This window comes from Mycobacterium sp. 1245805.9 (assembly GCF_001672915.1).
In the GTDB taxonomy this organism is placed as follows: Bacteria; Actinomycetota; Actinomycetes; order Mycobacteriales; family Mycobacteriaceae; genus Mycobacterium.
On sequence record NZ_LZKR01000132.1, the window covers coordinates 1 to 56,251 of the forward strand.

Consider the following 56,251-nt stretch of genomic DNA (forward strand, 5'->3'; position numbering starts at 1 on the left):
CGCCGCACACGGACTGCCGAATGCATTCCGGCGCACTGGATTTTGCGGTCACCTACTGGACCGTGCCCGAGCTGCCCGGGCCCCGTGCCGTCAAGATCGTCGTGACCGACGCGTCGGGCGAGGTGGTGCAGACGATCGACGAGCTGCTGGAGCCGTCCAGCCCGGGCGGCGTCGGGTTGGAGGACATCGACGGCGACGGGCGCGACGAGCTGATCATCCCGATCGCGCGACACCCGTTCAACGGCAGCCCGAATACCCGGTTCTCGGTGTGGCGCGCGCCGGGCGACCGCCTGCATTTCGAACGCACCCAGATGGTCGGCCAGGCCGCCTACCCCAGCGGCGACGGCTACCTGGTGACCAACGCCGGGGCGCTGGACAGCCGAGACCTGACCTTCTACCTGCCGACGGGAGCCGGCTACACCCTCGTCGTGGTGTTGACTATCGAGGCCGAGCAGGTCGACCCCGACACGCACCGGGTCCTGACCGTCGTCTGCCGCGCCCACCAGGAAGACGGCCTGCACGCGGTCGACATGAGCCTGCGCCAGGCGGAGGAAACCTTCTGCGCGTCGCCGGCCGCCATGGCCATCTGGTCGGGCGCCGAGCGGCTTGACATCCGGCGCTGGCGGCGCGGGCAGCAATAGCGTTACGGCGCTTTCAGGCGCGCAGTCGGCGCGGGACGTGGCCAGCTGCTGCCTCGCCTGGGCGAGATCACCGGCGAGTAGTTCCGGGCTCGCCGGTCGGTAGGGGTCGCTGGCGTCGATCTGCGCCGCCAGCATGTCCCACCGAAGCCGCAGGTCGACCGCCGCCGGGCCGCGCAAGCCGTTCAGCGGCGACAGGGCGTTGCGGATCTGGCCGGCCACGTAAGGCGGGGTCCCGGACGGGGTGATGAGGTCGGACACTTTCTCCAGTCGATCGGCCACCGGCAGGACGACGCTGCACTCCCCGTCCCCCTCGGCCGCCGCGGGCGGGCACACGGTCACCGCGGCAACCGCGAGCGGCACGGGCAGAATTCGTCTTAAAGGTTCGAGCATTGGCCCTACCTTTATCCACAGTCGCGGTTTTATCCACAGATTGGTGTTCGGGCGGCCCTATTCGAACCTTTGTTCGATAGATTGGCGGTGTGGGTTTCATCAGCGCCGAGGCAGCACAGGAGCGGATCAACACCGCTCTTGATGCGATCGACGCCGCGCATGATGTCCTGCGGGAGACCTCGTCGGATCTGGTGAGCAATGAGTTTCGTGTCGAGGTGGCCGAGCGGCTCGAAACCCAGCAGCGGGTCAACCGGGGGTTGATGTATCGGGTGTTCGGCGAGATCGCCGAGCCCCCGGATGGTGGTGAGTCGACCCCGGGGCTGCGGGGGCGGGTGTGCGCGCGGCTACGGATCACCCCCGGGGAGGTGACGCGGCGGTTTCGGGTGGCGGCCCGGATCCGGCCGCGCCGCTCGCTCACCGGCCCGCCGCTGCCGCCCGAGTTGGAGGTGGTGGCCGGCGCGGTCGAGGCCGGCGCGCTCGGCGAGGACCACCTGCGGGTGATCTGTCACGCCCTCGATGTGCTGCCAGCCGCCGTGACACCCGCCGACGTGGCCGAGGCTGAGCGCGTCCTCGTCGAGCACGCCACCAAACTGGACTCCGCGGTGCTGACCCGGCTGGGGCAGCGCATCGGCGACTACCTCAACCCCGACGGCACCTTCACCGACGAAGACCGAGCACGGCGGCGGGCGGTGCGCCTGGGCCCGCAAGGCCCCGACGGCATGTCCCGACTCACGGGGTTGCTCGACCCCGAGGCCCGCGCCTACTTCGAAGCCATCGCCGCCGCGGTGCGCCCCGGGCGCCACCAACCCGACACCACCCCGCCGGAGGAGCGTGACACCCGCAGCGCCGCCCAACGCGACCACGACGCCCTCAAACTCGCGATGCGCACCGCCATCGGCTGCGGGGACCTCGGCACCCACCGCGGGCACCCGGTCACCGTGGTGGCCACCACCACCCTGGCCGAACTCAACCAAGCCGCCCACGCGGCCGTGAATCCGTTGGTCCCGATGCCCGCGCCGGCGCGCACCGGCGGCGGCTCCCGGCTACCCATGACCGACCTGATCCGCATGGCCGCCCACGCCATCCACTACTCCCCCGCAAGCGGGAGGTACCCCCAGGCGTCTTCGACGACCACACCGGCCGGCCGCTGTATCTGGGCCGACAAAAACGGATCGCCACCGCCGATCAACGCCTCATCTGCTACGCGCGTGACCGCGGCTGCACCCACCCCCACTGCCTCGCACCCGGCTACCACTCCGAAGTCCACCACGCCCCCGACTGGGCGGACGACGGCCAAACCGACGCCGACAAACTCTTCTTCGCCTGCGGCCCCGACCACGCCGGCGCCAGCAACGGCGACTACCACACCCAAGTCACCGACACCGGACGCCTCGCCTGGACCGACGGCACCGGCCCGCCCGAAATCAACCACGCCCATCACCCCGACGAACTCCTCAACGGCGACCCCGACCCACCCGAGGAGAACGACGAGTGAACGGGCCGTCTGCCGCCTAGTCCAGCGTGAACGGGGAGAAGCTGCCGTCGAGCACGTTCAGGTGCCCGATGGTGCGCCCGGTGACCACGGCCGGGTCCACCAGCGCCAATTCCACTGCCGCGTGGGCGAATTCGTCGGCCGAGGCGGTGTCGACGAAGCCGCTGGCGTAGTAGGCCAGGCCCGGGGTGAGGATCGGTTTCGACGGCGACAGCGCGTTCACCGCGATGTTGTGGTCGGCCAGGTCGTACGCCGCGCACTGGGTGAGGTGTTCGAGCGCCGCCTTGGATCCGCCGTAACCGGGCAGAACCCCGCCGCTGCGGTCGGCGTAGGGGCCGTCGCCGGGTATCCGCGACGCGACCGACGTGATGTTGATGATCGAGCCGCCGCCCGCGTCGAACATGTCGGGACACACCAGTTGCATCAGCTCGTAGGCGGCGAACACCGCGATGTCGAAATGCCGGCGAAACGCCTGCAGCGGCGTGCTGACGAACCCCGGCCAGCCGGGCTTGGCGCCGCCGCTCGCGATATTGGGGGGTTTCGCGCGCGATTCCGAGCCGGGCACGGGCGGGCGCCCGGGTGCGGTGAAGGCCGCGTTGTTGACCAGAATCGTGATGGGCCCCAACGCCTCTCGCGCCTCGCCCACCAGCCGGGCGACGTCGTCGCGGTCGTTCAGGTCGGCGCGGATCGCGACGGCGCGCCCGCCGGCCCCTTCGACCTCGGCGACCGTCTCGCCGATGGTTCCGGGCAGCCGGTCGTCCCACACCTGCTCGGTGCGCCCGACGACGGCCACCGCCGCGCCCTCCGCCGCGAGGGCCAGCGCGATCGCCCGGCCCAGCCCGCGGCTGCCGCCGGTGACGATCGCGGATCGTCCCGCCAGCCGCCCGCTCATCCCGTCACCCCGTGCACGACGATGGCTGTCGTCTGCTCGACCCAGGTGTCGTCCAGCTCCTCTTCCGGGCGTAGCAGCATCCGCAGCATCGTCGCCCCTCCCATCAGCTCGATCAACCGCTCCGGGTCCACGTCGGGATGCGCCTCGCCCCGGTCGATGGCCTCGGCCAGCCGCACCCGCACCGCCGCGAACACACCCGCGAAGCGCGACATCACCCGGGCGTTCAGCGCGGGATCGGCGGTCATGTCGGCCACCAGGCCGGGCAACGCCGCGCGCACCACCGGCGTGGTGAACACGTCGCGGGTGGCCTCGATCATCATCCGCACGTCGGCGGCGATGTCGCCGGCCGGGGCCTGCAGCGCGGTGGGCGCCGTCGGGAACGCCGCCTCGTGCACCAGTTCCGCCTTGCTCGACCACCGCCGATACAGCGCCGACTTGGTGGTACCGGCGCGCTCGGCCACCGCGGCCAGGCTGAGGTTCGAATAGCCGATCTCCACAAGCAGTTCCGCGGTCGCCGTGAGGATGGCCGAGTCGATGCGCGGGTCCCGGGGCCGCCCGGCGCCCGGGGCCTTGTCAAGGTAGGACGGGTCTGCTTTCATAACGCTACCTACCGTATCGTAATTGCCTCACTGAAGTCTCTAAGAATGGAGGCACCCAATGTCGACACCGAGGTCGAACGAACCGGTGCTGGACAAAGTCGACCGACTTCAGCGCTCCAGCCGGGACGTCACCACGCTGCCCGCGGTGATGTCGCAGTGGCTGTCGACCGTGTTGCCGGGTGGGGTCAAGCCGCAGGTGACGGTCGAAAGCGGCGTGGACGCCACCGGCATGTCGTCGGAAACCATCATCCTGACCGCGCGGTGGCAGAAGGACGGCGAGCCGATCGAACAGCGGCTGGTGGCGCGGGTGGCGCCCACCGCCGAGGACGTGCAGGTCTTCCCGACGTATCGGCTCGACCACCAATTCGAGGTGATACGCAAGGTCGGCGAGCTCACCGACGTCCCCGTCCCGCGCGTGCGCTGGCTCGAGCCCACCGGCGACGTCCTGGGCACGCCCTTCTTCGTGATGGACTACGTCGAGGGCGAGGTGCCGCCCGACGTCATGCCCTACACCTTCGGCGGCAACTGGTTCGCCGACGCCCCCGCCCAACGCCAGCGGCAACTGCAGGACGCCACGGTGGGCGTGTTGGCCAAGCTGCACGCGATCCCCAACGCCGAAAAGACATTTGGCTTCCTCTCCGCGCAAGACGGGAACACGGCGCTACGCCGGCACTTCAACTGGGTCCGCGAGTGGTACGACTTCGCGGTGCCCGACATCGGCCGATCACCGCTGCTGGAACGGACTTTCGCGTGGCTGGAAGACAACTGGCCGGACGAGGCCGCCGCGGCCGAGCCCGTCCTGCTCTGGGGCGACGCGCGGGTGGGCAACGTGCTGTACCGGGACTTCGAGCCGGTGGCGGTGCTGGACTGGGAGATGGTGACACTCGGGCCGCGCCAGCTCGACATCGCGTGGATGATCTACGCGCACATGGTGTTTCAAGAGCTCGCCGGCCTCGCGACGCTGCCCGGGCTGCCCGACGTGATGCGCGAGGACGACGTCCGCGCCACCTATCGGCGACTCACCGGGGTGGAGGTGGGCGACCTGCGCTGGTTCTACACCTACTCCGGGGTGATGTGGGCCTGCGTGTTCATGCGCACCGGCGCGCGCCGCGTGCACTTCGGCGAGACCGACAAGCCCGACGATGTCGAATCGCTGTTCTACCACGCCGGATTGATGAGACGCCTCATCGGAGAGGATCAGTAATGCTTGGCCCGCTTGACGAGTTCCCGGTACATCAGGTTCCTCAACCGATCGCGTGGGCCGGTTCCTCGGACCGCAACTTCTACGACCGCTCCTACTTCAACGCCCACGACCGCACCGGCGACATCTTCGTGATCAGCGGCATCGGCTACTACCCCAACCTCGGCGTCAAGGACGCGTTCTTCCTCGTCCGGCGCGGCGACACGCAGACCGCGGTGCACCTGTCCGACGCCATCGACCAGGACCGGCTGAACCAGAACGTCAACGGCTACCGCATCGAGGTCAGCGAACCGTTGCGCAAGCTGCGTTTGGTCCTCGACGAAACCGAGGGCATCGCAGCCGATCTCACGTGGGAGGGCCTGTTCGACGTCGTGCAGGAACAGCCGCACCTGATGCGGTCCGGCAACCGGGTGACGCTGGACGCGCAGCGCTTCGCCCAGCTCGGTTCCTGGAGCGGGCGCATCGCCGTCGACGGCGAGGAGATCGCCGTGGACCCCGCGACCTGGCTGGGCAGCCGCGACCGGTCCTGGGGCATCCGGCCGATCGGCGAGCCCGAGCCCGCGGGCAGGCCCGCCGACCCGCCCTTCGAGGGCATGTGGTGGCTCTACGTGCCGATGGCGTTCGACGAGTTCGCGATCGTGCTGATCATCCAGGAGGAGCCCAACGGGTTCCGATCGCTCAACGACTGCACCCGGGTGTGGCGCGACGGGCGCGTCGAACAACTGGGCTGGCCGCGGGTGAAAATCCACTACCGTTCGGGCACCCGCATCCCGACCGGGGCCACCATCGATGCGACCGCGCCGGACGGCACCCCCGTTCACTTCGACGTGGAATCCAAGCTGCCCGTGCCGATTCATGTCGGCGGCGGCTACGGCGGCGATTCGGATTGGCTGCACGGCATGTGGAAGGGCGAAAAGTTCGTCGAGCGACTGACTTACGACATGACCGATCCGGCCATCGTCGCGCGGTCCGGGTTCGGCGTCATCGACCACGTCGGCCGTGCGGTGTGCCGCGACGGCGACGGCGACCCGGTCGAGGGCTGGGGGCTCTACGAGCACGGCGCGCTGGGCCGCCACGACCCGTCGGGCTTCAAGGACTGGTTGACGGTGGCGCCCTAGCCTTTTCGACCCAATTCGTCGACAATCTCCGACAGCGTCTCCAGCGCGATCGGCGACGGCTGATACAGGCAGACGGTGTCCGCGACGCCGTCGACGCGATCCCGGATGTGGGCCGCGATCTCCTTGGGCGTCCCGCAGGCGGCGATGGTGTGCAGCATCTCGTCGTCGATGAGCCCGCCCATCTCCTCCCAGCGGCCCTGTTTGGACATCGCGTTGAGCTCGGGCTGCAGGTCCGCCCAGCCGTGCGCGGCCAGCACCGGCCGGTAGGCCGGGGTCGACCCGTAGAAGCCCAGCAGCCGGCGGGTGGCCGCGTGATCCGAGCCGGCCGACACGATGATCTCGGGAATGACGGCGAACTCCTCGGGCCGCCGGCCGCCGGCCCGCAGGCCGTCACGCACCGCGGGCATCGTGTGCTCGTGCAGGAAACGCTTGGAGCCGAACGGCATCACCAGCAGGCCGTCGGCGTGCTCGGCGGTCGCGCGGGTCAGCCGCGGCCCCAGCGCGCCGACGTAGATCGGCGGCGGACCGTATGGATTCGGGCCGGGACTGAACGTCGGCGTCATCAGGGTGTGCCGGTAGTAGTCGCCGCGAAAGTCCAAGCGCCCGCCCGTATTCCAGGCCTCGAAGATCGCGCGCAGGGCCGCGATCAACTCGGTCATGCGGGCCACCGGATGCTCGAACTGCGCGCCGAATCGCTTCTCGATCTGCGGCCGGATCTGGGTGCCCAGCCCGAGGAAGAAGCGCCCCCGGCTCAGCAGCTGGTGATCGTTCGCCTGGTGCGCCAGGTGAATGGGATTGCGCGGAAACGCGATGGCCACATTGGTCAGCAGGTCCAGGCCGCCCACCGTGGCGGCCAGCGTCAGCGGGGCGAACACGTCGTGCTGACCCTCGAAGGTGGCGACACCGGTGGCTCCGGCGTCGCGCAGCGCCCGCGCCCGTCCGGCCGCGTCCACCGGCCCGTACAACGCGGTGAAGACCTTCATCGACCCACCTTGAGCAGCTAGTTAGACCGGCAAGCGAAATTTATCCTACGAAAGCGTCAAAATGCGGTTGACTAGACGGCGTGACAAAGCCGCCGCCGGTCGTCGACGTCGTCGTGGTCGGTGCCGGATTTGCCGGACTGTCGGCCGCGCGCGAGCTGACGCGACAGGGCCACGACGTCCTGGTCTTCGAGGGCCGGGACCGGGTCGGCGGCCGCTCGTACACCGGCAGCGTCGCCGGGCTGCCCGCCGATCTGGGCGGCACCTTCGTCGGCCCGACCCAAACCGCCGTCCTGGAGCTGGCGGCCGAACTCGAGGTCCCCACCACTCCCACCCACCACGACGGCAAGAACGTGATCCACTGGCGCGGCTGGGCGCGCCCCTACCGCGGCACCATCCCGCGGGTGTCGCTGACCGGACTGCTCGACATCGGCAGGCTGCGTTGGCAATTCGAGCGGATCGCGCGCAGCGTCCCGGTGGCGGCCCCGTGGGACGCCCGCCGGGCCCACGAGCTGGACGGCATGTCGCTGGGCGGGTGGTTGCGCTCGGTGCGCGCCTCGGCGTCCTCGCACGACCTGATGGCCATCGTGGCCCGGGTGACGTGGGGGTGCGAACCCGACGAGGTGTCGATGCTGCACGCCGCCCGCTACGTGCACGCGGCCGGCGGGCTGGACCCGCTCCTCGACGTCGAAAACGGCGCCCAGCAGGATCGTTTCCCGGGCGGCACCCAGCAGATCGCCGAGGCCGCGGCCGCCGAACTGGGCGCGCGCGTGGTGCTGGGCGCGCCGGTGCGGCGCATCGAGCGGCACGGGGCGGGCGTCACCGTCACGACCGACGCCGGCTCGGCCGAGGCCGGGTTCGTCATCGTCGCGATCCCCCCGGCCCATCGTGCGTCGATCGAGTTCGCTCCCCCGCTGCCCGCCGAGTACGAGCAGCTCGCCGCCAATTGGCCGCAGGGCCGGCTCAGCAAGGCGTACGCGGCCTACGAGACGCCTTTCTGGCGGGCCGACGGGTTTTCCGGGCAGGCGCTGTCCGACCAGGGCCCGGTGTTCATCACCTTCGACGTCAGCCCGCACCCCGACGGTCCGGGCATCCTGATGGGCTTCGTCGATGCCCGCGCCTTCGACTCGCTGCCCACCGAGCAGCGCCGCCGCGACACGTTGCGCTGTTTCGCGTCGCTGTTCGGCGACGATGCGCTCAAGCCCCTCGACTATGTCGACCAGCGTTGGGGCGCAGAGGATTTCGCTCCGGGCGGCCCGACCGCGGCGGTGCCGCCGGGCTCGTGGACACGGTTCGGGCCGTGGTTGCGCGCGCCGGTCGGGCCGATCCACTGGGCCGGCACCGAAACCGCGGACGAATGGACCGGATTCCTCGACGGCGCCGTGCGGTCCGGGCAGCGGGCGGCCGCCGAGATCGCCGCCCTGCTATGAGCTGATCCGGCGCATCCGGGCATCGTGGGCCATGTGGGTCACCGATTCCACCAGGGCCCGCAGGTGGCGGTTCACTTCGCGCGGCTGTTCCAGCATCGAACAGTGCCCGCCGGGCAGCTCGACCAGGCCGACGACGTTGGGCGCGGTGTGCGCGATCCGGCGGGACTGGCCGATCGGCGTCAAACGGTCGCGCTCGCTGCCGATCACCAGGGTCGGCACCGTCAGCCCGTCCAACTCGAGGTGCCGCGACCCCAGCGCATCGACGAGCATCTTGGCGCAGCCGCCCCGCCCGGCGGGCGAGGTCTGCGCGAACATCTCGTAGACCACCCGCGCGGCGTCGGGGTCGGCGTCCCTGGCGACGGCCAGCATCGCGACCACGTACCGGCTCGGGATCCGGGCCGCGGCCGGCAGGGGGAACCCACCGAAAGCGGTGATCAGGCCGCGGGCCGCCAGGACGCGCGCCGCCGATAGCTCGCGCGGTACCGACAGCAGCTTCACCTGCCGCACCAGATCGCCTGTGGTGGTGTTGATCAGCGCGACGGCGTCGGCGCGCCGGCGGACCTTGTCGCGGTAGTGCGCCGACCACGCGGCGATGGCGATGCCACCCATCGAATGCCCGGCCAGCACCGCGCGCTCGCGCGGCGCCAGTGTCGCCTCGAGCACCGAATCCAGGTCGCCCGCAAGGTGTTCGAGGCTGTAGCCCTTGCTCTTGGGGACGCCGCTTCGCCCGTGGCCGCGGTGATCGAACGCGATCACCCGGTATTCGGTCGCCAGGTCGGAGATCTGGTGGGCCCAGGCGCGGATCGCGCACGTTATCCCATGGGTGAGGACGATCGGATAGCCGTCGGGCGGCCCGAAAACCTCGGCGTGCAGCGCGGTCCCGTCGGCCGCTCGCACGGTCAGGGTGCGACTTGGTGGCAGCTCGGCACTCATCGCCGTTCCCCCTTCGAACACGGCCCCATCGCCAGTTCCGGACGTAGGCGAAGTGTAGCCCCGCCTCAACGACGAACTGGTGAAAACGGCCCATTACACGCGGCGATTTCGGGCACGATCGTGCAACAACTTGTGAGACGCTGACAGCCGTGTACCCGATGTCCCGTCGGGAGTTCTTCGCGGCCACGGCCGGCCTCGTCGGCGGCGGGCTGGCGGCCGGTTGCGGGTCGGGACCAAGCTCACCGTCGCCCGCGCCGGACGGCAAGGCGGTGCTCGTGGTCGGCGCCGGCATGGCCGGCCTGTCCGCCGCCCGCAGCCTGGCCGACGCGGGATGGCCGGTGCGCGTCATCGAGGCCCGCGACCGCATCGGCGGCCGGGTGTACACCGACCGGGGTTGGGGCACGCCGCTCGAGATGGGCGCGTCCTGGATCCATGGCACGACGGACAATCCGGCCATGGAGCTGGCGCAAAAGGCGCGCGCGCAGCTCGCCCCCACCGACTACTACGGATGGGCGAAGCTGGCCGTCGATCCGCGGCTCCCGCCGCTGGCCTACGACCCGCAGACCTGGCGCGCCTTCGTGAAGCGGGCGCGCGGCCGCGTCGAGGACGGGAGCCTGGGCGCAGCCGTCGACGCCGCGGCGAGCCGCGCCGAGCTGGCCGATTCCGACCGCGCCCAATTGGCTTTCTACCTCACCTCCGAGATCGAGAACGAATACGCCGCCGGCGTGGATCAACTGTCCGCCACGACCTTTGACCGCGGCGACTACGCCGGCGGCGACCAGGACGTGATCACCAACGGCTACGACGCCCTGCCCCGGCTGCTGGCCGAGGGCCTCCAGATCCAGCTGCGGACGCCGGTCACCGCGATCGCACGCCGCGACAACTCCGTCGTCGTGCGGGCCGGGGACCGGTCGTTCGAGGGGCCCGGCGCGATCGTCACCGTGCCCCTGGGCGTTCTCAAGTCCGGGGCGATCGCCTTCGACCCGCCCCTTCCGGACGAACACCGAAACGCCGTGCAGGCGCTGGGATTCGGCGTGCTGTCCAAGAGCTACTTTCGCTTCGCCCGGCGAACGTGGGACGTAGAGAACGCCTTCTATCAATACCTCGGCAGCGAGCCGGGCGCGTGGACACAATGGTTCACGCTGCCGAGCGGGGCGGGCCCAATCGTGTTGGCTTTCAACGCCGGTGAGCGCGGCCGGTGGGCGGAGTCGGCCGCGCCGGGCGACCTGATCGCCAGCTCGCTGCCGATTGCGCGCCAGCTGTTCGGCGGCGACGTGGCAGCGGTCGACGTGCGGACGTCGAATTGGACCGTCGACCCCTACGCGCTCGGCTCGTATTCGTTCCACGCGCCCGGCTCCGGGCTCGGCGACCGGCTTTACCTGGCGGGTGAGGCCGTCGGCGTCAACAATCCCGCCACCGTGACGGGCGCCATCGTCAGTGGCCGAAACGCCGCGGGCCAATTGATGCACCGGCTCAGCGGGTGAGGACCGCTACCTCAGCTGCTTGAGCGTGGCGTGGGGGCTCTGGCCGTAGGTCTGTCGATACAGCACCGCGAACCGCCCGGTGTGCGCGAAGCCCCAACGCTGTGCGATCTCGGTGACGGTGGCGCCGGCGCGCTCGCGCGCGAGCAGCTCCTGGTGCGCGCGATGCAGCCGGACGCGGCGCATGTACTCGGTGGGAGTGGTGTCGAGCTGGCGCCGGAAAAGGTATTGGACCGCCCTGGGTGTCAGGTGCACGGCCGCGGCGATGTCGTTGATGCTCACGTCGCCGGCGGCGTGCCGGTGGATGAAGGCCACCGCTTCCTTCAGCGTCTCCGGCAGCGAGGGGTCGCCCGCCAGGTCCTGTTCGGTCGCGTTGGACGGGTAGCACTCGAGCAGCGCGCCGGCCAGCAGGGGCGCCATCGCCGCCACGATCATCGGCTGCTGGGCGGTGTCCGGCGCGGCCAACCCGGCGGTCACGTAGTCCAGCGCCCGATGCCACGCCCGCACGGCGCCCCGCGACCGTGGGCGCCAGTTGAGGAACCGGACGCGCTGCGACGGCGGCGAGCGCCAGTCCGCGGTGATCTTGTGCAACGCGTCGGGCGCGATGGTCACCACGTCGAACCGCGCGCCGTTTACCTGCAGCGCGCACGACATGCCGTGGGCGACCAGGATCGGGGAGTCGACATCGGGAAACGGTCCACCCGTCACGGTCAACGATCCGGCCCGGGGCTGAATCACGACGATGTTTGCCGCCGGGCTTTCGGCGGGCGGGATCTCGAAGGTCGCCGGGCCGCGAATCAGCACCTCGTCGATCGCCATCGAAGCCGCCGCGCAGCGGCGGTGGATGACGGCCGAGCGGGTGGTGAGGCCGCTGACCCGCCAGCCCGGGGTGTATGCGCCGGCGAAGAAGCGGCGCAGGGCGTCGGGCTGGACGCTGCGGAATTGCTCGTAGCGGACCGCCGCCGCGTTTTGGGCCGACGCAAGGTCACGCGCGGCGGGGCGGGCGGGGCGCACGTCGACCTGGATCTCGTCGGGTTCGCCAGCTACCCCGAGGGCGCCGGGCGCCGCGTCATCGGCGGTGGTCGTCATGGTCGGCCGGCGGGTCGGCGCACCGCCGCTCCGTCCGTCGCGACCGCGGCGGGACCCGACGCCAGCGAGGCGAATTGGCGATAAATGTTCAGCGCGTCGAGACCGATCCGGTCCCAGGAAAAACGCGAGACCGCGCGGCTTCGCCCCGCCGCGCCCATGCTCTCACACTGAAAGCTTTGGGCCAGAAGACTTCTCAACGCCGCGGCCACCGCGGCGGGGCTACGTCGCGGTAACAGCAGCCCGGTGACGCCGTCCACCACGGTATCGGTCAGGACGCCTACCGGTAGCGCGACCACCGCCACTCCGCTGGCCATGGCCTGCAGTACCGGGTTCGCCCGCGGTGGTTGCCGCGGTGTGCACACGACCACGTCGGCGGATCGCAGCAGCGACGGCAGGTCGTCGTCGCCGACCGTGCCCGCGAAACGGACCCGGTTGGCGACGCCCATCTCGGCGGCGAAACGTTTCAGCTCGGCGCGCGCCCGGTCGTGGCCGGGCTCGCGGGCGGCGGTTTCGGCGATCACCAACTCCGCGCCGACGACCTTGGGCAGCACCCGAATGGCGACGTCGATGCCGTTGCCCGACAACGGATTCGGTGCCACGCAGAGGATGCGATGACGCGCATCGCGGGCGGCCGCCGGACCCACCGGGCTATACCGTTCGACATCGACGCCGCTGCACAGGACGGACGCTCGAGCCCGCCCGTGCCGCAACCGGGCCAGTACATCGGCGTCGGCGCTGCATTCACCCGTCACCCATGTCGCGCCACGCGCGAGCAGGGGCTCGATGCGTTCGCGTTCGCGCCCGTGCCGTGCGGCGGCACCGTTGGAGCGGGACGTCGCGGCCAACCCCTGGAAGCTCTGCACGGTCGGTATCCGCTGCCGTCGCGCGGCCAACTGGGCGGCCAACCCGCCCAGCCAGCCGTACGCGTGCACGACGTCCGGCTCCTCCGCCGACCACACCCGCTCGAGCGCCTGCGCCCAGTCACCGACATAGGGCAGAACCGCCGCGGCGGGCGCGGGCGCGCCGGGACCCACCTGGATACCGCCCCCACCCCGCACGTAGGCCGTCGCCTCGTGACCCCGGGCCACCAGCGCCGCGCAAAGTTGCCGAGGGTCGTCACCGATGATGTCGTCGCCGGTGACGATTGCAATCTTCACGACGGCCCCCTCCAACTCGCGCTGGACCCAACCCCAAAGACCTACCCGGCTAGCGGCGGGCGAAACGCCGGACTTCGCGCCCTTCGTCCCAGGAGGCGGTGTTTCGCATCACGGATATGCATGGGATGGCACGTTCCGCGGGGGGACACTGGGGAGCATGACGACCCCGGAGCCGCGCCCGCCGGTCGAGCTGGTGGTACTGCTGGCGTCGGCCGGCGGATTGGACGCGCTGTCCATCGTCCTGCACGATTTGCCGACGGAGTTCGCCGCCGCGGTCGTCGTGCAGCAGCACCTCGGCGGCCTGTCCAGCGTGCTTCCGACGATCCTGGGCCGACAGACGCCCCACCGCGTCAGCTGGGCGCGGGATGGCCGGAAGGTTGTGCCGGGAGAGGTCGTGGTCTGCCCGCCGGGGATGCATCTGGAAATGCTGCCCGACGGTCGCTCCCGCCTGCGCAAGATGGTGGCGCTGCTCGAGCGGCGATTCGATGTGCTGCTGGCGTCGGTGGCCAAGTCGTACGGAGCACGCGGCGTCGCGGTGTTGTTGTCGGGCTCCGGGCACGACGGCGCGATCGGCACCGTCGCGATGAAGCAGGCCGGCGCGATCGTCATCGCCCAGAGCCCGGACACCGCCCAGTACCCGTCGCTGCCGGTCGCCGCCGCGCGCGCCGGAGCCGATTTCGTGCTGCCGATCCACCAAATCGGTCGGGTGCTGGCGGACATCGTCAGGGGCGCACCCCTACCCGAAAAGGTCGCGTCGGCAATGCCGCCGAGTCCGCCGGCGCCGCGCTCGACTGACCGATCGATGAAACCCGCTCCCAACACCGCGGCCACCCGCGCCGAGCGAGCGCGGCTGCGCGCCGACGAGCTGCGGCGCAGGCGCCAGGATCTGTCCGAAGGTTTCGGGGCGACCGAGCAGACCGTGTCGATCGCGCGGCGGCGGGCCCAAGAGTCGCTGCGCCGCGCGCAATTGGCGCACAAAGCGGCCTCCGAGGCGGCCGCGCGGTGGGGACACTGACCGCCGCGTCGCGCTACGACGGGCTCACGACCTCCATCAGCAGCAGCGCGCCGACGACGCTCGCGTCGTCCCCCCGAAACGATGTGCACACCACCCGCACCCGCGCCTGGCGGCCGCGCCGGTTGACGGCGTCGACCACCGCTTCCCCGGAGCTTTCCGGATCGACGAACGCGTTGCCGATCAGGGGCCGCACGTCGTCGAGCGGCAGCCCGATGTCCAGCCCGGTCAACTTGGACCCCGTCGTCTCGTTGGCCCGCAGCCCCCACAGGTCCTCGCAGCCCCGGTTCCACACCACTACCCGCATTTCCCGGTCCACCACCACCATCCCGAGCCGAACCGAGTTGATCAGCGAATCCAGGAAGTTCTTGGCGTCGTCCAGTTCGATGCTGCGTTCGCGCAGCGTGTCGTTGATGGTGTGCAGCTCGTCGTTGGTGGACTGCAGCTCCTCGTTCATCGTCTCGAGCTCTTCGTTGGTGGACTGCAGCTCCTCGTTGGTCGTCTCCAGCTCCTCGACGGTGGACTGCAGCTCCTCGTTGGTCGTCTCGAGTTCCTCGTTGGTCGATTGCAGCTCCTCGTAGGCCGCCTCGAGCTGGCGGTTGGTCTGCACGACCTTGTCGAGCAGGGCGCGCGTCGCGGTGACATCGAAGAACACGATCGACACCCCGAGCAGGCCGTTCTCGGCGTCGACGAGCGGGTTGACGTGGATCTCGAACCACACCGTCTCGGCGCCGGGCCGCTGCCACTTGACGTCCGGGATCCGCGTCGAGCGCCGCTCCACCTTGGCCTGCTCGAGGTAGGCGCGCAGCTCGACCGGGCGGTAGGAGACTTCGAGGTCGCGCAGGAGCCTGCCGATGTCGCGGGCCGAAAGCCCGAAGACGCTCTCCGCCTGCTGGTTGATCATCGCGACGGTGTCCTCGCCGGTGATCACGATCTGCGCCACGGGGCTAGCTCGAAAAGCCAAGTCGCGCACCGTGGTCAGGCCCGGCAGGTCGCCCTGGCGTTCGTAGAACGCGGCGGCCGGGTCGTACCGGTCGGCAACCCCCTGGGGCCCGGCGACCTTGCGGAAGATCCGGTTCTTGAGGTTCAACGGAGTGAAGCGGTCGCTGTGGCTCAACAGCATCTCGGCGTGACCGAGAAACAGTGTGCCCTGTGGGGCCAGCGCGAAATGCAAGCGCCCCACCACATTTCGCTGAGTCTCCGCGTTGAGATACATCAGGGTGTTGCGGCACACCAACAGGTCGACGCGCGAAATGGGCGCGTCCTTGACCAGATCGTTGTGGCCGAAAATGACCGCGCGGCGCAGATCCTTGTGGAAAACGTAGCGGCCGTTGACCTGTTCGAAGTAGCGCGCCAACAGGTCCGGCGGCACCGACTCGACCGCCTTGGCCTCGTAGGACGCCGTGCGCGCCTCGGTGAGCGCCTCCTCGTCGATGTCGGTCGCGTAGATCTTGGCGCGCTGCCGGAACGCGTCGGGTCCCATCGCCTCGGCCAGCAGCATGGCCAGCGTGTAGGCCTCCTGCCCCGACGCGCATCCCGCGCTCCACACCCTGATCGGGTCGGCGGGCCCGCGCTCGGCCAGCATCCGTGGGATGACCTCCGCGCCGACGAATTCCCAGGCATCGGGGTCCCGGAAGAACGCGGTCACGTTGATGAGGATCGTGTTGAACAGCGACGCGAATTCGTCCGAACTGGCCTGCAGGACGTCGAGATACTCCTCGAACGAGCGATACCCGGCCTGATCCATCCGGTGCCGGACCCGGCGCATGAGCGACGTGCGCTTGTAACCCGTGAAGTCGAAGCCGCGGGAATCCCGCATGTAGCGCAACAAAGCCTCGAAGGCCTCGTCGGTCGTGCCGTCCATCAAGGTCCCGTCGCGAGAGCGGTCGCCGTCGGACTCGAACACTACTCTGGCCGCGTCAGAGCAGGTTTTCGTGACCGACCAGCGCCCATACCGTCTTTCCCGACGGCGTCGGCATCGCCCCCCACGCCCGGCACAACGAGGACACGATCGCCAACCCGGAAACGACCTCGGCGCCGCGATTGGAATCTTCGTGCCGCCCCGGCAGGCGATCGCTGCGATCCTCCACCGCGACCGTGACGGTGTCCCGATGGCTCTCCACGATGAGCGCCGGCACGCTTTCGGTGTGGTCGAGCACGTTTTCCACGAAGACGGTCGCCACCGTGGCCGCGACCGGGATCAGCTCGCGCTCGTCCCAGCGGGTGAGCCAGTCGGTGATCATGGCGCGGGCCAGGCCGACGCTTTCCCCGACGGCCGGCAGCTCGCTTCGCGCCCGGCGGCGGATGGCCATCGGCCGGTCGCGCGCGGCATCCAACGCCGAGGGCCGGGTGGGGTACACCGGCACGTACCGGGTCACGCCACCCGCGGCGATGGCTCGCCGAACCCGCGGATGTGAACACACCAGCAGGATGGGCACGTCCGGCCACACGCTGACGTGCCAGCGGGCGCTGGTGAACACGGTCCACGCCGACGCCGACGGCGCCGACAGGCCGTTGACGTCGACGATCACTGCGCGCGGCTCGTCCAGCGCGGCCTTGATCACGGTGTCACGGATGGTCCGGTACGTGGAGCTGTCCAGCACGCCGTCCATCACCAGGATCGGCACGTCGCGCCGCGGCGCCGCGTCGATCCGGACCGCTGCCCGCGGGTCAGCCACCGGAATCACCGCGCTCGGGCGCGCTGGCCGCCAGCCGTGAGCCAAGCACGGTGAGTGCGTGCTCGCTTTCCTCGGCCAGCGAGTTGTAGTGCCGAGAGACCGGGCCGGCACCGGCCTTGTCGGCCAGTTTGCGGGCCAGCCTGGCCTTTTCCTGCAGGCTGCGCAGCGCGACCCAGAGCGCGCCGTCGACCTCCTCGTCGCGGGCGCCAAGCAGGGCGTCGGCCGTCCAGGCGTGACCCACCTGGCAGCGAAAGTGGCCCTCGGTGATCGAGATCAGGGCGCCGTTGCAGTCGGGGCAGGTGTAGCCGGACTGGGTACCAAGGTCTTGCGTGTCGAAGTCGGTCGAAAACCGCGAGCTCATGGCGATCCGGTTCTCAAGCTCCAGCGCGGCGTCCGGTTCCATTGGTGGGTCCTCGATTTCTTTCTGGGACAGCTCTTTGAGAACCGCGCCGATGTCGGCCGCCGCGGCCTGCCGGTTCAGCACACCGGCCTCTCGGGCGTTGGTCGGCAGCGCCGGGAACATTGCATCCTCGGCCGACTGGCCGATGGCGACGCCGCCGCGCGAGCGGATCGCCCCCAGGCCAAGCACCCCGTCGTCGAGCGCGCCCGAGAGCAGCACGCCGACCGCGCGGGGCCCGAAGGCCACGGCGGCCGAACGGAACAACGCGTTGATCGCGGGCCGGTGCCCGTTCTCGGTCGGCCCCTGCGACAACACGATGCGATGATCGCGGACCAGCAGGTGGCGGTCCGGGCGGCCGACATAGATGCGGCCCGGCTCGAGCCTCGCACCGTCCTCGGCGGGGACTGCCGGCAGCGGGCCGCTGCGATCGATGATTCGTGCCAGGACGCTGGGCGCGCCCGCGGGGACGTGCAGCACCATCAGGTATGCGTACGGCAGGTCGGCCGACAACCCGGCAGCCAGACGCGAGAGTGCGTCGACGCCTCCCGCCGAGGCACCGATCGCGACCACTCCGCGCAGCCCGTCGTTTTGGTCGGTCGCCTCAATCACCACCCTCGACTACCCCCATTAAGGGTAGGTAACCGGGTGGCCGGTGGATAGGGACGCATCGGCCCGGTTTACCCGGGGCGCGCCGTGGTAACCGAACGAAATGGACAACAATCACACGTCCGATGCCAAACAGCGCGACCTCGACCCGTCTCGGGTGCGCCGCGACACCGGATTCCTGACCACCCAGCAGGGCGTGCGGGTCGACCACACCGACGATTCGCTGACCGCCGGCGAGCGGGGACCCACGCTGTTGGAGGACTTTCACGCCCGGGAAAAGATCACCCACTTCGACCATGAGCGAATTCCGGAGCGCGTCGTTCACGCGCGCGGCGCCGGCGCCTACGGTTTCTTCGAACCGTACGACGACTGGCTGGCCGAGTACACCGCGGCGAAATTCCTGACCACGCCGGGCACCCGGACCCCCGTGTTCGTGCGGTTCTCCACCGTTGCCGGGTCGCGCGGCTCGGCCGACACCGTGCGCGACGTGCGTGGCTTCGCCACCAAGTTCTACACCGAGCAGGGCAATTACGACCTGGTGGGCAACAACTTTCCGGTCTTCTTCATCCAGGATGGCATCAAGTTCCCCGACTTCGTCCACGCGGTGAAACCCGAGCCGCACAACGAGATTCCGCAGGCCGCCTCGGCGCACGACACGCTGTGGGACTTCGTCTCCCTGCAGCCCGAGACGCTGCACGCCATCATGTGGCTGATGTCGGACCGCGCGCTGCCGCGCAGCTACCGGATGATGCAGGGGTTCGGGGTGCACACCTTCCGCCTGGTAAACGCCAGCGGGGAAGGCACTTTCGTCAAGTTCCACTGGAAGCCCCGCCTCGGCGTGCACTCGCTGATCTGGGACGAATGCCAGAAGATCGCCGGCAAGGACCCCGACTACAACCGCCGCGACCTGTGGGACGCCATCGAGTCCGGCCAGTATCCCGAATGGGAACTCGGCGTGCAGCTGGTGGCCGAGGCCGACGAGTTCAACTTCGATTTCGATCTCCTCGACGCCACGAAAATCATTCCCGAGGAACAGGTTCCGGTCCGTCCCGTCGGCAAGATGGTGCTGAACCGCAACCCCGAGAACTTCTTCGCCGAGACCGAGCAGGTCGCCTTTCACACCGCCAACGTGGTGCCCGGGATCGACTTCACCAACGACCCACTGCTGCAGTTCCGCAACTTCTCCTACCTCGACACGCAGCTGATCCGGCTGGGCGGCCCGAACTTCGCGCAGCTGCCGGTGAACCGGCCGGTGGCCGACGTCCGCACCAATCAGCAGGACGGCTACTCCCAGCACGCCATCCCGCAGGGCCGGTCCAGTTACTACAAGAACACCCTCGGCAGCGGGTGCCCGGCGCTGGCCAACGACGACGTGTTCCGCCACTACACGCAGCGGGTCGACGGAACGGCGATGCGCAAGCGCGCCAAGTCCTTCGAGAATCACTACAGCCAGGCGCGGATGTTCTGGAAGAGCATGTCGGCGGTCGAGGCCGAACACATCGTCGCCGCGTTCGCCTTCGAACTGGGCAAGGTCGAAGTGCCCGACATCCGCTCGGCGGTGGTGGCCCAACTCGCCCGCGTCGACCACGGGCTGGCCGCCCAGGTGGCGGCGAAGCTGGGGCTGCCCGAACCGCCCGACGAGGCGGTCGACGGCGAGGTGGCCTCCTCGCCGGCGCTGTCCCAGATCGGGGTGGCCGACAGCATCGAGTCGCGCAAGATCGCCGTCCTGGCCGCGGACGGCGTGGATGTCGTTGGGACGCAACGCTTCAAGGAGCTGATGGCCGAGCGCGGCGCGACGGTCGAGGTGCTGGCCGCCGGCGCCGGCGGCGCCCTGCGCGGCGGGTCCGGCGGGGAGCTCCCCGTCGACCGGGCGTTCACCACGATGGCGTCGGTCCTCTACGACGCGGTGGTGGTGGCGTGCGGACCGGATTCGGTGGCGACGCTTTCCGAGGACGGTTACGCCGTGCACTTCGTGATCGAGGCCTACAAGCACCTGAAGCCGATCGGCGCGTACGGCAAGGGGATCGATCTGCTACGCGCCGCGCACATCGACACCCGCCTCGCCTCCGACAGCGACTCGGCCACCGACGTGGTGACCGACCGCTCCGTCGTGACGACGAAGGCGGCCGCCGACGACTTCCCCGACCAGTTCGCCGAGGAATTCGCCGCCGCACTGGCCCGGCACCGCTGCTGGGAACGCCAGACCGACCCGGTGCCGGCATAACCCATTCAAGGAGGAGAAACGATGCCACGTTCGTCGATCAAGAACGAGAAGATGTACCAGGATCTGCGCAAGCAGGGTGATTCCAAGGAAAAGGCCGCGCGGATCTCCAACGCGGCCGCGGGCCGGGGCAAGTCGTCCGTCGGCCGCAAGGGCGGCAAGGCCGGCTCCTATGCGGACTGGACCGTTCCGCAATTGAAGAAGAGGGCCAAAGAGCTTGGCATGTCGGGCTATTCGAGCCTGACCAAGGACAAGCTGGTGGCCAAGCTGCGCAACCACTGAGGGGCGTTGCGTGTGAATTGTGGGCCTGGCGTGTGAATCCTGGCCGGAAGAATCGCCGGGAGCCCGCCCTGCGCGCACACCGAAAGCCGCCGGCGCACACTCAACGCGACTAGCCGGTCAGGCCGAGCCGGTCGGCCAGCACCAAAAAGGCGACCGCGTAATCGTTGTCGGCGGTCCGCGACCTGATGCGCTCCCAGTCCAGCCTTTCGCGGACGGCCCGCACCGGCGGCAGCAGCTTGGCGAAGTCGCAGTGGTGTTCGTTCAGGGACCGCAGCTTCTGGATCACCACCATGGTCGGCGGTAGCACCGGCATCGCGATCGCCAACACGTCGCGCCGCTCGGCGCAGTCCAGCGTGGCCGGCTCCACGGGCTCGCCGTTGATGCGGTGCAGGATGTCGACGACGGTGTCGCCGGTGCGCGCCTTGAACAACCAGTCCTCCGGCGGGTGTTCGATCGCGAAGCCGGCGTCGGCGAGGGTGGCCTCGGCGCTCGCCACGTCGGTCTCGGCCACGACGAGATCCACGTCGTGGCTGGGCTCGGGCGCGCCGAAGGCCCACAGCGCATACGTGCCGGCCAACGCAAACCGCGGCCCGTTCTCCTTGAGCGCCGACGCCGCACCGCGCAACGCCTCCCGCAGCTGATTGCAGGACACATCCGAGGGGCTCTGGGTGGCGCTCATCGTGCAGTAGGTGATACCCGCCTTTCGGCGGGGCAACCTGTTCCGGATTTGCGTGACATCGTTTGTCGTCCGTTTAAGGGGCGGTAACACTGGCAAGTCTGGTGTTATGTCAGCCCCGGCCCTCCGCGCATACGACGGGGCTGCCGTCATGGCCAACGGTGGCCGCTCATGACCGCGGGACTGGTCAAGCACTGGCTCGACTCGGGACGGCTCGAGCTGCCGCTACCCGCCTCGGGGCGCACCGCCGAACGCTGGCAACGCCTGGCCCGGCTGGCCGAGGAGGACATCGTGGCGGCCCGGATCGCCGAGGCCCACGCCGACGCCGTCGCGATCCTGCACGAGCTGGGCGGCAAGCCGCCCGATTCCGATCAGCTGTGGGGCGTGTGGGCGGCCGAATCGTCCGACGATGCGCTGATTGCCACCAGGATCCGCGGCGGCGCGATCATCCTCAACGGCACCAAGGTGTGGTGCTCGGGCGCCGGGTTCTGCACGCACGCGCTGGTGACCGCCCGGCTCGACGACGGACGGTGCGGGCTGTTCGCGGTGCCGGTCACCGAACCCGCCGTCAAGGCGCTGCCGACCACCTGGTGGAACGTCGGGATGGCCGGAAGCGACACCAGGGCGGTGCAATTCACCAACGCGCGCGCCGTCGGCGTGGGTGACCCCGACGCCTACCTGACCCGGCCCGGGTTCTGGCACGGCGCCACCGGCGTCGCCGCCTGCTGGCTCGGCGGTGCGCGGCGCGTCGCCGAGCCGTTATACCGCTGCGCCACAAGCGAATCGGCGGACGCCTACTCCCTGGCGCACCTGGGCGCGGTGGACGCCGCGCTGGCCGCGGGCGAGGCCATCCTGACCACGGCGGCGATGCAGATCGACACCGATCCCTTCGACCGGTCCAACACCGCTCAGCTGCTGGCCCGTCGCGCGCGTACGGTCGTGGAACACGCGGTCGACGAGGCCATCACGCGCACCGGCCGCGCCCTGGGGCCGGGGCCGCTGTGCCAGGACGGCCGACACGCCCAGCGCGTCGCCGACCTGACCATCTACATCCGGCAAAGCCACGCCGAGCGGGACCTGGCCGAGCTCGGGCGCCTCGCCGGGCGACGATCATGAAAGCCCGGCCATGAAAACCCTGCTGGCGAGCAATTGCGCCAAGTTCGCGGCCAAGCCGCTGACCCGCGGCGGCACCCCGGCGCCGGTGTGGCTGGCCGCGCTGCACTCCGAACCGCTGCCCCCGCTGGACCTGACCGCGTGTCCCGGGTTGGTCGTCGTCGCGGCCCATCCCGACGACGAGACGCTGGGACTCGGCGCGACCACCGCCCAACTGGTCGCCTCGGGCGTCGACGTGCAGGTCATTTCGGTCACCGACGGCGGCGCGGCCCGCCCGGGTGTGACGGCGCGGGAGCGGACGCGTTGGGAGATCACTCGCAGGTACGAACTATGCCGGGCGGCAAGCGTTTTGGGGATCCCCGAGCCGGTGTCGCTGGCGCTGCCCGACGGGCAGTTGGCCGACCACGAGGACGCAATCGCCGATCTCCTGGCGGGCATCCTCGCCGCCGCCGCGCCCGGGACGTGGTGCGCCGCCACCTGGCGGGGCGACGGGCATCCCGATCACGAGGCCGTGGGGCGCGCGGCCGCGGAGGCCTGCCGGCGCACCGGCGCCGTGTTGCTGGAATACCCGGTGTGGATGTGGCACTGGGCCAGCCCGGCCGACCCCACGGTGCCCTGGCACCGCGCCCAGTCGGTGCCCGTGCCCACTCGGGCCCTCGCCCGCAAACGCCTCGCCGCGCATTGTTTTCGCAGCCAGCTCGAGCCGCCCGCCACCGGGGCGGCGCCCGCCGTCCCGCCGTTCGTGCTGCAACGGCTGCTCGCGGTGGGCGAGGTGGTATTCCGGTGACCACCGCGGCGCATGCCGGCATCGAGGATCCCCGGCCGCTGCCGACGCGGTGGTACCAACAGCGCCGGGACGCCATCACGCTGGCGATGCTGCCCGACCGCCGGTACCGGCACGCGTTGCAGCCGGGCTGCTCGATCGGGACGCTGACCGCCCAGCTGGCCGCGCGCTGCGATCGGGTGACCGCGATGGACGTGGCCGAGGCGGCGCTGCGCGGCGCGGACGCGCGGTTGCGGCGGGCCGGCAGCCGGGATCGGGTGACGCTGTACCTGTCGTCCCGGGACGCGCCGTGGCCGCCCGGGCCCTTCGACCTGCTGGTGCTCAGCGACGTCGCCTGCGACCTGGAGGCCGACGCGCTGGCCACGGTGTTGTCCCGCGAATGCCCGCGGCTGCGGCCGGGGGCGAAAGTCGTTGCCGCACACTGGCGCCACCCGGTGGCCGGCCGTCCGCTCACCGGCGACGCGGCCCACGCCGTCATCGCGGAGACGCCCGGGCTGGTGTCCATCGCCCGATACGGGGACCGCGACGTGGTCATCGAGGCATTCGCCACAGGCGGCGGCTGGACAGCGGCTAATTGGTGACCGCGGCCCGGGAGTGGGTATCGAAAAGGGTATGCGCGTCGCGACCTTCAACATCCTGCACGGCCGCACCGTCGGGAACGGGGTGGATCTGGCGCGGCTGCGGGACTGCGTGCGCCGGCTGGATCCGGACATCCTCGGGCTGCAGGAGGTGGACTGCGAACAGCCTCGGTCCGATCGCGCCGACCTCACCGCGGTCGCCGCGGAAGCCATGGGGGCCGTGGAGCATCGGTTCGTGGCCGCGATCTCCGGCACGCCGGGCGCGACGTGGATGGCCGCCACCGGCCGCGAACAACCCGGCACGGCGGCCTACGGGATCGCGCTGCTGTCCCGGTTCCCGGTGGCCAGTTGGCAGGTGGTGCGACTGCCCCGGATTCCCATGCGGTTTCCCATGTATCTACCCGGCCCGAACCGGGTGATGATCGTCGACGAGGAACCGCGCGCCGCCGTCATCGCGCAGCTGCACACCCCGTGGGGCGGCCTCACGGTGGCCAACACGCATCTGTCCTTCGTGCCCGGCTGGAATCGGCGCCAGCTGCGCCGGCTGATCCACGACCTGCACGGCTTCCCGGGTCCGCGGCTGCTCACCGGTGACCTCAACATGACGCCCGACGCCGTGCGCCGCTGGTCCGGCATGCGGCCCCTGGCGGTGGCCGCAACCTTTCCCGCGGAAACCCCCAACCGCCAGCTCGACCACATCCTGACCGACGACCCCGGCCTGCGCGGTGGCGCCGTCGAATCCGATGTGATGCCGATCTCCGATCACCGGCCGCTGGTGGTCGACCTGGAGCACGCGTGACGGGCTGGGGCTATCTGGCGGCCCATCCCATCCCGTCGAGCCGCCGCTGGACCCGGCCGATGTCGTCCGGCAAGGGCAGCTCGTCGGTGACCCGGAGGATCTCCACCCCGACGTCGGCGTCGTCGATCGAGCGGTGCTTGCGCCCGGTGAGGGTGGTCGCGATCGTGGTGACCTCGTCGTCGCACACTCGCCGCGGCAGCAGCGCCAGCAGCGGCACGTAGCCGAAGGGCGGCGTGCCACGCGGATAACCGGCGCGCAGGAACGCGATGATGCTCGACACCGTGCCGCGTAAGACCATCCCTCACCTCCCGCCGCCGCGCCAAGTGGTCTTGCCAGGAATACCCGGCGTGCCGGTTTGAAACCACAGAGCGGTTTGAACCACAGAAGGGGGCCCGGTCCGCCCGCCGGCCCGGGCCCCCAGTGGAGATGGCTTACTGGTTTTGCTTCTGGCGCTCTTCGGCGGCCTTGGCGCCGGCGCGCGCGGAATCGGCCTCGGCTTCCTTCTTGCCCGCGTCGCGCTGGGCGTCCGCCTTGTCCTGCTGCGCCTGACCCTCTTCGACGAGGTCGTCGCGACCGGTGACGGTTCCGCCGACCTCCTTGACCTTGCCCTTGACGCCCTCGACGGTGCCCCTGACGGCCTCTTGTGGTCCGCTCTTGTGATCGCCCATTGGTCGACCTCCCTCTCGGTGGTTACGTCTTGATTCGCATCTACCGGCTTCCCGCAAGGCTCGGGGCCAAACACTCCCCGCGCGATCGCGGGGCGAACGTTTCGCCATGCGAACCGGTCTGTTTGAACGCGACATTTGCGGGTAGTTACTGCTCCCGACTGCTCAAGGGGGTGGAGTCACTGAGCACCATCGCTGTCATCGGTGCGACCGGCACGGCCGGGGCGCGCGTCGTCGCCAGGCTGAAGGCCCGCGACGTCGAGGTCGTCGAAATCTCCCGCGCTCACGGCGTCGACGTGATCACGGGACGGGGGTTATTCCAGGCGCTTTCGGGGGTCGACGTCGTGATCGACGTCTCCAACCCGATGCCCGCCGACGGGAGTTCGAACATCACCCAGACGGTGGCCGCCGCAACCCGCAACGTCGTGGGAGCCTGCGCCGCGCGCGACGTCCGGCGGCTGGTGGTGTTGACGGTCGCCGGCATCGAGGATCCCTCGTTCGACGGCTTTCCGTATTTCGAGGCCAAGCGGGCCGCCAAGCAGATCGTGCTCGACGGCCCCGTGCCGGTGACCCTGGTGAAGTCGACCCAGTGGTACGAGTTCGCCACCAACCCCGCCGCCGTGAGTTCCCGCGACGGCGAGGTGGTCGTCCAGGACTGGCTGATCCAGCCCATCGCCGCCGACACCGTCGCCGACGTGCTCGTCGAGGCCGCCCTGGCGCAGACGCATCGGCCACACACGATCACCGGCCCACAGGCCGTCCGCCTGCCTGAGCTCACGTCCAAACTGCTCGCCCGGCAGGGCGACAAACGTCGGGTGCGCGCCGTGCAGCCCGCGCTCGGCGCGCTCGGTACCGGGGCGCTGTTGGCGTCGGACGGCGCCATCGTCGTCGGCCCCGACGTCGACACGTGGCTGCACTCCCTGTCCTCACCCGACTCGGACGGCGACGCTGCGCCGACGAGGCTGCAAACGCGGGATCTTTCCCATACCTGCCGTTAGGCCGAGGAGCGAGGTCACGGTTGCGTCACGATCGGTGTCACGATTGGTTAAGAACCGGGGCCGTTCTCTAAGAATTCTCAACATTGCGCGTCGTATTTATTTGCTCGCTTAGCGAAAATGGGGCTGGTGGGGCGATCGTGCCCTGCGTGGTCCGCGGTGTTCGTTTCGAGCGAACGTCCCCACTTTCGGCTTTCGCTACCTTGGTCTTCGAGGATCGGGAGCCTCTCTGCAAGAAATCAATTGATCAATTTCGAAGGACAAGTCTGATCATGAAAAACAGCAGTATCGTCGCGCGCCGGCGAGTTGCCGGCATCAGCGCGGGCTTCCTGCTCGGGGGATTGACCGTGGGCATCATCGGCGCCCCGTCCGCGGCCGCAGCGCCCGACTGCAGCCCCGCCGGTGTGAACGCCACCGTGTCGTCGGTCCAGGGGGCGGCGCAGCAGTACCTGGCCGCCCACCCCGACGCCAACCAGGTGGTCACGGCCGCCTACGGCCAGCCGCGACCGGAGGCCGAGTCGAGCCTGCGCGGCTACTTCACCGCGCATCCGCAGGAGTACTACGACCTGCGCGGCATCCTGGCGCCGATCGGCGACACGGAACGGCAGTGCAACGTCAAGGCCCTGCCGCCGTTCCTGGACTCGGCCTACCAGGAGTTCATGGCCGGCTGATCACGCCGGGAGACGACCCGCCACAACGGAGTGGCGGGTCGTTTCGCGTGTACCGCCGGCGGGTATTGAGCGGGTACTTGTGCAGTCAGCCAATGCGACTGGAGGCAACGATGCGGCTGCGTCGCAGCGATCTCGGCAAGCCGGGGATCGCACGCAAACGCCGGGGCAAGGGCTTCGCCTACTACGACCCCGAGGGCAACCTGCTGTCCGATCCGGACACCCTGGAGCGCATCAAGGACCTTGTCATTCCGCCCGCATGGAAGAAGGTGTGGATTTCGCCCGATCCGAAGGGCCACATCCAGGCCGTCGGAACGGACGCGGCCGGGCGCCGGCAGTACCTGTATCACACGGCCTGGCAACAGGAACGCGCCGAGGAGAAGTTCGACCGCGTGCTGGAGCTGTCGGTGCAGTTGCCGATGTGGCGGGCGCGCATCGCCAAAGACCTGACCCGCCGCGGCTTGACGCGCGAGCGGGTGCTGGCGGTGGCGCTGCGCCTGCTCGACCGAGGCTACTTCCGCGCCGGCGGTGAGCAGTACGCCGAGGAGCACGAGTCCTACGGATTGGCCACCCTGCTGTGCAGCCACGTCACGGTGCGCCGCCACGCGGTCGAATTCGACTTCCCCGCCAAGAGCGGGGTGCGGCGCACGGTGGAAATCGAGGACCCCGAAATCGTTCGCGCGGTGCGCGCCCTGATCCGGCGCCCGCAGCGCACCGACCGACTGCTGGTGTGCCGCACCGGATCCGGATGGGTCGACATCCGCTCCGACGACCTCAACGCCCGATTCAAGGAGATGGTCGGCGACGAGTACACGGTCAAGGACCTGCGCACCTGGCACGGCACGGTGCTGGCCGCGGCCGCGTTCGCGGACGCGGACCCGCCGGTGTCGCAGCGGGTGGTCAAGCGCGTCGAGTCCGCGGTGATGAAGGAGGTCGCCGAGGAACTCGGCAACACCCCGGCGGTGGCTCGCGGATCCTATGTCGACCCGCGCGTCGTCAGCGGCTACGAGCAGGGCCTGACGATCGAAACGGCGGTGCGTCGCGCCGAACGCGCCCGTAGACCCGAGGCCAAACAGGAAATCCTGGAGAAGGCGACCCGCATGCTCATTCGCCGAGTCGCCACTCGTCACAGCGGTTCTGGGGCGTCCGCACTGCCCAAGAGCGCCTGACCCCACGACGGCGACGGATCAGGGAATAAGGGCCGCGATTTCGGGTATGCGCACATTTGTGCGCCGGAGCACGCGCGAAAGCGCTGCCCGGAAAGCCGCCCGGAGAGTCGAACCCATGGCGATCCGGTCCCGTTCGGCGCGGCGAACAAGCCGACGCGGGCAGATTCGCGCGCCCAACGACACCCCAACGCCTGTCGAGGAGGGCAACCAATGTCGAAGCAAGAGGTCTCGGACTACCTACTGGAGCGGCTGCGGACGTGGGGCGTCGAGCACGTGTTCGGCTATCCCGGCGACGGCATCAACGGAATCCTGGCCGCGTTCGGACGCGCCGACAACCGGCCCATGTTCATCCAGTCGCGGCACGAGGAGATGAGCGCCTTCGAGGCGGTGGGGTACGCCAAATTCACCGACCGCGTCGGGGTGTGCATGGCCACCTCGGGCCCCGGCGCGATCCATCTGCTCAACGGGCTCTACGACGCCAAGCTCGACCACGTCCCGGTGGTGGCCATCGTCGGCCAGACCAACCGCAGCGCCATGGGCGGGTCCTATCAGCAGGAGGTCGACCTGCTGAGCCTGTTCAAGGATGTGGCCAGCGACTACGTCCAAATGGTCACCGTCCCAGAGCAATTGCCCAACGTGCTGGACCGCGCGATCCGGGTGGCGATGGCGGTTCGAGCGCCCACGGCGCTGATCATCCCGGCCGACGTGCAGGAGCTGCCCTATTCGCCGCCCACCCACGCGTTCAAGATGGTGCCCTCGAGCCTCGGCATCGAGTGGCCCGCGGTGGCGCCCGACGACGCCGCCGTCAAGCGGGCGGCCGAGGTGCTCAACGCGGGCAAGAAGGTCGCCATGCTGGTGGGCTCCGGCGCCCGCGGGGCGCGCGAGGAGCTGACCGAGGTCGCCGACCTGCTCGGCGCCGGGGCGGCCAAGGCGCTGCTGGGTAAGGACGTGCTGAGCGACGAATTGCCTTGGGTTACCGGCTCGATCGGCCTGCTGGGCACCCGGCCGAGCTACGAGCTGATGCGCGACTGCGACACGCTGCTGACCGTGGGTTCCAGCTTCCCGTACACGCAGTTCCTGCCGGAGTTCGGTCAGTGCCGCGCCGTGCAGATCGACGTGGACGGCCGGTTCATCGGCATGCGCTACCCCTACGAGGTCAACCTGGTCTCGGACGCGAAGGCCGCGCTTCGGGCCCTGATTCCGCACCTGCGCCGCAAGGAGGAGCGCGACTGGCGCGACACCGTCGAGGCCAACGTGTCGCGCTGGTGGGAAACCATGGACATGGAGGCGAAGGTCAGCGCCGACCCGATCAACCCGATGCGGTTGTTCTCCGAGCTGTCCCCGCAGCTTCCCGACGACGCGATCGTCACGGCCGACTCCGGTTCGGCCGCCAACTGGTACGCGCGAAACCTGCGATTCCGCGGCAATATTCGCGGCTCGCTGTCGGGCACCCTGGCGACCATGGGCCCCGGCGTGCCGTACGGCATCGGCGCGAAGTTCGCGCACCCGCAGCGGGCGGTCATCGTGTTCAGCGGTGATGGGGCCATGCAAATGAACGGCATGGCCGAACTCATCACGATCAAGCGGTACTGGCCGGAGTGGGACGACCCGCGCCTCGTCGTCGCGATCCTGCACAACAACGACCTGAACCAGGTCACCTGGGAAATGCGGGCGATGGCCGGCGCGCCGAAATTCGCGGAATCCCAGAACCTTCCGGACATCGACTTCGCCGGGTTCGCCGCCAGCCTGGGTCTGAACGCGATGGCCATCAAGGACGGAGACGAGCTCGCGGACGCCTGGCGCAACGCGTTGTCCGCGGACCGTCCCACCGTGCTGGACGTCTACACCGACCCCGACATGCCGCCGATTCCACCGCACGCCACCTGGGACCAGTTCAAGGCGGCCACCGCCGCGGTGCTGTCCGGCGACGAGGACCGCGCCGGCTTCGTCAAGGTGGGCCTGAAAACGAAGGTCCAGGAGTTCCTGCCGCACAAGAAGAACTGACAGGGTGGGCCGAGCGATGACTGGGACTCGCACACCCAAGTTGTTCGAAGCGCTGGCCGCCGACCTGCGCGCCGAGGTCGACGGCGAAATCCGGTTCGACCCGGGGTCGCGCGCGACCTATTCCACCGACGCCTCGAACTACCGGCAGGTGCCCATCGGGGTGGTGGTGCCGCGCACCCCGTCGGCCGGCGCCGACGCGATCGGCGTGTGCCGCCGCCACGACGTGCCGGTGTTGTCGCGCGGCGGCGGGACCAGCCTGGCCGGCCAGTGCTGCAACGCCGCGGTGGTCATCGACTGGAGCAAGTACTGCACGCGGATCGGATCGGTCGACACCGAGTCGGGCATCGCCGTGGTGGAGCCGGGCATCAAGCTCGACGTGCTCAACGACCACCTGAAGCCGGCGAACTGGATGGTCGGCCCCAAGCCGTCCACCCACGTCAGCTGCGCCATCGGCGGGATGATCGGCAACAACTCCTGCGGTTCCAGCGCCCAGGCGTACGGCAAGATGGTCGACTCGGTGCGCCGCCTCGAGGTGGTGACCTACGACGGCCTGCGCATGTGGGTCGGGCAGACCGGCGAGGACGAGTTCCGCCGGATCCTCGACGAGGGCGGCCGCAGGGCCGAGATCTATCGCGGCCTCAAGGCGATCGCCGAGCGGCACGCCGACGAGATCCGCTCCCGCTATCCGGACATCCCGAGGAGGGTCTCGGGCTACAACCTGGATTCGTTGTTGCCGGAGAACGGCTTTCACGTCGCGAAGGCGTTGGTGGGCTCGGAGAGCACGCTGGTCACCGTGCTGCGCGCGGAGCTGCAGCTGGTCCGGCCGCCGGCGGCGACCGCGCTGGTGGTGCTGGGCTTCGACGACATCGGGGCGGCGGCCGATGCGGTGCCGGCGGTGCTCGAACACGACCCCGCCGCGCTCGAGGGCCTGGATCACCGCCTGGTCGAGCTCGAGCATTCGCAGAAGCTGGCCCAAAAGGCGCTGCAACAGCTTCCCGATGGCAACGCCTGGCTGATGGTTCAGCTCGACGGCGACAACCAGGACGAGGCCGACCGTAAGGCCAAGTCGATGATCCACGCCCTGGAGAAAAAGAAGGTGCACATCGACGCGACCGTGCTGGACGACCCGCAACGCAAGCAGGAGGTGTGGGCGGCTCGCGAGGCGGGGCTGGGCGCGACCGCGTACCCGCCCAACGAGCCCGAAACCCACGAGGGGTGGGAGGACGCGGCGGTGCCGCCGGACCGGCTGGGCGATTACCTGCGGGATTTCCGCAAGCTGCTCGAGCGCTACGACTACGAAAGCGCTTCGCTTTATGGCCATTTCGGCCAGGGCTGCGTGCACACCCGCATTCCGTTCGTGCTGCGGACCGCCGAGGGCATCGCCAAATACCGTTCCTTCGTGGAGGATTCGGCGCGGCTGGTGGTGGATTACGGCGGCTCGCTGTCCGGCGAGCACGGTGACGGCCAATCGCGCGGCGAGCTGCTACCGATCATGTTCGGCGAGAACGTGGTCAAGGCCTTCGAACAGACCAAGGCGCTGTTCGACCCGGACAACCGGATGAATCCCGGCAAGGTCGTGCACCCGTACCGGCTCGACGAGAACCTGCGCTTCGGCGTGGACTACCGCCCGGCCGAACCCGACGTCATGTTCGCCTATCCCGACGACGACCACCGCTTCTCGCGGGCGGCCGCCCGCTGCGTCGGGGTCGGCAAGTGCCGCGGCCACGAATCGGGCGTGATGTGCCCCAGCTACCGGGCCACCGGCGAGGAGGAGCACTCCACCCGCGGGCGGGCGCGCCTGCTGTTCGAGATGCTGCAGGGTGACGTCATCACCGACGGCTGGCGATCCACCGAGGTGCACGACGCGCTGGACCTGTGCCTGGCGTGCAAGGGCTGCCGCAGCGACTGCCCGGTCGACGTCGACATGGCGACCTACAAGGCCGAGTTCCTGTTCCAACACTATCGGGGGCGCTTCCGCCCGATGGCGCACTACTCGATGGGCTGGATCCCGTTGTGGGCCCGCCTGGCCGCGGTGGCGCCGCGCGCACTCAACACCGTCGCGCACGCGCCCGGGTCGTCGACGCTGCTCAAGAAGGTCGGCGGCATCGACCCGCACCGCGAGCTGCCCAACTTCGCCGACGAGAGGTTCACCGCCTGGTTCCGCCACCGCACCCCGGCCGCCGCCGCGCCGGCGCGCGGGCGGGTGGTGCTGTGGCCGGACAGCTTCGTCAACAACTTCGAACCCGACGTCGGCAAGGCCGCCGTGGCCGTGCTGGAGGCGGCCGGGTTCGAGGTCGAGGTTCCGCGACGCACCCTGTGCTGCGGACTGACCTGGATCTCCACCGGCCAGCTGAAGGTCGCCAAACGCGTTCTGCGGCGCACCCTTACGGCGCTGCGCCCGGCGCTGCGGACCAGCACGCCGGTGGTGGTGCTGGAACCCAGCTGCGCCGCGGTCTTCCGGTCGGACCTGCCCGAGCTGCTTTTCGGTGACGAGGACGCGCACCGGCTGGCCAAGCAAACCCGCACCCTCGGCGAGCTGTTGGCCCAGAGGGCCCCGGACTGGGACCCGCCCCAGATCGACGCCCACGCGGTGGTGCAACAGCATTGCCACCAGCACGCGATCCTGGGCTACACCAAGGACAAAAAGCTGCTCGTCGACGCCGGTGTGGACGTGGACGTCCTCGACGCCGGATGTTGCGGCCTGGCAGGCAATTTCGGCTTCGAGAAGGGCCACTACGACGTCTCTGTGGCGTGCGCAGAGGACAAGCTGATGCCCGCGCTGCGCGACGCCGACGCCGACACGCTGGTGCTGGCCGACGGCTTCAGTTGCCGCACCCAGATCCGCGCGCTCGCCGCCGACCGGCAACCGCTGCACCTGGCGCAGGTGCTGGCCCGCGCCCTAGCCGAGCCCCGAACGCGCGCCGCGCAGGTCGTCGACGAATAGCCGGTAGGCCTCGTCGTGGGATTCGCTGCGGTCGCGCAGCACCGCCGACGGGTGCACGGTCGCGACCACGATCGGCTCGGGCGTCACCTCGACGTCCACAGCGGCGGGCAGCGCGATCACCTCGCCGCGCTGGGCGGACACCCGAAAGTCCGCTCCCAGAAGCGATTGCGCGGCCGTCGCGCCGAGGCAGACGATCACCCGCGGTGCCACCGCCTCGATCTCGGCGATCAGCCACGGGCGGCACGCGACGACTTCGGTGCGGCTCGGTTTCTGGTGGATGCGGCGCTTGCCGCCCTTACGGGTGAACTTGAAATGCTTGACCGCGTTGGTCTGATAGGTCAGCGTCGGGTCGATGCCGGCGTCGTCGAGCGCGCGGGCCAGCAGCCGGCCCGCGGGCCCGACGAAGGGCAGGCCCGCGCGGTCCTCCTGGTCCCCCGGCTGCTCGCCCACCAGCATGATGGGCGCGCCACGGTGCCCGTGGCCGAACACCGTCTGGGTGGCGTCGGCGAACAACGGGCAGCCGTGGCAGCGCTCGGCCGCGGTTTTCAGCGAATCCAGCCCGCGATCCTGCGGCAGGTAGCGCGCGGCGCTGGTCTTGGGCGCGGCCATGATTCAGGCCGTGATCAGCCCTTGCCCATGATGGCGTCCCGGGCGCGGTCCAACATCGCCGCGAACGGGCCCGCGGTCAGGTTGGCCGCCTGGGACTCGACGCCCGGGTGCGGCCGCGTCGGCGCGATCGCCTCGGCGAGCTTGGCGGCACGCCCCATCCTGGCCAGCTCGTCGTCGCTCAATTCCTCACCCAGCTTGGCGAATTCGTCCTTTTCCTCGTGCTCGGCGTGGTCGATGACGGCATCGCGGAGTTCCGTCAGCTGACGGGTGAACTCCTCGCTGTCGACGTCGAGCTTCTCGAGCTTCTGCAGGACGGTCTTGGCCTCGTGCTCCTCCTCCAGCCGCTGGTCCACCACCGCGGCGCCGTCGGCGATCTTCCGCTTGGCGCGCGGGTGGACGATTTCCTCCTCGGCGGTCTCGTGCACCGCGAGCAGTCGCCGGAGTTCTACGAAGGCCTTCTCCCGTTCCTTCCCCGAGGCCGACAGCGTCTCGGCGAACATCGACTTGATCCGCTCGTGCTGGCTGACCAGAAAGTCGACCACATCGGAGCGTGACTTGATGGCGGTCTCTGCCATGATGTCCCCTCCCATCTGCTTACTCATCAGCGCGCGGGCTGTTGCGCGCTCCCTAGCGGCTACCCGAGGCGCGCGGGCACCAAACGGCGCGGGCCGCCGCCACAAAAAGGCGTGTGAGGTGCGCGGTTTGGGGTAATTCTCCGGAATGAGCCGCTGGTCTCGACGGATGCGACGCCTGGGCGCGGCCTGCGCGCTCGGCGCGGTCACGGTGGCGCCCGGTTGCGCGGCGCCGGGGACCTCCCTGGAGAGCGCCCCCGAGGTGGCGCTGTGGCACGTGGGCGCGGCGCTACGGCAACCGGTCTGGTCGTATCGCACGAACGCGCTGGTCGCGATGACCGATGACAACCGGCTGGCCGCGGTGACGGGCGCCGCCCGCGCCGACGACGCGACCACGCGGCTGTCTGCGCCGCTGCCGGTGGGCCGCAACCTGCAGATCAGCCAGAAGGACGACGGAGTCGTGTTCGTCCCGCAACCGCAACGCGGCAGGGTGGCCGCCGTCGACCTGGAAAGCCTGCGCCAGACCGCGGATTTCGACGCCGGCCCCGCCCCGGCATACCTGGCCGAAGACGCCGGGATGCGGATCCTGCTCGCCCTGTCGGCGGACGGGACGGCCGTGACGCCGGTCGACCAGTACGGCTTCCGCAAGCTGCCCACCGCCCCGGTCGGCGACGAACCCGCGGACAGCATCGACGGCGCCAATCGCGGGCGAAAGATCGACTACCATGCCTATGCGCCGTCGGGAATCCGCTATTACGAGGGCTTCTCGTCCCCGCCGCAGAGACGCGGTTCGCTGGGCATGGACGTCGCGGTTGCGGCCGGCGACGGTGCCGCGGACACCCGCAACTACGTGGCCGGCCACGACAGCGCCACTCTCTACGCTGTCGACTCGCGCCGCGGCGGCCGGGGAATGCAGGTGCTGGCGAGCGCCCGGCTGCCGTCGCCGATCCGCGAACTCGGCACCGACGACACCCGCATCTACGCGGCCACCGACCGCGAGGTCGTCGTGCTCGAGGCGGACAGCTTCACCGGCTTTCCGGACCAGAAGATTCCGGTGATCCGCGTGACCAATTACCGGACGGCCCTGCCCGCCGGCGCCGCGCAATCCGCGCGTCCCTCGGGCATTGCCATCGGGCCCCACCGCGTATACCTCACCCTGGCCGGCACGCCCTACGTGGTCAGCGTCGCCAAGCCGCACCTGTGATGCAAGGGAGAAACCGATGAGCGCGACACGAAACCCCGCAAGGCCGGCGGGACACGCGGTGGCCATCGACGGCGACGTCGAGCTGATCACCGGACAGATCAGGGCGCTCAAGGAGCTTGCCAAGCAGGACGACGAGACGCCGATCAGCGAAGGGCAACGCTACGACTTCAGCATCCGGTGGGGCACCGTGCTGGCCGGCCGGCTGCGCCGCCTGGTGCACTACAGCTCGCTCGGCCGGCTAACCGACACCGACGAGCGCACCTTCGACGCGTTGCGCCACGAGCTGCGCTCGCTGGACCACCTGATCGAACGGTTCCGCCTCGCCCAACCGAACTTCGCCGACAGCCCGCCCGCTAAGGCGACGCGCTTCCGCCCCCGTCGCTGAGAAAATCCTTGCGGCACAGGACGATTCCGGTTCGCGGCTTGGCGCAGTCCGGGTTGCTACAGGTCAGCGCGATCATGTAGGCGTCGCGATCCTCGTCGAGGAACAGGAAGCCGAGGTACAGGGCGTCGCCGATGTCGAATTCCGTTCCGCCGCAGCATTCGCAGTACCCGCCCTTGGCCGCGATCTGCTCGGCCACCCGTTCGCGGGCGGTTGCGTCCAAGGCGGTCAGTTCCGGGTTCATCCCTAGATCTCCACGTCCTTGTCGTAATGCACGTTGTCCTCTCGCCAGCCGCCCAGGCCGTAGCCGATGCCACGGTGGTCGTCGACGAACTCGATCGCGCTGATCCACTTGGCCATCTTGAAGCCGACCTGGGTCTCCACCCGCAGCCGCAGGGGCGCACCGTGCTTGATGGGCAACGGCCTTCCGTTCATCCCGTACGCCAGGATTGTCTGCGGCTTGTAGGCCAGTTCGAGATCCATCACCTCGTAGAACTGCCCCTCCCCCTGCGCGCTCGGCTCGTCCCGGCCGGTGTCCTGCATCGTCAGGAAACACACCAAGCGCGCCTGGGGCAGCGGCCGCACCCGGTCGGCCAGGGCGGCCAGCGGGAGGCCCGTCCACTCGCCGATGCTGGACCAGCCCTGCACGCAGTTGTGCAAAACCCGTTGTCGGTGCGGCTCGGCCAGCGACCGCAGCGCGGCCAGGTCGAACGTCATCGGCTCCTCGACGAGCCCGCCGACGCGCAGCCGCCAGTCGACGAAGTTGTGCACCGCCATCACCTTGTACTCGGCCGAACACGGCGGCTTGCCGTTGACACGGTGTTCGGCCGAGAGCATCCGTTCCGGATAGTCCTGCCGGGAGTCCAACGGGCGCAGCAGGATCAGTCGTACCCGGGTGACGACAGCGCCCAGGATGCGGCGAACCTGGACCGGGTTGCGCAGGCTCCACACCGTGGCCGCGACGTGGACGGCGACGATCGCGCCGATGATCACGAACGACAACACGGTTCCCAGCGTGACGTTGCGGACGGAGCCGAAGATCATCGACGCGTTGAGTTGGCCCCAGCCCCAAAAGAAGACCATCGACACGTGGATCGCGATGAACACCACGAATGCGACCAGCCCCAGGAAGTGCAGGCTGCGGGCGGATTGCCGTCCGCCCCAGAGCCGCACGAACCAGGGAAACCGCGCCTCGATCGCGGGGGATTGTGCTGCGCCGGTGAGGATTTGGAACGGGGCGAGTCCGAAGACGACGGCCGCATAGGTCAGCTTCTGGATGGCGTCCAGCGGTTCGTTGGGCAGCAGCGGGGGCAGGTTGAACGTCGCATAGGTCAGGATGTCGTTGCCGGCCTCGACGAAGGTCGCCCACGACTGCGGCCAGTACCGATGCCACTGCCCGGTGGCGAACAGCAGCACGTAGTAGGACAGCCCCACCAGCACCCAGCCGATCACCGAGATGAAATGCCAGTGCCGCCCCATGCCGAGCCGCTTGTGGCCGGGCAGGGCGATCAGCGGGCTGTAGTCCTCCTCCTCGTCGAGGGTGTCGTAGAGCCGGTCGGTCGGCATCGTCTTCGTGGTGAACCGTGCCCACTCGGTGCCGGGTTTGCTGTCCTCTCGCCAGTACAGCTTGGGATGCGTGGACAGGATCTCAATGCCGCTGCGCAGCAACAGCGTTAGGAACAGAACGTTGAGCCAGTGGTCGATGCGCAGCCACGCCGGGTAGTCGAGGGGTATCACGGCCTGGGTCATCTCACGGCGTCCTGGCTCAGTCCTCCCACTGCTGGTCCTGCGGATAGGCGACGTTGATGCCCAGCAGCACCGAGAAGTGCAGTGCGAGGAAGGCGCCCGCGAACGCGAACGCGAACGATGCCGGCGCGAAATCCCAGCGTCCGGTCATTCCCGCCAGGGCGGGCAGATGGGCCAGCCGGGTGACGACATCAACGCCGACCACGACGACGGAAAGCAGGCTGCCGAAGTACCAACCCGCCTGTGCCACTTTGGGATTGCGGCCGACCCACAGGGCGAGGCCGATCAGTAGGCAACCGGCGATCACCGCCGCGGCGTACACCACGAAATACCAGGGCAGCGTGCCCTGGGTGGCCTGGGTGGCCAGCGCATAGATGTGCGTTGCGGCGACGCCGACGAGCAGGACCGCGCCCAGCCCCGTCACCACCCTGGGCAGGTTGAAGGCGACGTACCCGCCGAGGCTGAGCACTCGAAACACCCGGCTGCGGTGCCAGCTTTCTGGCCACGTCTCGACGAGGAAACCCACGCTGCGCTCGTACCCGGGCGCGGGTTTCTCAAACGCGGGCTCATAGAAATTGCGGCTTCGACGACGCAGGGCCGGTCGGCTACATTCGGGTCAGGATGCCGGGCTAAGGAGGCCACTGGCGTGAATCCTCAGGATCCCTACGGATACGGCCCGCTCAGTTACGACCCGCTCGGTCGCGTGCCCCCCGCCGCCCCGCCGGTGCAGCCGCCGGTCTTGCCGCCGCCGCCCCCGGAGCCGTACCGGCCGCCGGTCAACGCGATGGCCACGCAGTCACTGGTGTTCGCCTTCGCCTCCCCGCCCGTCGGCGCCGTGCTGGGACACCTGGCGCTGGCGCAGATCCGCCGCACGGGCGAGCTCGGCCGAAACCGCGCGCTGGCCGCGGTGGCGCTGTCCTACGCGATCGTCGGCCTCGTGGTCCTCGCCCTGGTCGCGTGGGCCGCGCTGGCCGCGTTCACGTCCACCCCGAATCGCCCGGGCCCACCGGCCACCACCGCGGCGGCGCCCCCGGGGCCCACCGTCGCGCCGGACGCCGTCGCAACCGTCCTGCCCAGCCTCGGCGACCTGAAGACCATCACCGACGACCAGAACCTGGAAACCGGCCAGACATGGGATCACCCGGCCCGGTCCGACCGCGAGGGAACCATCGACCGCCCGGAGTGCTGGGGAAGCATCGCGCCCGGAACCCCGGACGCCTACAACGTCGACGCCATCGCCGGCTACCACGCGGCGGAATTCTCCGACACCCGCAGCCTGCTGAAGTCGGTCCAGGTCATCGAGGCCGTCGCGGCGTTTCGCGACGCGCCGGCCGCGCAGTCACAGCTGGCGAAGCTGCTGGACGGATGGCGCCGATGCGGCGGCACGACCGTGAGCGTGACGATCCCCGAGGCGGGGGCGATCCCGTTCGCCCTGAGCGCGCCCGCCGACGCCGGCACCGGCATCACCACCATGGATCTGACGCCCAAAGGCCTACAGGTGCGCTCCGCCCGCGCGGTCGCGGCCAAAGCCAACGTCGTCGTCGACCTGTACGTGTCCTACAGCGGCACCACGGACGGCGCTCGCCCGCGGCAATCGGCGGTGAGCGTCGCCATCACCGCGCTGAACAAGATCCCGGGGTAGGGGTCAGTAGGGTGGGCCGCATGAAATATCTCGACGTCGACGGGGTCGGCCGGGTCAGCCGAATCGGCCTGGGCACGTGGCAGTTCGGCTCGCGCGAGTGGGGCTACGGGGAGGGCTATGCCGCCGGCGCCGCGCGGGACATCGTGCGGAGGGCCCTCGAGCTGGGGGTGACGCTGTTCGACACCGCCGAGGTGTACGGGCTGGGCAAGAGCGAGCGGATCCTCGGCGAGGCGCTCGGCGACCAGCGCGCCGAGGTCGCGGTGGCCAGCAAGATCATGCCCGTGGCCCCCTTCCCCGCCGTCATCAAGCAGCGCGAGCGGGCGAGCGCGCGGCGGCTGGGACTCGACCGCATCCCGCTCTACCAGATCCACCAGCCCAACCCGGTGGTCCCCGACTCGGTGATCATGCCCGGGATGCGCGAGCTGCTCGACGAGGGCAAGATCGGCGCGGCCGGCGTCTCCAACTACTCGCTGGCGCGGTGGCGCAAGGCCGACGCCGCGCTCGGGCGGCCGGTGATCAGCAACCAAGTGCATTTCTCGCTCGCCCACCCCGGCGCGCTGGAGGACCTGGTGCCCTTCGCCGAGCGCGAGAACCGCATCGTGATCGCCTACCAACCGCTGGAGCAGGGGCTGCTGGGCGGCAAATACGGCGTGGACAACCGTCCCGGCGGCGTTCGCGCGGTGAACCGCTACTTCGGCACCGAGAACCTGCGCCGCATCGAGCCGCTGCTGCAGACGCTGCGCGACGTCGCCGCGCAGGTCGGCGCCGAGCCGGCGCAGGTGGCGCTGGCCTGGTTGATCAGCCTGCCGGGCGTCGTGGCCATCCCCGGCGCGTCCAGCGTCGAGCAGCTCGAGTTCAACGTCGCCGCCGCCGACATCGAGCTACCCGCGGATTCCCGCGAGGCCCTCACCGGCGCGGCGCGCGCGTTCCGGCCGGTGTCGAACGCGCGCTTCCTGGCCGAGAAGGCACGCGAGACGTTGGGGCGTTAGGGCTGCGCCGACTCCGCGAACGCCGGCGCGGCCGCGGGCGCTCCCCTGGCGACGACGACGGGCATCGACGTCGTCGCGTTGGTGCGCAGGATCGTGTGCACCACGTCGATGAGGTCCTCGACCGGCATCAGCTTGCCGGGCATGCAGCCGCGGGAGGACCACAGCGGGACGGCCTTCATGGCGAGGTCCATATCCCAGCCGGTGGTCATGCCGGTCGCCGCGTCGCCCTCGCCGCCCCCGCACTCCCCCACGATCAGGTTGGTGAAGCCGATGTCGGGGTGTTCGGCACGCCACGCCTCGACGAGCCGCTCCAGGGCCGCCTTGCTGACGCCGTAGGCCCCCAGACCCGGCCAGGGCGGGCCGTAGGTGCCCGCGTCGGAGGCCAGGTAGACGACCTTGCCCGCGGACTCGGTCAGGTGCGGCACCGCGGCCGCGGTCACCAGCGCCGCGCCGATCACGTTGGTGTCGAAGACGCGCCGCCACGTCTCGGCATCGGTGTCGACCATGCGGACCAGCGGGCCGATGGCGGGGGTGTAGACGAGGTTGTCGATCCCGCCGAGGGCGTCCGCGGCGGCGCCGATCGCCGACCGGCAGGACGCCTCGTCGGTGACATCGCATTCGACGGCGATGGCGCCCGGGCCGGCCTCCTTCGCCGCGGCCTCGATGCGCTCGCGGCGCCGGGCGAGCAGCGCCACCTGATCGCCGCGCTGCGCCAGGCCGACGCCGATGCAGCGCCCGAGGCCGCTCGAGGCGCCAACCACCACTGTCCTTGACATATTCGCCCTCTCCTGTAACGAGCACGCTGCAGGCACAGCGTATCGACCAGGGGGCGGCTGGGTGACATTCGGGCGGATTTTGTGTCAGGCCACTCATGCCCCGTCGGGGGCCTGCAGCACCACGGCGGTGTGCGCGTCCACGGTGAGGGCGCCTCCCCCGGGTACCTCGTCGGCGGGCGTCTCCTCCTCGGGCCCGGTGAACACCACCAGGGTCCAGGAAGCACCGAATTCCTTTGGCGGCAGCGTGAATTCGATCGGCTCGTGGTGGGCGTTGAAGCACATCAGGAACGAGTCGTCGAGCACCCGCTGCCCCCGCGCGTCGCTGTCGGGGATGCCGTGCCCGTTGAGGAACACCGCGACGGACTTGGCGAATCCCGCGCCCCAGTCCTCGTCGGTCATCTCCGTGCCCTCGGGGGTGAACCAGGCGATGTCGGGCAGCCCCTCCGGGCCGCGCCGGCCCAGCGGCTTGCCGGAGAAGAACCGGCGCCTGCGGAACACCGGGTGCCGGGCCCGCAGCGCGGAGACCAGGCGGGTGAACTCCAGCAGTCCCGCGTCGGCGCGGGCCCAGTCGATCCAGGTGAGCTCGTTGTCCTGGCAGTAGCCGTTGTTGTTGCCGTCCTGGGTGCGGCCGAGCTCGTCGCCGTGGCAGATCATCGGCACGCCCTGCGACAGCAGCAGGGTGGTCAGGAAGTTGCGCTGCTGCCGAGCACGCAGCGCGTTGATATCCCCGTCGTCGGTCGGCCCCTCCGCACCGCAGTTCCAGGACCGGTTGTGGCTCTCGCCGTCGTTGTTGTCCTCGCCGTTGGCCTCGTTGTGCTTTTCGTTGTAGGACACCAGGTCGCGCAGCGTGAACCCGTCGTGGGCGGTGACGAAGTTGATCGATGCCACCGGCCGGCGCGAAGTGTGCTCGTAGAGGTCGGCCGATCCGGACAGGCGGTAGGCGAACTCGTCGAGCGTGGCCGGCTCGCCACGCCAGAAGTCCCGCACGGTGTCGCGGTACTTGCCGTTCCATTCGGTCCACTGCGGCGGGAAGTTGCCCACCTGGTAGCCGCCCGGCCCGACGTCCCACGGCTCGGCGATGAGCTTGACCTGGCTGACCGTCGGATCCTGTTGCACGAGTTCGAAGAACGTGGCCAGCCGGTCGACGTCGTAGAACTCGCGGGCCAGCGTCGCGGCCAGGTCGAACCGGAAGCCGTCGACGTGCATCTCGGTCACCCAGTAGCGCAGCGAGTCCATGATCAGCTGCAGCGCGTGCGGGTGCCTGACGTTGAGGCTGTTGCCCGTGCCGGTGTAGTCCATGTAGTAGCGCTTGTCGTCGTCGACCAGCCGGTAATACGCGGCGTTGTCGATGCCGCGCATGCACAGCGTCGGACCGAGGTGGTTGCCCTCGGCCGTGTGGTTGTAGACCACGTCGAGGATCACCTCGATATCGGCCTCGTGCAGGGCGCGCACCATCGCCTTGAACTCCTGCACCTGCCCGCCGGGGGACCTGGCGCTGGAGTACTTGAAGTCGGGCGCGAAGAATCCGATTGTGTTGTAGCCCCAGTAATTTGACAGGCCCTTGTCGACCAGGGTCGAGTCGTTGGCGAAGTGGTGCACCGGCATCAGCTCGATCGCGGTCACGCCGATGCTCTTCAGGTGGTCGATGATCACGGGATGCGCCACCGCGGCGTACGTGCCGCGCATCTGTTCGGGGATGTCTGGGTGGGTCTGCGTGAGGCCCTTGACGTGCGCCTCGTAGATGACGGTGTCGGCGTACTGGTGGTCCGGCGGCCGGTCGTTGCCCCAGTCGAAGTAGGGGCTGATGACCACCGACTTGGGCATGCTGGGGGCGGAGTCCTCGTCGTTGCGGCTGTCCGGGTCGCCGAAGTTGTAGCCGAACAGGGACTGGTTCCATTCGAAGCTGCCGTCGATGGCCTTCGAATACGGGTCCACCAACAGCTTGTTCGGGTTGCAGCGCAGGCCCTCCTCCGGCTCGTACGGACCGTGCACGCGGTAGCCGTAGCGCTGGCCGGGTTCGATGCCGGGGATGTAGGCGTGCCAGACGAACCCGTCGACCTCGGGCAGGGCGACCCGGCTCTCGGTGCCGTCGGGGTCGAACAGGCACAGCTCGACGCGCTCGGCGACCTCGCTGAACACCCCGAAGTTGGTGCCCGCGCCGTCATACGTCGCGCCCAGCGGATAGGCCCGCCCCGGCCAGACTTCACCGGTGGGTGTGGGCGCGTGAAGTCCTGGGCCGGTCATGGCGCTGTTGATACCCCGGGAACACGCAGGTCAAACCCGCACCCGAAACCGCTTGGCCCACAACGCGATTACGGCTTCAGCATGACCTTGACGGCACCGTCCTGCTTCTTCTGGAAGATCTCGTAGGCGTGCGGGGCCTCCTCGAGGGGCAGCACGTGGGTGGCGAAGGTGTCGACGCCCAGGGGATCGTCGTCGGTCAGCAGGGGCATGATGTCGTCGACCCACCTCTTCACGTTGGCCTGACCCATCCGCAGGGTGACCTGCTTGTCGAACAGGGTGAGCATCGGCAGCGGGTCGGCCATTCCCCCGTACACGCCGATCAGCGAGATCGTTCCCCCGCGCCGCACGATGTCGATCGCGGAGTACAGGGCCGACAGCCGGTCCACGCCGGCGGTCTGCATGATCCGCTTGGCCAGCACGTCCGGCAGCATCCCGCTCGCCTGCTGGGCCAGCCGTGCGGCCGGGGAGCCGTGCGACTCCATGCCGACGGCGTCGATCACGGAGTCGGTGCCGCGGCCGTCGGTCAGGTCGCGGATCGCGTCGCCGAGGGACGAATCGAGCCGGCTCAGATCGATGGTGTGGATGCCGCGCCCCGCGGCGCGGGCCAGGCGTTCGGGCACCAGGTCGACGGCGATGACCCGGTACCCGAGATGGTCGGCGATGCGCGCGGCCATGTCCCCGATCGGGCCCAGCCCGAGCACGGCCACCGAGCCCCCGTCCGGGATGTCGGCGTAGGCCACCGCCTGCCAGGCGGTCGGCAAAACGTCGGACAGGTAGACGAAGCGCGAATCCGGCGGTCCCACAGGGACTTTGATGTGGGTGAACTGCGCTTGGGGGACGCGCAGCAGTTCAGCCTGCCCGCCCGGGATCTCGCCGTAGAGCTCCGAATAGCCGAACAGCGCCGCGCCCATCCCCTGGTCGCGCACCTGGGTGGTCTCGCACTGGGTGTAGAGCTGCATGTCGCACATGTGGCAACGGCCGCAGGAGATCTGGAACGGAATGACGACCCGGTCGCCGACCCGCAGATCGCCTGTCTGGCCGCCGACCTCGCGGACGACCCCCATCGGCTCGTGCCCCAGGATGTCGCCCGGGTTCATGAAGGCCCCGAGGATTTCGTAGAGGTGCAGGTCCGATCCGCAGATGTTGGTGGAGGTGACTTCGACGATGGCGTCAGTCGGCTGCTCGATCTTGGGATCGGGCACCGACTCGACGCGGACGTCGCGCTTGCCCTGCCAGGTGACGGCTTTCATGTGCATGGCACATACCCGTGTCGCGCCGGCCGAAACGCCGGCGCGCGGCTACGAGCGCGCGCCGCGATGCCGTGGCTTGAGCGGGTGTTCGCTGTCGATCAGCGCCTTGGCGATGTCGATCAGCTTGGTGTTGGACTGCTGGGACAGCCGGGTGAGGAGTTCGAAAGCCTCGACGGCGTCGAGGTTGAAGCGCTCCATGATGACGCCCTTGGCCTGACCGATGGTGTCCCGCGACGCCAGGGCGCTGCGGAACTGGTCCTGCCGGCGCATCATCGACCAGGCCAGGGCCACGTGGGTGGCGAAAATGTCGCCGATTTCCAGTGATTCGTCGCTGAACGCGTGCGGATGCTCGGCGTAGAAGTTGAGCGCGGCCATGCTCTTGTCGTCGTCGAACAGCTCGTACGACACGATCGAGCGGATCGGGGTCGCTTCGAGCGCGTCGCGCTGATAGCCCGGCCAGCGTTCGTCGACGTTGAGGTCGTCGACGTACATCATGTGGTGCCGCCAGGCGGCCGACAGGCACGGTCCCTCGCCGCGCCGGTCCTGGATCGTGTCCAGCACCGCCGCGTAGCGGTGGGTGGCGACCACGCTGGTGACCGTGTTGCCGCGCTCGGCAAGGGTCATCCCCGCGTACTGGCAGCCCGGCATGTGCCGAACGCCGTTCTCGATGAGTTCCCGCAGCCCGGCCGTCGTCTCCGTGCCGTGGCGGTCCAGGCTGGTCATCAGTTCCGTCAACTGACCGACGACCGTGTTCTTGTCATCCGGCATCTCATCACCCCCTCAAGGGCTTTCTGGCCGGGGCGTCGGCGGTGGCGGACCCAACGCGTCGACCCATTAAACGAAGCCTACGGGCCAAACAACGAAGTGCAAACAGGGCAAACGAACTCCCCCGACGGCGGCCGCCCGCCCGATCGCCGAGCTACTCGGTAACACCCTTGGCGGTCAACGGCTTTCGCGTCGGATTGCGTTCTTTTTCGCACCCGCGCCCTTCGCTGCGTTCCGCAAAGTGCGATTGGTGGAGCGCAGATCGGTGTTGACCGCCGAGAGCTCGGCGTTGTGGTCTTCCAGGCTCAGGATGCGGGCGATGCCGGCGAGGTTGACGCCTGCGTCAACAAGCGCGCTGATGCGCTGCAGCCGGGCCAGGTCGTCGGCGCTGTAGCGCCGCGTCCCCCCGTCGCTGCGAGCGGGATTCAACAGCCCGTGCCGCTCGTAGAGGCGCAGCGACTGCACCGGGATGCCGGAAAGTTCGGCGGCCACCGAGATTCCGTACACGCCGCGATCCGACGGCGGCGCGCCCGCCTCCCCAATGCTCTCGGTCATCGACTATCCCCTTAGCGATCTCCGTCAGAAAACCTGTGTATCACACTTGCGCTCTTCTGTCGATAGTGATATATGAAATCTATGTCTTCTGACATAGAAAGACACACGGAAATTAGCCACTTCAGAGCCGCAGATTGGAGTGAAAGGTGACCGCCATGCTGATGCGTACCGACCCCTTCCGTGACCTCGACCGATTCGCCCAGCAGGTGTTCGGCACGGCCGCCCGGCCGGCGGTGATGCCGATGGACGCCTGGCGTGAGGGAGAGCAATTCGTCGTCGAGTTCGACCTGCCGGGCATCGACGCGGACACGCTCGACATCGACATCGAGCGCAACGTCGTGACCGTGCGCGCCGAGCGCCCGGGCGTCGACCCCAACCGCGAGATGTTGGCTACCGAACGGCCCCGCGGGGTGTTCAGCCGCCAGCTCGTGCTGGGCGAAAACCTGGACACCGACAGGATCGACGCGTCCTACTCCGAGGGCGTCCTGCGCCTGCGCATCCCGGTGGCCGAGAAGGCCAAGCCGCGCAAGATTTCCGTCGCGCGCGGCAACGGCCACAAGGCCATCAACGAGGAGGCCAACAAGCGCGAGGTGATCGACGCCTGACGACCGTCGGGGGGGGGCGGCGGTGGCCGCCCCCACCCTCCTTGCGCACGAAGGCGAGGTCCCACGATGGAATGGCATCTGAACGGCGAAACGCCCAACGTCGAAGAGGCGCTGGCCGGGGGCGTTCCGCAGCGGGTGGGCTGGTTCCGGTTCTACTTCGCCGACCAGCGCTGGGAGTGGTCCGCCCAGGTGCAGCGGATGCACGGCTACGAACCGGGCAGCGTCACCCCGACCACCGACCTGGTCCTCGCACACAAGCACCCCGACGACCGCGGGCAGGTCGCGGCCACGATCGATCAGATCCTGAATACCCACGAGGCGTTCAGCACCCGCCACCGCATCATCGACACCGCCGGCAACGTGCGCCACATCATCGTCGTCGGTGATCAGCTCCTCGACGATCAAGGCGAAGTGATCGGAACGCACGGGTTCTACGTCGACGCCTCCCCCGAACTCACCCAGGAGGACCTTGTCACCGCGCGGCTGGCGGAGATCAGGGAGAACCGCGCCGGCATCGAACAGGCCAAGGGCATGCTGATGCTGGTCTACCGCATCAACGACGACGCCGCGTTCAACCTGCTCAAATGGCTGTCCCAGGAGGCGAACGTCAAGCTGCGGCTGTTGGCCGAGCAGATCACCGAGGACTTCGTCGGCGCCGGCCTGCCGCTCAACTCACAGGAATTCGACCATCTGCTGCTGACCGCGCACCAACGCGTCCGCGGTGAAAACCGCCGACCCGTCAAGGGCTGACGGAGTCGCGGGCCGCCTGCACCAGCTGCGCGACGCCCTTCTCGATCCCGGCGGCGAGCGCCTCGATGTCGGGCGCGGCGTCGTAGTCGGCGGTGATCCCGAAGATGAACGCGTCGGCGTAGCTGAGCATCGCGATGCCGGTGCGCAATTGCAGGGCGATCGGCGGGATCGGAAAGATCTCCAGCACCCGCCGGCCCATCAGCTTCTGCTGCTCGCGGGGACCCGGAACGTTGGTCGCCAGGGCGACCACCGCGCGCTGGGGAAGCCGCGCCAGCAGCCGAATCGCCCAGGCGGAGAACGCGAACGGGACGTTCTTGGCCGCCGCGACCAGCGCGCTGCCGCCCTCGCGTTGGCCGCTGGCTTTGGCCCGGGTGAGCCGGCCGTGCACCAGCCGCAGCTGCTCGACCGGGTCGCCCTCGTCGACGGGCAGCAGCGGCAGCATCGCCGAGACCTGGTTGTCGGCCATGTCGAAGTGGTTCGTGGGGCGCACGGAGACCGGGACGAGCGTGCGCAACGAGTTGCGGGCGGGCTGTTCGCCGCGATAGATCAGCATCTTGCGGTAGCTGTCGGTGATGGCCGCCAGCGCCACGTCGTTGAGGGTCACGCCGAACGCCGCGGCGACCTCTCGCAGATCGGCCAGGCTGACCCGGGCAACGCTGAAGCGGCGCATGCTCGTGACGGGCCCGTTCAGCGAGGAGCCCGGCGCGGGGCTGAACAGGCTGGCCGTCAGTTCGGCCGCGCCCACCGCGACCTGTTCGGCGCTCGCCACCGCGGCCAGCGCGGTTCGCCCGATCCCGCTCACCAAGGTCAGCGGGTTGAAGCTGAACCTCGGCAGGCTCGGCCCCGACCGCTGCGGCTCCCTGGCGGCGCGGATGTCGGTGGCGAACGTGCCGGCCTCACGTTCGTCCCTGTCGTCGCTGAACCTCGCCAGCATCTGCGTCGTCGCGATGCCGTCGGCGATGCAGTGGTGGATCTTGGTCAGCACGGCCCAGCGGTCGTCGGCCAGCCCCTCGATGAGGTAGCACTCCCACAACGGGCGCTCGCGGTCGAGCCGCCGTTCCATGACGTTTGCGATCGTCTCGAACAGTTCGGTATCGCCGCCGGGGTGCGGAAGCGCGAGCCGGTGCAGGTGGCGCGTGATGTCGAAGTGCGGGTCGTCCACCCATTCGGGCGCGCCGATATCCAGCGGGTGCGTCCGCAGCACCTGCGTGCATCGCGGAATGTCCGGTACGCGTTTGGCGAACGCGGCGACGAACTCGTCGTAGTCGGGAACGGGCCCCTCCACGATCGACACGCCCCCGACCGCCAGGCTCACGTGCGGGTCGGAGTCTTCGACTTCGAGGAAGGTGGCATCGAGCGCCGTTAGTTGCTCCATCCCGCTACTTTCCGCCCCTGGGCGCCCTCAAGTTGAGAGTCAGAAGTCCCCAACTTTCGGGGCCTAATGCCGGCTGTGCCGCGCCGATTGCCGCCATATCGTGAGGCCCATGAGCGGGTTCAACTACATTCGTTTCTTCGAAGAGATCGGCATCGACGACGTGCCGCTGGTCGGCGGCAAGAACGCCTCGCTCGGCGAGATGTTCCAGAAGCTGTCCGGGCAGGGCGTGCGCGTCCCGCACGGATTCGCCACCACCTCGGCCGCCTACCGACACATGCTGGACCGAGCCGGCGCCTGGGACGCGCTGCACGCCGAACTCGACGACCTGGACCCCGACGACGTGGCCGAGTTGGCGCGCCGGGGCAAGCGCGCTCGTGAAATCGTCTACGGCGCAGGGCTTCCCGACGACCTGGCCGCCGAGATCGGGTCCGCCTACCGCATGCTTCAGGACGAGTACGGCGAGGACGTCAGCATCGCGGTCCGCAGCTCGGCGACCGCCGAGGACCTGCCGACGGCCAGCTTCGCCGGCCAGCAGGAGACCTTCCTCAACATCACCGGCGCCGAGAGCCTGCTCGACGCCTGCCGCCGCTGCTTCGCCAGCCTGTTCACCGACCGGGCCATCCACTACCGGATCGACCAGGGCTTCGACCATTTCAAGGTCTCGCTGTCGATCGGCATCATGAAGATGGTGCGCTCGGACCTCGCCTCGTCGGGCGTGATGTTCACCATCGACACCGAATCGGGCTTCACCGACGTCGTTTTCGTCACCGGCGCCTACGGGCTGGGCGAGAACGTCGTCCAGGGCTCCGTCGACCCCGACGAGTTCTACGTGCACAAGCCGACGTATCAGGCCGGCCACCGCGCCGTGCTGCGCCGCCTGGTCGGCGACAAGGCGGTGAAGATGGTCTTCGTCGAGGGCGGGACCAAGCAGACCACCCGTAACATCCCCACGCCGAAGGCCGACCGCGGGCGTTTCTGTATCGCCGATGACGACGTTCTCGAGCTGGCCGGCTATGCCTGCACGATCGAGCGGCACTACGGGCGGCCGATGGACATCGAGTGGGCCAAGGACGGTCTCGACGGGCAGCTCTACATCGTGCAGGCCCGCCCCGAAACGGCGGCCTCCCAGCGCAGTTCGACAACGGTGGAGACCTATGTGCTCGAGGGGCGAGGGCCCCAAGGCAGGGAGGTGCTGGCCGAGGGCCGGTCGGTCGGCGAGAAGGTCGCGTCGGGCAGGGCGAAACTGATCGACAACCTCGAGCACCTCGCGGACTTCCAGCCCGGCCAGGTGCTGGTCGCCGACACCACCACGCCCGACTGGGAGCCGGTGATGAAGATCGCCGCCGCGATCGTCACCAACCGCGGCGGGCGCACCTGCCACGCCGCGATCATCGCGCGCGAGCTGGGCATCCCGGCCGTGGTCGGCGCGGGCGACGCCACCACGAGCGTCCCGAACGGCGAGGCCGTCACGGTGTCGTGCGTCGAGGGCGACACCGGGCGCGTGTACCGCAGCGAGGTCGGCTTCCACGTCGACCGCACCGAAGTGGCCGGGCTTTCACGGCCGCGGACCCAGATCATGGTCAACCTCGGCAACCCCGACCTCGCGTTCAAGACGTCGTTCTTGCCGAACGACGGTGTGGGACTTGCCCGGATGGAGTTCATCGTCAGCGAATACATCAAGGTCCACCCGTTGGCCCTGCTGCACCCCGAAAAGGTCGGCGACGCCGAGGCTTTGCGCACGATCGAACGGCTCACCCGCGGCTACCCCGACGGCGGCGCGTTCTTCGTGGAGCGCCTTTCCGAGGGGATCGGCACCATCGCGGCCGCGTTCTGGCCGAAGCCCGTCGTGGTCCGGATGTCGGACTTCAAGACGAACGAGTACGCCAGCCTGATCGGGGGCAGCGCGTTCGAGCCGGTCGAGAGCAACCCGATGATCGGGTTCCGCGGCGCCTCGCGCTATGCCCACCCCGCCTACGCCGAGGGCTTCGCGCTGGAATGCCGTGCGATGAAACGCGTTCGCGAGGACATGGGCCTGACGAACGTCGTCATCATGCTGCCGTTCGTGCGCCGGGTGACCGAGGCGGACCTGGTGCTGCAGACCATGGCCGACCTCGGCCTGCGGCGCGGCGAAAACGGCCTCCAGGTGTACGCGATGTGCGAGATCCCGAACAACGTGATCCTGCTCGATCAGTTCGCCAAACGCTTCGACGGCTTCTCCATCGGCTCGAACGACCTGACCCAGCTCACCCTCGGCGTCGACCGCGACAGCGAGATCGTGGCCTTCGACTACGACGAGCGCGACGAGGGCGTCAAGGAGATGATCCGGCTGGCCGTGGAAGGCTGCCGCCGCAACGGGATTCACTCCGGGCTGTGCGGGCAGGCGCCGTCGGACTACCCGGACATGGCCGAGTTCCTGGTCCGCACCGGGATCGACTCGATAAGCCTGAACCCCGACGTGGTGGTGAAGACGACCCGCCAGATCCTCGAGCTGGAGCGCCAGGCGGTCGCCCTGCAGTGACCGCGGCGCGTTATGACGGCGGCTGGCGCAACGTGTGAAAGCTGGGCGTTGCGTGTGCGCTCATGGCGGCGACACGCCGATGAGAGCCGCCCTGTACGCACGCTCAAAGCCCTGAGCGCACGCGAAAAGACCCCTACGGCTGGCGGTACAGCGCGGCCCCGGCGGTGACGCCCGCGCCGGCGGCGACGAACAGCACCCGGGCACCCGCCGGGAAGTTTTCGGCCGCCGGTTCGAACGCGGCGGCCAGGGCGGCCGTGTGCATGCGGTGATCGGCCGCGACGCAGACCCTTTCGACCGACACCCCCAGCAGCCGGCTCAGCGCCGCGCGGAACTCCGGCCGGGCGGGGGCGGCGACGATCAGGTCGACGTCGTCCAACGAAGTGGCTTGCTCGTGCAGGCATGCGCGCACGGCCGCGGCCGCCGCCGCGGCGAACCGCTCGTCCATGTCGGCCGAATGATTGAAGCGCAGCACATTTCGCGCGTCGGCGAATCCGACCGTCGCCGAGAAGGCCTCGGTGTCCTCGGTGTTCACCCAGGACACCCGGCTCAGCCCGTAGTCGTCGTCGGTCCAGTGGCACAGCATTGCCGCGCCGGCGGCCGAGAACGCGAAGCGCTCGCTCATCCCGTGACCGGGGTCGGCGTCGCTGGCCACGACGAGCGCTCGGTTGATGCTGCGTGACCGCAAGAACCCGTCGACGATCTGCAGCCCGGTCAGGACCCCGCAGGCCCCGTTGGCGATGTCGAACGAGAAGGTGCCGTGCGCCCCGGCGTGGGGGTCCTCCGGATTGGCCCCAATGTCGTCCTGTATCAGCGCGGCCAGCGCCGGCTCCCCCAGGTTGCGGTCGCGGTAGATGCCCGCGTTGACAACCAGATCCAGCTCGTCGGGGTCGCACCCGGCCCGGTGCAGGCAGTCCTTGGCGGCGGTCACCGCAAGGTGCAGCGCGCTGTGGCGGCCACGCAAGTGCGGGTGTGCGACGTCTACGCGATCAATGACCGTGCCCATAGCGATTCACCAAATCCTCATCCAGGGTGAGCAGGACGACACCGATCTCCAATCCGGAGGCCAGCGCGAGCAACGCGACCCGCTCGCCGGGCCGAATGTTGCCGGCCTCGAGTTCCTCGACGAGCGCCACCGTGTGGGTCGTCGACGCCGTGTTGCCGTAGCGGTCGACGGTGATCACCGCGTCGTGGCGCGGGCTGTCGCCGAACGCCTCCGACATGCGCACCATTCCCTTGCGGATGGCCCGCGCCGAGGTCTGGTGGGTGATCACGTGGTCGATGTCGTGGATCGAAATATCCACCGCGTCAAGCACTTCGCTCAACAGCAGCGGGGTGTTGGCGATCGCGGCCTTTTGGATGGCGCGGGAGTTGGTGAACATCCGCGCGCCCGGGTCGTGGCCCTCCGGATAGGCCAGGCAGAGCCGGCTGTAGTCGGCCACGGTGGTGAACCCGGCGAGCCCGATGCCCGCGGAGCCCGCGGGGGCCCGCTCGAGCAGGAGCGCCGCACCGGCGTCGCCCAGGGTCAGGCAGGCGAGTTCCTTGCTCATGATGTTGCGAATGTGGCGGGCGGCGTTGTGGCTCAGCTGGGAGATGTACTCGCCGCTGACGACCAGCCCGCGCTCGACGATGCCCTGCCGGATCCAGTTGTTCAAAATGGTTACCCCGGTGAGCATCCCGGCGCAGGCGTTGGACACGTCGAAGGTCATGGCCTGGGGCGCGCCGACCGCGCGAGCCACCGCGCTGCTCATCGTCGGCTCGAGCCACTGGGTGAGCCCGCCGCGGAATTTCGTGATGCTGCAGCTGATCACCACGTCGAGCGTGGCGGGGTCCTGCTGCGCGGTGGCCAGGGCGTTCAGCGCCGCCGAGGTGGCCAGGCTGTAGGAATCCTCGTCGCCCACCGATACCCGGCGCTCGCGGATCCCGGTGAGCCGTTCCAGGTCGATGTGAGTGTGGTGGCGCGTGGTCGCCATCAATTCGTCGGTGGTGAGCCGGGTTTCGGGCAGCTGTCGCCCCGCGCCGGCCAGCCGGGCGACGTACGGCGCCGCGACGCCCTCCCCGGCGGTCTCCATCACCAGCCAGTGCCGAGCCATCGGCGCCACCTCCTTTCAGTCCCCTCGCGGGTCACTGCGAAACTTGAGGACCTCGGTCACCAGCCGCCGGGCGGTCGGCTCGACGTGGTGGCCGTTCGGCGCGGCCGTGCCGACCCGGATCAGCAGCTGCGGTTGGCCGGCGGACCCGGTGATCTGCGCGATTATGTGGCGGCTCATCGCCATCTCCGTCATGTGGGTGAGCGTGCAGGTGGCCAGGTCGGCCATCGTGCATTCGAGCAACACCGCCGACAGCGCCTCGCCGCAGCGCAGCACGTCCAGCCGGTCGTCCGCGTGGTGGGTGGACAGCACGACGATCTTCGAGTGGTCGTGGTCCACGCCGGCACCGCGTTGGCCCCCACCCGCCGGCGGGAACGCCCGGGCCACGTCGACCTGGGCCGCCTCGGTGCTGGACACCAGCGAACTTTCCGGGACGTGGGTGGCGTCCGACTCGAACGGCGAGGTCCACCAACGCAACTCGGACAGGTAGGCGGTGTCGTGGCGCCGCAGCTGCTCGGTGAGCGCGGACGCCTCCGCCAGCGTCGGTCGCGCGTCGTCGGCGACCACGTCGAGCAGCACGTCGTGCGGATGGGCCGCGAGGCGCAACGCCGCCTCCACCACCGGCCACCCGGCGGGCGCGGCGAACGGCAACCGGTCGGTGCGCCGGTGACGGATCGCGTCGGCGCGCGCCTGTTGCGCCTCCGTCACGCCGTCGGCGGGCCGGAACTCGAGCGTCGCCAGGTGAGCCGGCTCGCCGGGATCCGGGAGGCGCTCGGTGGTGCTGTCCCAGCCGGCGGCGGCCATCGCGACCCGGAGGTGATCGAGGACCGCGCCACAGCTCAACGTCAGCTCCCGGCCGGTGCGGTCGGTGGCGGGCATCAGCCGGCGGGGGTCGGCCCACAACTGCAGCCGCGCGCCCTCGACCACCCAGCGCCAGGGCTGGCTGTTGTGCAGCGAAGGCGCCCGGCTCGCCAGCATCACGGCGTCGCGGATGACTTCGGAATCGGGCGCTTTCAACAGCATTTCAACCACTCCGCTCAAGTCTCTCGAACTGACCATAAGGACGGGGTTGTCATTGCTGACAGGGCCGTTGGTCCCCGACGACCGGGGCGTTCGACTCCTGGGATCGGGGCCTAAATCGTTCGGCGCCAGGCGTCGACGGCCTCGCGCGCCGAGTCCTCGACGGCCCCGGAGGTGTCGATCCGGTGCGCGGTGTCCCAGCCGGCCCGCTCGGCGGCCATCGCTTCGGCGATCTCCGGGGTCACGTCCGAATTGCCCGGCCGCCGGGTGGTGATCCGCCCGGCCGCCGTGCCGACCGTGGACGCGCACATGAGTTCCACCGTCGCCGAGTGCGTTTCGGAGGCGAGGCGAAGAGCCCGCGCTCGCAGCTCGGGGTCGCGCCAGGTGCCGTCGAGGATCACCGATCGCCCGTCGCCCAACAACGATCGCGCCCGCCGCAGGGCGGTCTCGTACACCACCGCGACGTTGTCCGGGCTGTACAGCCCCTGATCCAGGACCCCGGAATCCCCCGCGATGGCGCCGGAGTCCCGCAGTTCCCGGCGCACGTCGTCGGTCGAGATGACCTGGGCCCCAGTCCGTTCGGCGAGCGCGCGGGCAACGGTGGATTTGCCGGTGCCGGGGTTTCCCCCGACCAGGGCCAGGCGCACCGCGCCGCTGCGGAGATGCTCGTCGGCGATCGCGAGGTGCCGAGCGGCGTCGTCGGCGGCCTCCAGCTTGCCCTGGGACACTCGCACGCAGTCGGTCTTCGCCCGCACCACCGCGCGATAGGCGACATAGAAGTGCGTCAGCGCCGACGGCGCCTCCCGCGCCGCATGCGCGGCATAGCGTTGCAGGAAGTGCTCGCCGAGGTCCTTGCGGCCGAGGAACTCAAGGTCCATGGCGAGGAAGGCGGCGTCGTCGACGCAGTCGACGTAGCGGAGGTTGTCGTCGAACTCCATGCAATCGAGCAGCGCCGGCTCGTCCTGGCCGCAGAAGATATCGTCGGCGAGCAGATCGCCGTGGCCGTCGACGATCAGCCCCTCCTCGACGCGGCGCCGGAACAGGGGTTCGCGGCCGGCGATGAATTCGGTTGCGAGCCGCCGGATTCGCGACAGCTCCGCGGCGGGCAGCTTGTCCGCGTGGCGGTCGAGTTCCACCAGGTTGTCGCGCCAGCGTTTCCCGATCGCGGCCGCCTCGCCCTGCGCGTCGATCGCCGGGCCGCGCTCGGCGCGCGCGTGAAAGCGGGCCAGCACCGCGGCGATGGTGTCCAGCAGCCCCCGCACCGAGCCGTCGGTGTCGCGGCTCACGATGGACGCCAGCCGGTCCTCGTCGCGGTAGCGGCGCATGACGACGATCGGTTCGGCCGGGCCGCCGCCCGGGTCGGACAGATAGGCGACCCCAAAGTAGCTGTCGGGCGCCAGCCGGCGGTTCAGCTCGACCTCGCGGCGGCACGCGTGCTCGCGCCGCTCCGGCGTGCGGAAGTCGAGAAAGTCGGTCAGCACCGGCTTTTTGGCCTTGAACGCCCGGTCGCCCGCGAGCACGACGACGCCCGTGTGGGTTTCGTGCACATCGAGATATGGCACCGAATTATTGTGCCAAGCCTTAAGACGGCCGCGCCACGATCACCGGCATCCGGACCGAGTGCACGACGGCGTTGCTGACCGAACCCAGCAGCGTCCGCGCCAGCCCGCCGCGGCCGTGGCTGCCGACGACGACCAGTTGCGCCGACTCCGATTTCTCGATCAACTGGCGGGCCGGCTGGTCACACACGAGGAGTCGCTGCACCGTGACGTCCGGATAGCGTTCCTGCCAGCCGGCCAGGTTTTCGGAGAGGCTGCGCTCGGCTTCCGCTTTCACCACCGCCCAATCGAATCCGGGGAGTTCGAGCACCTGGACGTCGCTCCACGCGTGCAGCGCTTGCAGGTCCACCCCGCGGCGGGATGCCTCGTCGAACGCGACGGCCGTCGCGAGCTCGGAGGCGGGCGAACCGTCGATGCCCAGCAGCACGGGGGCCTGCTGCGGGTGCGGCATCAGCGGATCTTCGTCCCGAATAACGGCGACGGGGCATTTCGCGTGCCGGACGACGCTCGAACTGACCGAACCCAGTAGCGCCCGGCCCAACGCCCCGCGCCCGTTGCTGCCGACGACGATCATTTCGGCCTCTTCCGACAGGTCGATCAGCGTCG

General features: G+C 69.5%; 52 protein-coding genes and 1 pseudogene (1 of these 53 cut by a window edge). 25 read left to right on the forward strand and 28 right to left on the reverse strand.

The features are described 5' to 3' along the window. Both A9X00_RS18460 and A9X00_RS30070 read left to right on the forward strand, forming a co-directional pair. Window positions 1–641: hypothetical protein (locus A9X00_RS18460; RefSeq protein ID WP_067156626.1), on the forward strand; the 641-nt coding region annotated here is incomplete at its 5' end. Between the two features lie 488 nt (window positions 642–1,129). Next, window positions 1,130–2,526: pseudogene (locus A9X00_RS30070) on the forward strand (13E12 repeat family protein). A gap of 16 nt (window positions 2,527–2,542) precedes the next feature. Here A9X00_RS30070 and A9X00_RS18475 read toward each other — a convergent pair. Next, on the reverse strand, window positions 2,543–3,415 hold the full coding sequence (locus A9X00_RS18475; RefSeq protein ID WP_067156484.1) for an SDR family NAD(P)-dependent oxidoreductase: 873 nt from the start codon (window positions 3,413–3,415) through the stop codon (window positions 2,543–2,545). Then, window positions 3,412–4,014 carry a TetR/AcrR family transcriptional regulator gene (locus tag A9X00_RS18480; RefSeq protein ID WP_067156487.1) on the reverse strand — a complete coding sequence of 201 codons (603 nt, stop codon included), beginning with the start codon at window positions 4,012–4,014 and terminating at the stop codon, window positions 3,412–3,414. Before A9X00_RS18480 ends, A9X00_RS18475 begins: the two co-directional genes overlap by 4 nt. A gap of 58 nt (window positions 4,015–4,072) precedes the next feature. On the opposite strand from A9X00_RS18480, the gene A9X00_RS18485 reads away from it, so the two are divergent. Together A9X00_RS18485 and A9X00_RS18490 are read left to right on the forward strand one after the other, a co-directional pair. After that, window positions 4,073–5,218 carry a phosphotransferase family protein gene (locus tag A9X00_RS18485; protein WP_067156490.1) on the forward strand — a complete coding sequence of 382 codons (1,146 nt, stop codon included), beginning with the start codon at window positions 4,073–4,075 and terminating at the stop codon, window positions 5,216–5,218. Next, complete coding sequence (locus tag A9X00_RS18490) at window positions 5,218–6,333, forward strand: hypothetical protein (protein ID WP_067156492.1); 1,116 nt, start codon at window positions 5,218–5,220, stop codon at window positions 6,331–6,333. The genes A9X00_RS18485 and A9X00_RS18490 overlap by 1 nt, the downstream gene beginning before the upstream one ends. Here the strand turns inward: A9X00_RS18490 and A9X00_RS18495 are convergent. Then, window positions 6,330–7,316 (reverse strand): TIGR03617 family F420-dependent LLM class oxidoreductase, encoded by a 987-nt coding sequence (locus A9X00_RS18495; protein WP_067156495.1) that lies wholly within the window; start codon window positions 7,314–7,316, stop codon window positions 6,330–6,332. The genes A9X00_RS18490 and A9X00_RS18495 overlap by 4 nt on opposite strands. 80 nt (window positions 7,317–7,396) lie before the next feature. Here A9X00_RS18495 and A9X00_RS18500 point away from each other — a divergent pair, with 80 nt between their 5' ends. Further along, the gene (locus tag A9X00_RS18500; RefSeq protein ID WP_067156498.1) at window positions 7,397–8,743 is read left to right on the forward strand and encodes a flavin monoamine oxidase family protein; all 1,347 of its coding nucleotides are present in this window, start codon (window positions 7,397–7,399) and stop codon (window positions 8,741–8,743) included. On the opposite strand, the gene A9X00_RS18505 is transcribed toward A9X00_RS18500, so the two are convergent. Next, on the reverse strand, window positions 8,738–9,676 hold the full coding sequence (locus A9X00_RS18505; RefSeq protein WP_067156501.1) for an alpha/beta fold hydrolase: 939 nt from the start codon (window positions 9,674–9,676) through the stop codon (window positions 8,738–8,740). The genes A9X00_RS18500 and A9X00_RS18505 overlap by 6 nt on opposite strands. A gap of 149 nt (window positions 9,677–9,825) precedes the next feature. Here A9X00_RS18505 and A9X00_RS18510 point away from each other — a divergent pair, with 149 nt between their 5' ends. Next, window positions 9,826–11,160: a flavin monoamine oxidase family protein gene (locus A9X00_RS18510; protein WP_369830769.1), complete on the forward strand. Its 1,335-nt coding sequence runs from the start codon at window positions 9,826–9,828 to the stop codon at window positions 11,158–11,160. Window positions 11,161–11,166: 6 nt separating this feature from the next. Here the strand turns inward: A9X00_RS18510 and A9X00_RS18515 are convergent, their stop codons facing one another. Beyond that, window positions 11,167–12,246, reverse strand: a complete 1,080-nt coding sequence (locus A9X00_RS18515; RefSeq protein WP_067156504.1) for an AraC family transcriptional regulator — start codon at window positions 12,244–12,246, stop codon at window positions 11,167–11,169. After that, entirely contained in the window at window positions 12,243–13,403 is a 1,161-nt protein-coding gene (locus tag A9X00_RS18520) for a glycosyltransferase (protein WP_082975377.1), read from the reverse strand. Before A9X00_RS18520 ends, A9X00_RS18515 begins: the two co-directional genes overlap by 4 nt. Before the next feature lie 157 nt (window positions 13,404–13,560). On the opposite strand from A9X00_RS18520, the gene A9X00_RS18525 reads away from it, so the two are divergent. Then, the gene (locus A9X00_RS18525; RefSeq protein WP_067156510.1) at window positions 13,561–14,418 is read left to right on the forward strand and encodes a chemotaxis protein CheB; all 858 of its coding nucleotides are present in this window, start codon (window positions 13,561–13,563) and stop codon (window positions 14,416–14,418) included. A 13-nt stretch (window positions 14,419–14,431) separates the two neighbouring features. On the opposite strand, the gene A9X00_RS18530 is transcribed toward A9X00_RS18525, so the two are convergent. The 3 genes from A9X00_RS18530 to A9X00_RS18540 are packed head-to-tail and all read right to left on the reverse strand — an operon-like array spanning window position 14,432 to window position 18,105. Further along, window positions 14,432–16,279: a CheR family methyltransferase gene (locus tag A9X00_RS18530; protein ID WP_067156641.1), complete on the reverse strand. Its 1,848-nt coding sequence runs from the start codon at window positions 16,277–16,279 to the stop codon at window positions 14,432–14,434. Between the two features lie 55 nt (window positions 16,280–16,334). Then, the gene (locus A9X00_RS18535) at window positions 16,335–17,093 is read right to left on the reverse strand and encodes an STAS domain-containing protein (protein WP_067156644.1); all 759 of its coding nucleotides are present in this window, start codon (window positions 17,091–17,093) and stop codon (window positions 16,335–16,337) included. After that, the gene (locus tag A9X00_RS18540) at window positions 17,086–18,105 is read right to left on the reverse strand and encodes a chemotaxis protein CheB (protein WP_067156513.1); all 1,020 of its coding nucleotides are present in this window, start codon (window positions 18,103–18,105) and stop codon (window positions 17,086–17,088) included. Before A9X00_RS18540 ends, A9X00_RS18535 begins: the two co-directional genes overlap by 8 nt. A gap of 97 nt (window positions 18,106–18,202) precedes the next feature. Here A9X00_RS18540 and A9X00_RS18545 point away from each other — a divergent pair, with 97 nt between their 5' ends. Together A9X00_RS18545 and A9X00_RS18550 are read left to right on the forward strand one after the other, a co-directional pair. Continuing rightward, window positions 18,203–20,323, forward strand: coding sequence for a catalase (locus tag A9X00_RS18545; RefSeq protein WP_067156516.1), 2,121 nt, complete (start codon window positions 18,203–18,205; stop codon window positions 20,321–20,323). A gap of 21 nt (window positions 20,324–20,344) precedes the next feature. Then, window positions 20,345–20,602: a Rho termination factor gene (locus A9X00_RS18550; RefSeq protein WP_067156519.1), complete on the forward strand. Its 258-nt coding sequence runs from the start codon at window positions 20,345–20,347 to the stop codon at window positions 20,600–20,602. 109 nt (window positions 20,603–20,711) lie between these two features. On the opposite strand, the gene A9X00_RS18555 is transcribed toward A9X00_RS18550, so the two are convergent. After that, on the reverse strand, window positions 20,712–21,281 hold the full coding sequence (locus tag A9X00_RS18555) for a nucleotidyltransferase (protein WP_067156522.1): 570 nt from the start codon (window positions 21,279–21,281) through the stop codon (window positions 20,712–20,714). A gap of 168 nt (window positions 21,282–21,449) precedes the next feature. Between A9X00_RS18555 and A9X00_RS18560 the strand changes: the two genes are divergently transcribed. Genes A9X00_RS18560 through A9X00_RS18575 form a run of 4 tightly spaced genes read left to right on the forward strand, consistent with a single transcriptional unit; the run spans window position 21,450 to window position 24,552 of the window. Further along, window positions 21,450–22,394, forward strand: coding sequence for an acyl-CoA dehydrogenase family protein (locus tag A9X00_RS18560; protein ID WP_067156527.1), 945 nt, complete (start codon window positions 21,450–21,452; stop codon window positions 22,392–22,394). 10 nt (window positions 22,395–22,404) lie between these two features. Then, complete coding sequence (locus A9X00_RS18565) at window positions 22,405–23,178, forward strand: PIG-L deacetylase family protein (RefSeq protein WP_067156531.1); 774 nt, start codon at window positions 22,405–22,407, stop codon at window positions 23,176–23,178. Next, window positions 23,175–23,756 (forward strand): class I SAM-dependent methyltransferase, encoded by a 582-nt coding sequence (locus tag A9X00_RS18570; RefSeq protein WP_232006877.1) that lies wholly within the window; start codon window positions 23,175–23,177, stop codon window positions 23,754–23,756. The genes A9X00_RS18565 and A9X00_RS18570 overlap by 4 nt, the downstream gene beginning before the upstream one ends. A gap of 31 nt (window positions 23,757–23,787) precedes the next feature. After that, window positions 23,788–24,552, forward strand: coding sequence for an endonuclease/exonuclease/phosphatase family protein (locus tag A9X00_RS18575; protein ID WP_067156533.1), 765 nt, complete (start codon window positions 23,788–23,790; stop codon window positions 24,550–24,552). 10 nt (window positions 24,553–24,562) lie between these two features. Here A9X00_RS18575 and A9X00_RS18580 read toward each other — a convergent pair whose 3' ends face one another. Together A9X00_RS18580 and A9X00_RS18585 are read right to left on the reverse strand one after the other, a co-directional pair. Continuing rightward, a complete protein-coding gene (locus A9X00_RS18580) occupies window positions 24,563–24,850 on the reverse strand; it encodes a DUF3349 domain-containing protein (protein ID WP_067156536.1) in 288 nt (95 codons plus the stop codon). Window positions 24,851–24,983: 133 nt separating this feature from the next. Next, the gene (locus A9X00_RS18585; RefSeq protein ID WP_067156538.1) at window positions 24,984–25,220 is read right to left on the reverse strand and encodes a general stress protein CsbD; all 237 of its coding nucleotides are present in this window, start codon (window positions 25,218–25,220) and stop codon (window positions 24,984–24,986) included. A 170-nt stretch (window positions 25,221–25,390) separates the two neighbouring features. Between A9X00_RS18585 and A9X00_RS18590 the strand changes: the two genes are divergently transcribed. The 5 genes from A9X00_RS18590 (at window position 25,391) to A9X00_RS18610 (ending at window position 32,997) form a co-directional block, all read left to right on the forward strand. Next, window positions 25,391–26,215 carry an SDR family oxidoreductase gene (locus A9X00_RS18590; protein ID WP_067156543.1) on the forward strand — a complete coding sequence of 275 codons (825 nt, stop codon included), beginning with the start codon at window positions 25,391–25,393 and terminating at the stop codon, window positions 26,213–26,215. A gap of 269 nt (window positions 26,216–26,484) precedes the next feature. After that, entirely contained in the window at window positions 26,485–26,883 is a 399-nt protein-coding gene (locus A9X00_RS18595; RefSeq protein ID WP_067156545.1) for a heme-binding protein, read from the forward strand. 110 nt (window positions 26,884–26,993) lie between these two features. Further along, the gene (locus tag A9X00_RS18600; RefSeq protein ID WP_067156652.1) at window positions 26,994–28,049 is read left to right on the forward strand and encodes a DNA topoisomerase IB; all 1,056 of its coding nucleotides are present in this window, start codon (window positions 26,994–26,996) and stop codon (window positions 28,047–28,049) included. Between the two features lie 210 nt (window positions 28,050–28,259). Further along, entirely contained in the window at window positions 28,260–30,053 is a 1,794-nt protein-coding gene (locus A9X00_RS18605) for a thiamine pyrophosphate-requiring protein (RefSeq protein WP_067156548.1), read from the forward strand. Window positions 30,054–30,069: 16 nt separating this feature from the next. Next, window positions 30,070–32,997, forward strand: a complete 2,928-nt coding sequence (locus A9X00_RS18610; protein WP_067156551.1) for an FAD-binding and (Fe-S)-binding domain-containing protein — start codon at window positions 30,070–30,072, stop codon at window positions 32,995–32,997. On the opposite strand, the gene A9X00_RS18615 is transcribed toward A9X00_RS18610, so the two are convergent. Next, on the reverse strand, window positions 32,953–33,606 hold the full coding sequence (locus tag A9X00_RS18615) for a UdgX family uracil-DNA binding protein (RefSeq protein WP_067156554.1): 654 nt from the start codon (window positions 33,604–33,606) through the stop codon (window positions 32,953–32,955). The genes A9X00_RS18610 and A9X00_RS18615 overlap by 45 nt on opposite strands. Before the next feature lie 14 nt (window positions 33,607–33,620). Further along, window positions 33,621–34,181, reverse strand: coding sequence for a hemerythrin domain-containing protein (locus A9X00_RS18620; protein ID WP_067156557.1), 561 nt, complete (start codon window positions 34,179–34,181; stop codon window positions 33,621–33,623). Between the two features lie 166 nt (window positions 34,182–34,347). Between A9X00_RS18620 and A9X00_RS18625 the strand changes: the two genes are divergently transcribed. After that, complete coding sequence (locus A9X00_RS18625; protein WP_197515204.1) at window positions 34,348–35,382, forward strand: hypothetical protein; 1,035 nt, start codon at window positions 34,348–34,350, stop codon at window positions 35,380–35,382. Between the two features lie 16 nt (window positions 35,383–35,398). Then, a complete protein-coding gene (locus tag A9X00_RS18630) occupies window positions 35,399–35,767 on the forward strand; it encodes a hypothetical protein (RefSeq protein WP_067156563.1) in 369 nt (122 codons plus the stop codon). Here A9X00_RS18630 and A9X00_RS18635 read toward each other — a convergent pair. The 3 genes from A9X00_RS18635 to A9X00_RS18645 are packed head-to-tail and all read right to left on the reverse strand — an operon-like array spanning window position 35,736 to window position 38,036. Next, complete coding sequence (locus A9X00_RS18635; protein ID WP_067156566.1) at window positions 35,736–36,008, reverse strand: hypothetical protein; 273 nt, start codon at window positions 36,006–36,008, stop codon at window positions 35,736–35,738. The genes A9X00_RS18630 and A9X00_RS18635 overlap by 32 nt on opposite strands. 2 nt (window positions 36,009–36,010) lie before the next feature. After that, window positions 36,011–37,501 carry a molybdopterin-dependent oxidoreductase gene (locus A9X00_RS18640; RefSeq protein ID WP_156772173.1) on the reverse strand — a complete coding sequence of 497 codons (1,491 nt, stop codon included), beginning with the start codon at window positions 37,499–37,501 and terminating at the stop codon, window positions 36,011–36,013. Between the two features lie 28 nt (window positions 37,502–37,529). Next, window positions 37,530–38,036 carry a hypothetical protein gene (locus A9X00_RS18645; RefSeq protein WP_067156573.1) on the reverse strand — a complete coding sequence of 169 codons (507 nt, stop codon included), beginning with the start codon at window positions 38,034–38,036 and terminating at the stop codon, window positions 37,530–37,532. A 120-nt stretch (window positions 38,037–38,156) separates the two neighbouring features. On the opposite strand from A9X00_RS18645, the gene A9X00_RS18650 reads away from it, so the two are divergent. Together A9X00_RS18650 and A9X00_RS18655 are read left to right on the forward strand one after the other, a co-directional pair. After that, window positions 38,157–39,152 carry a sensor domain-containing protein gene (locus tag A9X00_RS18650; RefSeq protein ID WP_067156576.1) on the forward strand — a complete coding sequence of 332 codons (996 nt, stop codon included), beginning with the start codon at window positions 38,157–38,159 and terminating at the stop codon, window positions 39,150–39,152. Between the two features lie 20 nt (window positions 39,153–39,172). Next, the gene (locus A9X00_RS18655; RefSeq protein ID WP_067156579.1) at window positions 39,173–40,141 is read left to right on the forward strand and encodes an aldo/keto reductase; all 969 of its coding nucleotides are present in this window, start codon (window positions 39,173–39,175) and stop codon (window positions 40,139–40,141) included. On the opposite strand, the gene A9X00_RS18660 is transcribed toward A9X00_RS18655, so the two are convergent. The 5 genes from A9X00_RS18660 to A9X00_RS18680 all read right to left on the reverse strand — a co-directional run bounded on the left by A9X00_RS18660 (window position 40,138) and on the right by A9X00_RS18680 (window position 45,731). Continuing rightward, a complete protein-coding gene (locus tag A9X00_RS18660) occupies window positions 40,138–40,905 on the reverse strand; it encodes an SDR family oxidoreductase (protein ID WP_082975376.1) in 768 nt (255 codons plus the stop codon). The two genes, A9X00_RS18655 and A9X00_RS18660, sit on opposite strands and share 4 nt — an antisense overlap. Before the next feature lie 105 nt (window positions 40,906–41,010). Next, window positions 41,011–43,161: a glycogen debranching protein GlgX gene (glgX, locus tag A9X00_RS18665; protein WP_067156586.1), complete on the reverse strand. Its 2,151-nt coding sequence runs from the start codon at window positions 43,159–43,161 to the stop codon at window positions 41,011–41,013. 68 nt (window positions 43,162–43,229) lie between these two features. Continuing rightward, window positions 43,230–44,411 carry a zinc-dependent alcohol dehydrogenase gene (locus A9X00_RS18670; RefSeq protein WP_067156654.1) on the reverse strand — a complete coding sequence of 394 codons (1,182 nt, stop codon included), beginning with the start codon at window positions 44,409–44,411 and terminating at the stop codon, window positions 43,230–43,232. Window positions 44,412–44,459: 48 nt separating this feature from the next. After that, on the reverse strand, window positions 44,460–45,179 hold the full coding sequence (locus A9X00_RS18675) for a GAF and ANTAR domain-containing protein (protein ID WP_067156590.1): 720 nt from the start codon (window positions 45,177–45,179) through the stop codon (window positions 44,460–44,462). A gap of 174 nt (window positions 45,180–45,353) precedes the next feature. Then, entirely contained in the window at window positions 45,354–45,731 is a 378-nt protein-coding gene (locus tag A9X00_RS18680; protein ID WP_067156592.1) for a helix-turn-helix transcriptional regulator, read from the reverse strand. Window positions 45,732–45,886: 155 nt separating this feature from the next. On the opposite strand from A9X00_RS18680, the gene A9X00_RS18685 reads away from it, so the two are divergent. Next, window positions 45,887–46,336 (forward strand): Hsp20/alpha crystallin family protein, encoded by a 450-nt coding sequence (locus A9X00_RS18685; RefSeq protein ID WP_067156595.1) that lies wholly within the window; start codon window positions 45,887–45,889, stop codon window positions 46,334–46,336. Window positions 46,337–46,402: 66 nt separating this feature from the next. Beyond that, entirely contained in the window at window positions 46,403–47,086 is a 684-nt protein-coding gene (locus tag A9X00_RS18690) for a PAS and ANTAR domain-containing protein (protein ID WP_067156598.1), read from the forward strand. On the opposite strand, the gene A9X00_RS18695 is transcribed toward A9X00_RS18690, so the two are convergent. Then, a complete protein-coding gene (locus tag A9X00_RS18695; protein ID WP_067156609.1) occupies window positions 47,076–48,461 on the reverse strand; it encodes a wax ester/triacylglycerol synthase family O-acyltransferase in 1,386 nt (461 codons plus the stop codon). The genes A9X00_RS18690 and A9X00_RS18695 overlap by 11 nt on opposite strands. Before the next feature lie 109 nt (window positions 48,462–48,570). Here A9X00_RS18695 and ppsA point away from each other — a divergent pair, with 109 nt between their 5' ends. Next, on the forward strand, window positions 48,571–50,979 hold the full coding sequence (ppsA, locus tag A9X00_RS18700; protein ID WP_067156613.1) for a phosphoenolpyruvate synthase: 2,409 nt from the start codon (window positions 48,571–48,573) through the stop codon (window positions 50,977–50,979). Window positions 50,980–51,112: 133 nt separating this feature from the next. Here ppsA and A9X00_RS18705 read toward each other — a convergent pair whose 3' ends face one another. The 5 genes from A9X00_RS18705 to A9X00_RS18725 form a co-directional block, all read right to left on the reverse strand. Continuing rightward, on the reverse strand, window positions 51,113–51,982 hold the full coding sequence (locus A9X00_RS18705) for a 3-oxoacyl-[acyl-carrier-protein] synthase III C-terminal domain-containing protein (protein ID WP_067156615.1): 870 nt from the start codon (window positions 51,980–51,982) through the stop codon (window positions 51,113–51,115). Next, window positions 51,966–53,069, reverse strand: coding sequence for a 3-oxoacyl-ACP synthase III family protein (locus A9X00_RS18710; protein WP_067156658.1), 1,104 nt, complete (start codon window positions 53,067–53,069; stop codon window positions 51,966–51,968). The genes A9X00_RS18705 and A9X00_RS18710 overlap by 17 nt, the downstream gene beginning before the upstream one ends. Before the next feature lie 15 nt (window positions 53,070–53,084). Next, the gene (locus A9X00_RS18715; RefSeq protein ID WP_067156617.1) at window positions 53,085–54,089 is read right to left on the reverse strand and encodes an NAD(P)H nitroreductase; all 1,005 of its coding nucleotides are present in this window, start codon (window positions 54,087–54,089) and stop codon (window positions 53,085–53,087) included. A 110-nt stretch (window positions 54,090–54,199) separates the two neighbouring features. Then, the gene (locus A9X00_RS18720; RefSeq protein WP_232006878.1) at window positions 54,200–55,648 is read right to left on the reverse strand and encodes a bifunctional aminoglycoside phosphotransferase/ATP-binding protein; all 1,449 of its coding nucleotides are present in this window, start codon (window positions 55,646–55,648) and stop codon (window positions 54,200–54,202) included. Between the two features lie 19 nt (window positions 55,649–55,667). Further along, a protein-coding gene (locus A9X00_RS18725; RefSeq protein WP_067156660.1) for a universal stress protein crosses the window boundary here: on the reverse strand, window positions 55,668–56,251 show its 3' portion. 304 nt of this gene lie beyond the right edge of the window; only the last 584 of its 888 coding nucleotides appear in the window; its start codon lies beyond the right edge, outside the window; its stop codon occupies window positions 55,668–55,670.

Excerpts from the sequence above, each read along its gene's own strand:
- A9X00_RS18560 (WP_067156527.1), top strand. The coding sequence starts at position 21,450 with ATGACCGCGGGACTGGTCAAGCACTGGCTCGACTCGGGACGGCTCGAG.
- A9X00_RS18605 (WP_067156548.1), top strand. The coding sequence starts at position 28,260 with ATGTCGAAGCAAGAGGTCTCGGACTACCTACTGGAGCGGCTGCGGACG.
- A9X00_RS18655 (WP_067156579.1), top strand. The coding sequence starts at position 39,173 with ATGAAATATCTCGACGTCGACGGGGTCGGCCGGGTCAGCCGAATCGGC.
- A9X00_RS18550 (WP_067156519.1), top strand. The coding sequence starts at position 20,345 with ATGCCACGTTCGTCGATCAAGAACGAGAAGATGTACCAGGATCTGCGC.
- A9X00_RS18580 (WP_067156536.1), bottom strand. The coding sequence starts at position 24,850 with ATGGTCTTACGCGGCACGGTGTCGAGCATCATCGCGTTCCTGCGCGCC.
- A9X00_RS18530 (WP_067156641.1), bottom strand. The coding sequence starts at position 16,279 with ATGGACGGCACGACCGACGAGGCCTTCGAGGCTTTGTTGCGCTACATG.
- A9X00_RS18695 (WP_067156609.1), bottom strand. The coding sequence starts at position 48,461 with ATGGAGCAACTAACGGCGCTCGATGCCACCTTCCTCGAAGTCGAAGAC.
- A9X00_RS18675 (WP_067156590.1), bottom strand. The coding sequence starts at position 45,179 with ATGCCGGATGACAAGAACACGGTCGTCGGTCAGTTGACGGAACTGATG.
- A9X00_RS18715 (WP_067156617.1), bottom strand. The coding sequence starts at position 54,089 with ATGCTGTTGAAAGCGCCCGATTCCGAAGTCATCCGCGACGCCGTGATG.
- A9X00_RS18615 (WP_067156554.1), bottom strand. The coding sequence starts at position 33,606 with ATGGCCGCGCCCAAGACCAGCGCCGCGCGCTACCTGCCGCAGGATCGC.
- A9X00_RS18595 (WP_067156545.1), top strand. The coding sequence starts at position 26,485 with ATGAAAAACAGCAGTATCGTCGCGCGCCGGCGAGTTGCCGGCATCAGC.
- A9X00_RS18625 (WP_197515204.1), top strand. The coding sequence starts at position 34,348 with ATGCGACGCCTGGGCGCGGCCTGCGCGCTCGGCGCGGTCACGGTGGCG.
- A9X00_RS18630 (WP_067156563.1), top strand. The coding sequence starts at position 35,399 with ATGAGCGCGACACGAAACCCCGCAAGGCCGGCGGGACACGCGGTGGCC.
- A9X00_RS18565 (WP_067156531.1), top strand. The coding sequence starts at position 22,405 with ATGAAAACCCTGCTGGCGAGCAATTGCGCCAAGTTCGCGGCCAAGCCG.
- glgX (WP_067156586.1), bottom strand. The coding sequence starts at position 43,161 with ATGACCGGCCCAGGACTTCACGCGCCCACACCCACCGGTGAAGTCTGG.
- A9X00_RS18710 (WP_067156658.1), bottom strand. The coding sequence starts at position 53,069 with ATGGCTCGGCACTGGCTGGTGATGGAGACCGCCGGGGAGGGCGTCGCG.
- A9X00_RS18525 (WP_067156510.1), top strand. The coding sequence starts at position 13,561 with ATGACGACCCCGGAGCCGCGCCCGCCGGTCGAGCTGGTGGTACTGCTG.
- A9X00_RS18480 (WP_067156487.1), bottom strand. The coding sequence starts at position 4,014 with ATGAAAGCAGACCCGTCCTACCTTGACAAGGCCCCGGGCGCCGGGCGG.
- A9X00_RS18690 (WP_067156598.1), top strand. The coding sequence starts at position 46,403 with ATGGAATGGCATCTGAACGGCGAAACGCCCAACGTCGAAGAGGCGCTG.
- A9X00_RS18705 (WP_067156615.1), bottom strand. The coding sequence starts at position 51,982 with ATGGGCACGGTCATTGATCGCGTAGACGTCGCACACCCGCACTTGCGT.
- A9X00_RS18600 (WP_067156652.1), top strand. The coding sequence starts at position 26,994 with ATGCGGCTGCGTCGCAGCGATCTCGGCAAGCCGGGGATCGCACGCAAA.
- ppsA (WP_067156613.1), top strand. The coding sequence starts at position 48,571 with ATGAGCGGGTTCAACTACATTCGTTTCTTCGAAGAGATCGGCATCGAC.
- A9X00_RS18635 (WP_067156566.1), bottom strand. The coding sequence starts at position 36,008 with ATGAACCCGGAACTGACCGCCTTGGACGCAACCGCCCGCGAACGGGTG.
- A9X00_RS18490 (WP_067156492.1), top strand. The coding sequence starts at position 5,218 with ATGCTTGGCCCGCTTGACGAGTTCCCGGTACATCAGGTTCCTCAACCG.
- A9X00_RS18545 (WP_067156516.1), top strand. The coding sequence starts at position 18,203 with ATGGACAACAATCACACGTCCGATGCCAAACAGCGCGACCTCGACCCG.
- A9X00_RS18485 (WP_067156490.1), top strand. The coding sequence starts at position 4,073 with ATGTCGACACCGAGGTCGAACGAACCGGTGCTGGACAAAGTCGACCGA.
- A9X00_RS18680 (WP_067156592.1), bottom strand. The coding sequence starts at position 45,731 with ATGACCGAGAGCATTGGGGAGGCGGGCGCGCCGCCGTCGGATCGCGGC.
- A9X00_RS18620 (WP_067156557.1), bottom strand. The coding sequence starts at position 34,181 with ATGGCAGAGACCGCCATCAAGTCACGCTCCGATGTGGTCGACTTTCTG.
- A9X00_RS18475 (WP_067156484.1), bottom strand. The coding sequence starts at position 3,415 with ATGAGCGGGCGGCTGGCGGGACGATCCGCGATCGTCACCGGCGGCAGC.
- A9X00_RS18610 (WP_067156551.1), top strand. The coding sequence starts at position 30,070 with ATGACTGGGACTCGCACACCCAAGTTGTTCGAAGCGCTGGCCGCCGAC.
- A9X00_RS18555 (WP_067156522.1), bottom strand. The coding sequence starts at position 21,281 with ATGAGCGCCACCCAGAGCCCCTCGGATGTGTCCTGCAATCAGCTGCGG.
- A9X00_RS18670 (WP_067156654.1), bottom strand. The coding sequence starts at position 44,411 with ATGAAAGCCGTCACCTGGCAGGGCAAGCGCGACGTCCGCGTCGAGTCG.
- A9X00_RS18515 (WP_067156504.1), bottom strand. The coding sequence starts at position 12,246 with ATGACGACCACCGCCGATGACGCGGCGCCCGGCGCCCTCGGGGTAGCT.
- A9X00_RS18685 (WP_067156595.1), top strand. The coding sequence starts at position 45,887 with ATGCTGATGCGTACCGACCCCTTCCGTGACCTCGACCGATTCGCCCAG.
- A9X00_RS18575 (WP_067156533.1), top strand. The coding sequence starts at position 23,788 with ATGCGCGTCGCGACCTTCAACATCCTGCACGGCCGCACCGTCGGGAAC.
- A9X00_RS18495 (WP_067156495.1), bottom strand. The coding sequence starts at position 7,316 with ATGAAGGTCTTCACCGCGTTGTACGGGCCGGTGGACGCGGCCGGACGG.
- A9X00_RS18505 (WP_067156501.1), bottom strand. The coding sequence starts at position 9,676 with ATGAGTGCCGAGCTGCCACCAAGTCGCACCCTGACCGTGCGAGCGGCC.
- A9X00_RS18585 (WP_067156538.1), bottom strand. The coding sequence starts at position 25,220 with ATGGGCGATCACAAGAGCGGACCACAAGAGGCCGTCAGGGGCACCGTC.